General features: G+C 70.9%; 50 protein-coding genes and 2 pseudogenes (1 of these 52 cut by a window edge). 32 read left to right on the top strand and 20 right to left on the bottom strand.

Annotation, left to right across the window (positions count from 1 at the left end; genetic code table 11):
- The 4 genes in view from ID574_RS18295 to ID574_RS18280 are tightly spaced (at most 4 nt apart) and all read right to left on the bottom strand, a layout consistent with a single transcriptional unit that may run on beyond the window.
- Nucleotides 1–620, bottom strand: the 5' portion of a protein-coding gene (locus ID574_RS18295; protein ID WP_223166817.1) for a branched-chain amino acid ABC transporter permease. Its footprint begins 286 nt before the window's first position; 620 of the gene's 906 nt are visible here — the first part of the coding sequence; it begins with the start codon at nt 618–620; its stop codon lies beyond the left edge, outside the window.
- 4 nt (nt 621–624) lie between these two features.
- A complete protein-coding gene (locus ID574_RS18290; protein WP_188190077.1) occupies nt 625–1284 on the bottom strand; it encodes an ABC transporter ATP-binding protein in 660 nt (219 codons plus the stop codon).
- Nucleotides 1281–2036 carry an ABC transporter ATP-binding protein gene (locus ID574_RS18285; protein WP_188190076.1) on the bottom strand — a complete coding sequence of 252 codons (756 nt, stop codon included), beginning with the start codon at nt 2034–2036 and terminating at the stop codon, nt 1281–1283. Before ID574_RS18285 ends, ID574_RS18290 begins: the two co-directional genes overlap by 4 nt.
- Before the next feature lie 3 nt (nt 2037–2039).
- Complete coding sequence (locus ID574_RS18280) at nt 2040–3224, bottom strand: ABC transporter substrate-binding protein (protein ID WP_188190075.1); 1185 nt, start codon at nt 3222–3224, stop codon at nt 2040–2042.
- An 87-nt stretch (nt 3225–3311) separates the two neighbouring features.
- Between ID574_RS18280 and ID574_RS18275 the strand changes: the two genes are divergently transcribed.
- From ID574_RS18275 to ID574_RS18260, 4 genes are all read left to right on the top strand, one after another.
- A complete protein-coding gene (locus ID574_RS18275) occupies nt 3312–4109 on the top strand; it encodes a PaaX family transcriptional regulator (RefSeq protein WP_223166816.1) in 798 nt (265 codons plus the stop codon).
- A gap of 44 nt (nt 4110–4153) precedes the next feature.
- The gene (locus ID574_RS18270; RefSeq protein ID WP_188190073.1) at nt 4154–5632 is read left to right on the top strand and encodes an acyl-CoA synthetase; all 1479 of its coding nucleotides are present in this window, start codon (nt 4154–4156) and stop codon (nt 5630–5632) included.
- Nucleotides 5633–5638: 6 nt separating this feature from the next.
- Nucleotides 5639–6739: a 5-methyltetrahydropteroyltriglutamate--homocysteine S-methyltransferase gene (locus ID574_RS18265; protein ID WP_188190072.1), complete on the top strand. Its 1101-nt coding sequence runs from the start codon at nt 5639–5641 to the stop codon at nt 6737–6739.
- Nucleotides 6740–6802: 63 nt separating this feature from the next.
- Nucleotides 6803–7537 carry a TetR/AcrR family transcriptional regulator gene (locus tag ID574_RS18260; protein WP_188190071.1) on the top strand — a complete coding sequence of 245 codons (735 nt, stop codon included), beginning with the start codon at nt 6803–6805 and terminating at the stop codon, nt 7535–7537.
- A gap of 38 nt (nt 7538–7575) precedes the next feature.
- Here the strand turns inward: ID574_RS18260 and ID574_RS18250 are convergent.
- A pseudogene (locus tag ID574_RS18250) lies at nt 7576–8087 on the bottom strand (GOLPH3/VPS74 family protein).
- A 121-nt stretch (nt 8088–8208) separates the two neighbouring features.
- Between ID574_RS18250 and ID574_RS18245 the strand changes: the two are divergent.
- Nucleotides 8209–8862 carry a GOLPH3/VPS74 family protein gene (locus ID574_RS18245; protein WP_188190069.1) on the top strand — a complete coding sequence of 218 codons (654 nt, stop codon included), beginning with the start codon at nt 8209–8211 and terminating at the stop codon, nt 8860–8862.
- 70 nt (nt 8863–8932) lie between these two features.
- Nucleotides 8933–10192, top strand: a complete 1260-nt coding sequence (locus ID574_RS18240; RefSeq protein WP_223166815.1) for a lamin tail domain-containing protein — start codon at nt 8933–8935, stop codon at nt 10190–10192.
- Nucleotides 10193–10202: 10 nt separating this feature from the next.
- Here the strand turns inward: ID574_RS18240 and ID574_RS18235 are convergent, their stop codons facing one another.
- Nucleotides 10203–11897, bottom strand: coding sequence for a hypothetical protein (locus ID574_RS18235; protein ID WP_188190068.1), 1695 nt, complete (start codon nt 11895–11897; stop codon nt 10203–10205).
- A 312-nt stretch (nt 11898–12209) separates the two neighbouring features.
- Here ID574_RS18235 and ID574_RS18230 point away from each other — a divergent pair, with 312 nt between their 5' ends.
- The 3 genes from ID574_RS18230 to ID574_RS18220 all read left to right on the top strand — a co-directional run bounded on the left by ID574_RS18230 (nt 12210) and on the right by ID574_RS18220 (nt 15088).
- A complete protein-coding gene (locus ID574_RS18230; protein WP_188190067.1) occupies nt 12210–12854 on the top strand; it encodes a hypothetical protein in 645 nt (214 codons plus the stop codon).
- 166 nt (nt 12855–13020) lie between these two features.
- Entirely contained in the window at nt 13021–13614 is a 594-nt protein-coding gene (locus tag ID574_RS18225) for an SRPBCC family protein (RefSeq protein ID WP_188190066.1), read from the top strand.
- A gap of 136 nt (nt 13615–13750) precedes the next feature.
- The gene (locus tag ID574_RS18220; RefSeq protein ID WP_188190065.1) at nt 13751–15088 is read left to right on the top strand and encodes a glycoside hydrolase family 30 protein; all 1338 of its coding nucleotides are present in this window, start codon (nt 13751–13753) and stop codon (nt 15086–15088) included.
- 125 nt (nt 15089–15213) lie between these two features.
- Here the strand turns inward: ID574_RS18220 and ID574_RS18215 are convergent, their stop codons facing one another.
- Both ID574_RS18215 and ID574_RS18210 read right to left on the bottom strand, forming a co-directional pair.
- Nucleotides 15214–16326, bottom strand: coding sequence for a LacI family DNA-binding transcriptional regulator (locus tag ID574_RS18215; protein ID WP_188190064.1), 1113 nt, complete (start codon nt 16324–16326; stop codon nt 15214–15216).
- Entirely contained in the window at nt 16323–17276 is a 954-nt protein-coding gene (locus ID574_RS18210) for a substrate-binding domain-containing protein (protein ID WP_188190063.1), read from the bottom strand. Before ID574_RS18210 ends, ID574_RS18215 begins: the two co-directional genes overlap by 4 nt.
- Before the next feature lie 144 nt (nt 17277–17420).
- On the opposite strand from ID574_RS18210, the gene ID574_RS18205 reads away from it, so the two are divergent.
- From ID574_RS18205 to ID574_RS18170, 8 genes are all read left to right on the top strand, one after another.
- Nucleotides 17421–18665 carry an amino acid ABC transporter substrate-binding protein gene (locus tag ID574_RS18205; protein WP_188190062.1) on the top strand — a complete coding sequence of 415 codons (1245 nt, stop codon included), beginning with the start codon at nt 17421–17423 and terminating at the stop codon, nt 18663–18665.
- Between the two features lie 4 nt (nt 18666–18669).
- The gene (locus tag ID574_RS18200) at nt 18670–19548 is read left to right on the top strand and encodes a branched-chain amino acid ABC transporter permease (RefSeq protein WP_188190061.1); all 879 of its coding nucleotides are present in this window, start codon (nt 18670–18672) and stop codon (nt 19546–19548) included.
- Nucleotides 19545–21314 (top strand): branched-chain amino acid ABC transporter ATP-binding protein/permease, encoded by a 1770-nt coding sequence (locus tag ID574_RS18195; RefSeq protein ID WP_223166814.1) that lies wholly within the window; start codon nt 19545–19547, stop codon nt 21312–21314. The genes ID574_RS18200 and ID574_RS18195 overlap by 4 nt, the downstream gene beginning before the upstream one ends.
- A complete protein-coding gene (locus ID574_RS18190; protein ID WP_188190060.1) occupies nt 21315–22091 on the top strand; it encodes an ABC transporter ATP-binding protein in 777 nt (258 codons plus the stop codon). It begins immediately after the preceding gene.
- The gene (locus tag ID574_RS18185; RefSeq protein WP_188190059.1) at nt 22028–23098 is read left to right on the top strand and encodes an alpha/beta hydrolase family protein; all 1071 of its coding nucleotides are present in this window, start codon (nt 22028–22030) and stop codon (nt 23096–23098) included. Before ID574_RS18190 ends, ID574_RS18185 begins: the two co-directional genes overlap by 64 nt.
- A complete protein-coding gene (locus ID574_RS18180; protein ID WP_188190058.1) occupies nt 23095–24075 on the top strand; it encodes an NAD(P)-dependent oxidoreductase in 981 nt (326 codons plus the stop codon). The genes ID574_RS18185 and ID574_RS18180 overlap by 4 nt, the downstream gene beginning before the upstream one ends.
- Nucleotides 24072–25313 carry a M24 family metallopeptidase gene (locus ID574_RS18175; protein WP_188190057.1) on the top strand — a complete coding sequence of 414 codons (1242 nt, stop codon included), beginning with the start codon at nt 24072–24074 and terminating at the stop codon, nt 25311–25313. The genes ID574_RS18180 and ID574_RS18175 overlap by 4 nt, the downstream gene beginning before the upstream one ends.
- 160 nt (nt 25314–25473) lie before the next feature.
- Complete coding sequence (locus ID574_RS18170; protein ID WP_188190056.1) at nt 25474–26103, top strand: Uma2 family endonuclease; 630 nt, start codon at nt 25474–25476, stop codon at nt 26101–26103.
- A 17-nt stretch (nt 26104–26120) separates the two neighbouring features.
- Here the strand turns inward: ID574_RS18170 and ID574_RS18165 are convergent, their stop codons facing one another.
- Genes ID574_RS18165 through ID574_RS18140 form a run of 6 tightly spaced genes read right to left on the bottom strand, consistent with a single transcriptional unit; the run spans nt 26121 to nt 32344 of the window.
- Nucleotides 26121–26972 carry an aldo/keto reductase gene (locus ID574_RS18165; protein ID WP_188190307.1) on the bottom strand — a complete coding sequence of 284 codons (852 nt, stop codon included), beginning with the start codon at nt 26970–26972 and terminating at the stop codon, nt 26121–26123.
- Between the two features lie 43 nt (nt 26973–27015).
- Nucleotides 27016–28377: a sulfatase family protein gene (locus tag ID574_RS18160; protein ID WP_188190055.1), complete on the bottom strand. Its 1362-nt coding sequence runs from the start codon at nt 28375–28377 to the stop codon at nt 27016–27018.
- 10 nt (nt 28378–28387) lie between these two features.
- Nucleotides 28388–29191 (bottom strand): carbohydrate ABC transporter permease, encoded by an 804-nt coding sequence (locus ID574_RS18155; RefSeq protein ID WP_188190054.1) that lies wholly within the window; start codon nt 29189–29191, stop codon nt 28388–28390.
- Entirely contained in the window at nt 29191–30063 is an 873-nt protein-coding gene (locus ID574_RS18150) for a carbohydrate ABC transporter permease (RefSeq protein WP_223166813.1), read from the bottom strand. The genes ID574_RS18155 and ID574_RS18150 overlap by 1 nt, the downstream gene beginning before the upstream one ends.
- Nucleotides 30060–31328: an ABC transporter substrate-binding protein gene (locus tag ID574_RS18145; RefSeq protein ID WP_188190053.1), complete on the bottom strand. Its 1269-nt coding sequence runs from the start codon at nt 31326–31328 to the stop codon at nt 30060–30062. The genes ID574_RS18150 and ID574_RS18145 overlap by 4 nt, the downstream gene beginning before the upstream one ends.
- 14 nt (nt 31329–31342) lie before the next feature.
- On the bottom strand, nt 31343–32344 hold the full coding sequence (locus ID574_RS18140) for a LacI family DNA-binding transcriptional regulator (protein ID WP_188190052.1): 1002 nt from the start codon (nt 32342–32344) through the stop codon (nt 31343–31345).
- 258 nt (nt 32345–32602) lie between these two features.
- Between ID574_RS18140 and ID574_RS18135 the strand changes: the two genes are divergently transcribed.
- A complete protein-coding gene (locus tag ID574_RS18135; RefSeq protein ID WP_188190051.1) occupies nt 32603–34144 on the top strand; it encodes a carboxypeptidase-like regulatory domain-containing protein in 1542 nt (513 codons plus the stop codon).
- Nucleotides 34145–34186: 42 nt separating this feature from the next.
- Here ID574_RS18135 and ID574_RS18130 read toward each other — a convergent pair whose 3' ends face one another.
- Nucleotides 34187–35569: a thiamine pyrophosphate-dependent dehydrogenase E1 component subunit alpha gene (locus ID574_RS18130; RefSeq protein WP_188190050.1), complete on the bottom strand. Its 1383-nt coding sequence runs from the start codon at nt 35567–35569 to the stop codon at nt 34187–34189.
- A gap of 94 nt (nt 35570–35663) precedes the next feature.
- Here ID574_RS18130 and ID574_RS18125 point away from each other — a divergent pair, with 94 nt between their 5' ends.
- The 6 genes and pseudogenes from ID574_RS18125 (at nt 35664) to ID574_RS18110 (ending at nt 39400) form a co-directional block, all read left to right on the top strand.
- A complete protein-coding gene (locus ID574_RS18125) occupies nt 35664–36161 on the top strand; it encodes a VOC family protein (RefSeq protein ID WP_188190049.1) in 498 nt (165 codons plus the stop codon).
- Complete coding sequence (locus ID574_RS18120) at nt 36148–36738, top strand: GntR family transcriptional regulator (protein WP_223166812.1); 591 nt, start codon at nt 36148–36150, stop codon at nt 36736–36738. The genes ID574_RS18125 and ID574_RS18120 overlap by 14 nt, the downstream gene beginning before the upstream one ends.
- Nucleotides 36739–36873 (top strand): hypothetical protein, encoded by a 135-nt coding sequence (locus tag ID574_RS61605; RefSeq protein ID WP_262496005.1) that lies wholly within the window; start codon nt 36739–36741, stop codon nt 36871–36873.
- Nucleotides 36870–37319: a (2Fe-2S)-binding protein gene (locus ID574_RS18115; protein WP_188190048.1), complete on the top strand. Its 450-nt coding sequence runs from the start codon at nt 36870–36872 to the stop codon at nt 37317–37319. The genes ID574_RS61605 and ID574_RS18115 overlap by 4 nt, the downstream gene beginning before the upstream one ends.
- Nucleotides 37247–37618: pseudogene (locus tag ID574_RS59770) on the top strand (molybdopterin cofactor-binding domain-containing protein); the annotation flags it as partial. The gene ID574_RS18115 and the pseudogene ID574_RS59770, both read left to right, overlap by 73 nt.
- Nucleotides 37592–39400, top strand: a complete 1809-nt coding sequence (locus tag ID574_RS18110) for a xanthine dehydrogenase family protein molybdopterin-binding subunit (RefSeq protein ID WP_262496018.1) — start codon at nt 37592–37594, stop codon at nt 39398–39400. The pseudogene ID574_RS59770 and the gene ID574_RS18110, both read left to right, overlap by 27 nt.
- A 576-nt stretch (nt 39401–39976) precedes the next feature.
- On the opposite strand, the gene ID574_RS18105 is transcribed toward ID574_RS18110, so the two are convergent.
- From ID574_RS18105 to ID574_RS18095, 3 genes are all read right to left on the bottom strand, one after another.
- Complete coding sequence (locus ID574_RS18105; protein WP_188190047.1) at nt 39977–41632, bottom strand: glycosyl hydrolase family 18 protein; 1656 nt, start codon at nt 41630–41632, stop codon at nt 39977–39979.
- 108 nt (nt 41633–41740) lie between these two features.
- Nucleotides 41741–42472, bottom strand: coding sequence for an aspartate/glutamate racemase family protein (locus ID574_RS18100; RefSeq protein ID WP_188190046.1), 732 nt, complete (start codon nt 42470–42472; stop codon nt 41741–41743).
- Nucleotides 42469–43956, bottom strand: coding sequence for an NCS1 family nucleobase:cation symporter-1 (locus ID574_RS18095; RefSeq protein WP_188190045.1), 1488 nt, complete (start codon nt 43954–43956; stop codon nt 42469–42471). The genes ID574_RS18100 and ID574_RS18095 overlap by 4 nt, the downstream gene beginning before the upstream one ends.
- A 123-nt stretch (nt 43957–44079) precedes the next feature.
- Here ID574_RS18095 and ID574_RS18090 point away from each other — a divergent pair, with 123 nt between their 5' ends.
- From ID574_RS18090 to ID574_RS18060, 7 genes are all read left to right on the top strand, one after another.
- Entirely contained in the window at nt 44080–44703 is a 624-nt protein-coding gene (locus tag ID574_RS18090) for a helix-turn-helix domain-containing protein (protein WP_188190044.1), read from the top strand.
- Between the two features lie 62 nt (nt 44704–44765).
- On the top strand, nt 44766–45113 hold the full coding sequence (locus tag ID574_RS18085; RefSeq protein ID WP_188190043.1) for a luciferase domain-containing protein: 348 nt from the start codon (nt 44766–44768) through the stop codon (nt 45111–45113).
- Nucleotides 45114–45504: 391 nt separating this feature from the next.
- Nucleotides 45505–45999 carry a hypothetical protein gene (locus tag ID574_RS18080; RefSeq protein WP_188190042.1) on the top strand — a complete coding sequence of 165 codons (495 nt, stop codon included), beginning with the start codon at nt 45505–45507 and terminating at the stop codon, nt 45997–45999.
- Between the two features lie 34 nt (nt 46000–46033).
- The gene (locus tag ID574_RS18075) at nt 46034–47419 is read left to right on the top strand and encodes a hypothetical protein (RefSeq protein WP_188190041.1); all 1386 of its coding nucleotides are present in this window, start codon (nt 46034–46036) and stop codon (nt 47417–47419) included.
- Entirely contained in the window at nt 47416–48711 is a 1296-nt protein-coding gene (locus tag ID574_RS18070; RefSeq protein ID WP_188190040.1) for a VWA domain-containing protein, read from the top strand. Before ID574_RS18075 ends, ID574_RS18070 begins: the two co-directional genes overlap by 4 nt.
- An 11-nt stretch (nt 48712–48722) precedes the next feature.
- Complete coding sequence (locus tag ID574_RS18065; protein ID WP_188190039.1) at nt 48723–49835, top strand: ATP-binding protein; 1113 nt, start codon at nt 48723–48725, stop codon at nt 49833–49835.
- Nucleotides 49832–52585, top strand: coding sequence for a DUF5682 family protein (locus ID574_RS18060; RefSeq protein WP_188190038.1), 2754 nt, complete (start codon nt 49832–49834; stop codon nt 52583–52585). The genes ID574_RS18065 and ID574_RS18060 overlap by 4 nt, the downstream gene beginning before the upstream one ends.
- A gap of 238 nt (nt 52586–52823) precedes the next feature.
- On the opposite strand, the gene ID574_RS18055 is transcribed toward ID574_RS18060, so the two are convergent.
- Nucleotides 52824–53234: a RidA family protein gene (locus ID574_RS18055; RefSeq protein WP_188190037.1), complete on the bottom strand. Its 411-nt coding sequence runs from the start codon at nt 53232–53234 to the stop codon at nt 52824–52826.
- Between the two features lie 228 nt (nt 53235–53462).
- Between ID574_RS18055 and ID574_RS18050 the strand changes: the two genes are divergently transcribed.
- A complete protein-coding gene (locus ID574_RS18050; RefSeq protein WP_188190036.1) occupies nt 53463–55805 on the top strand; it encodes a serine/threonine-protein kinase in 2343 nt (780 codons plus the stop codon).
- Nucleotides 55806–55837: 32 nt separating this feature from the next.
- Here ID574_RS18050 and ID574_RS18045 read toward each other — a convergent pair whose 3' ends face one another.
- The gene (locus tag ID574_RS18045) at nt 55838–57274 is read right to left on the bottom strand and encodes a PepSY-associated TM helix domain-containing protein (RefSeq protein WP_188190035.1); all 1437 of its coding nucleotides are present in this window, start codon (nt 57272–57274) and stop codon (nt 55838–55840) included.
- Nucleotides 57275–57373: the final 99 nt, after the last annotated feature.

Raw genomic sequence — 57373 nt, 5'->3', positions numbered from 1 at the left:
CCCAGCGCGAAGGCCAGCAGGCCCATCCGCCGCACGTCGATGCCGACGACGCGGGCGGCGTACGGGTTGGACGCGCACGCGGTCAGCGCCTTGCCCAAATACGTGCGGCCGAAGAACAGCGCGAGTGCGACGAAAGTCAGCGCGGTCACCGCGATGACCAGTAGGTACTGCGTCTGGATCCGCGCACCTGCCACGGTCACCGAGCCCGCCAGCCCGGGGGCCGAGCGCGGCTGGTCGCCCCACAGCACGATCTCCACCGCGTAGGCCAGCACCCCGACGCCGAGCGTGACGATCAGCGACGACAGCGGCGTGACGCCCGGCTTGCCGATGGCCGCGAGCCCCGTCAGCAGGCCCGCGACCGTCGCCGCCAGCACGGCCGCCACCTCGCTCGCCCCGTGCGGGAGCCCGAGCCCGAGCAGCGACGACATGCACAGCCCCGCCACGACGGCGAACGTGCCCTGCGCGAAGTTCACCACGCCCGTCACCCGGTGGATGACGACCAGGCCGCTGGCGATGAGCGCGATCGCGCACCCGACGGCCAGCCCGTTGAGGAGGTAGGTGAGGAACGCGCTCATGTCGTCCACGCCGCCCCTGCGCGCATGCCGGTCCCGCCGTTCCAAGCTTTCATGTGATCGCACCGCCCAGGTACGCGCCGGCCACCTTCGGGTCCTCGGCGAGTTCCGCGCAGTCCCCCTCGGCCACAATCCGACTGGACTCCAGCACGTACGCCCGGCCGCACAGGTCGAAGGCGAGGCGCGCGTTCTGCTCGATGAGCAGCACGGTCAGCCCCTGGGAGCGGTTGAGCGCCGCCAGGTGCTCGGCCAGGTCGGTGACGACGTTGGGCGCGAGGCCCAGGGACAGCTCGTCCACCACGAGCACCGACGGGCGCGACATCAGGGCCCGCCCGAACGCCACCATCTGCTGCTCGCCGCCGGACAGCACGCCGGCCCGCCGCCGCCGGATCTCCGCCAGCCGGGGCAGCAGCTCATAGACGAAGGACGGGTCGCGCTCGCCGGAGCGCCAGCCGCCCAGCATCAGATTGTCCTCGACCGACAAATCCGGAAAGAGCTGGCGGCCCTCCGGGATCAGCGCCAGCCGGCCGCCGACCTCCACCGTCCCCGAGGCGGGTTTCAGCAGGCCGGCGAGCGTGTTGGCCAGCGTGGACTTACCCGCGCCGTTCGGGCCGAGCAACGCCACCATCTCGCCCTTGCCGACGCTGAGCGTGACGTGCTCCAGCGCGGTGGCGGCGCCGTACGAGACGACGAGGGCCCTGACGTCGATCATGAGGCTTGTCCGAGGTAGGCGGCGAGCACGAGCGGATCGGAGCGCACCTCGGCGGGCGGGCCGTCGGCGATGACCTGGCCCAGGTCGAGCACCACGAGCCGGTCGGCGAGCCGGGTCACGAACGCCACGTCGTGCTCGATGAGCAGGATGGTCAGCCCGTCCGCGCGCAGCTCAGCCACCAGCGCCGCCAGCCGCTCGCGTTCCTGTGCACGCAGCCCGGAGGCGGGCTCGTCGAGCAGCAGCAGCCGGGGCCGCGCGCACAGCGCGCGGGCCAGCTGGAGTGCCCGCTGCTGCCCGATCGGCAGCCGGTCGGCGGGTCGGTCCGCCCACCCCGTCAGCCCCACGCGCTCCAGAGCGGCGTCCGCATGCGTCGCGATCTCGCGCTCGTCGTGGTGGTGCCGCGGGAGCCGCAGGGCCGCCGACACGAAGCCCGCGCCGGTCCGCCCGTGCATCCCCACCATGACGTTCTCCCTGACCGTCATGCCGCGGAACACCCGGGCCGCCTGGAAGACGATCGACATGCCCAGCCTGGCCCGCCGATGCGGCGCGAGCCGGTCGACACGGTGCCCGAGGAAGGAGATCTCGCCGCGGTCGGCCGCCAGATGCCCGGTGATCAGGTTGAACAACGTGGACTTGCCCGCCCCGTTGGGCCCGATGATGCCGCAGACCTCGCCGTCCGCGACGCTCAGCGAGACGTCGCGGACGGCGTAGACGCCCCCGAAGGAGCGGGAGACCCCGTCGACCGCCAGCACGCGCTACCCCGCCGCGTTGACGGTCTTGGTGAGCTGCTCCATGGCCCACTCGGTCGGGACGAACTTGCCGTTCTTCACCGTGTTGACCGAGATGTACTCGGGGGAGAGCCCGGAGTGGTCGGTGGGGGAGTAGCGGAAGCGGCCGTTCGGCGTGATCAGGTCCATCTTCTCCAGCGCCTGCTGGATCTTGGTCTTGTCCGTGCTGCCGGCCTTCCTGATCGCCTCGAACAGCAGCAGGCTCGCGCTGTAGCCGTCCTGCGCGAACTGCGGCGGCGGGTAGCCGTGCTTCTGCTGGTACGGCTCGGCCATCTGCTCGATGACCTGCTTCTGCTTGCCGGCCGGCAGGAACTCGCCGACGACGCCGATGGCGCTCTGCACGGTCATGCCCTCGGCGGCGCTGCCCATCGGCTCCAGCCACAGCTTGCTGGCCTGGGACGCGGTCAGGAACAGCGGCGTCTTGAGCCCCGAGGCGACGTACTGCTTGGCGGCCGTCACGCCGGGCGCGCCGGAGCCCCAGAACACCAGAGCCTCGGCGTCGGAGTCGCGCACGTGCTGGAACATCGCGCTGAAGTCGGAGTTCGTGGTCTCGTACGGCTCGTCCACGGCGATCTTGACGTTGTACTTCGGCGCCAGCTCGACCATCGACTTGTGCCCGGACACCGAATAGGCGCTCTTGGAGTCCCACGCCACCGCGATCGTCTTGATGCCCTGGGCCTGGATGTACTGCAGGTAGCGCTCGGCGTACATGCTGGACAGGGCGGGCGTGACGAAGATGTACGACTTGATCGGCTCGACCTGCTCCTGCGCCGGCGCCAGCGACAGATACGGCATCTTGTCGCGCTGCGCCAGCGGCTCCACCGCGAGCGCCGAGTTGGAGAACACCGGCCCGATCAGCGCGTCGATCTCGCCCTTGATCTGGTTGTAGGCCACGATGCCCTGGTCGGGGGCGGTCTTGTCGTCTCGCGTGACGAGCTCCACCCTGCGGCCGAGCAGCCCGCCCTGCGCGTTGACCTGTTCGACCGCCAGCTCGACGGCCTTCTTGTCCTCGCTCCCGAGCGGCGTGTAGTTGCCGGTCAGGGAGACGATGAGGCCGACCTTGATCGGATCTTGGGCGCCGCCGCCCGTGTCACCGCCGCACGCGGTCAGGGCCAGCGTCAAACAGACCAGGGACGGAAGAAGCCTGCGCATCAGGACCTCCTGGGCCGATGTGGCCCGAATGTAGGCATGTACATTACGGCTGTCAATGCTTTGCCCAACATCCGGGGGAGGAGATTCGTGAGGCCGCAATCGGTGCTGCTCACCTTTCTCGGCGATCACGTGTACGGGCGCGGGATCTGCGTCGCCTCGGCCAGCTTCATCGAGGCCTTCGCCAAGGTCGGGATCTCGGAGGAGGCCACGCGCTCGACGCTGACCAGGATGGTCCGCCGCGGGCTGCTGCGCCGCCAGCGCTCGGGCCGGCGGATGTACTTCGGCCTCACCCCGACCAGCACCGAGGTGCTCAAGGACGGCGAGCGCCGCATCTGGCACAGCGGCGTGGTCAACGACGCCGACGAGGACCGGTGGACGCTGATCGGCTTCTCGCTGCCCGAATCGTGGCAGCGGCAGCGGCACGAGCTGCGCTCGCGGCTGATCTGGGCCGGGTTCGGCCCGCTGCAGAACGGGCTGTGGATGGCCCCCGGCGAGGTGGAGGCCCCGCGGGTGCCCGGGGTGGAGGTCAAGGTGTTCTCCGCCGAGCCGCGGAGGCCCACCGACATGCAGGCGCTGGTGCGGATCGCGTACGACCTGGGCGGGCTGGAGAAGCGCTACGAGGAGTTCTTATGCCGCTGGGACCGGGCCGATCCCGCGCCCGACGCGCCCGACGACCTGGCCCGCTCGCTCACGCTGCTCACCGGCTGGCTGCAGATCATCCGGACCGACCCGCGGCTCCCGCTGCGTTACCTGCCGCACGACTGGCCGGCGGAGAAGGCCCAGCGGGTCTGCCACACGCTGCACGAGCGGTTCAGGCCGGAGGCCGCGGCGATCGTCGAGCGGCTTCTCGACACGGTCCCCGACGAAACTTGGGCAGAACGGTGACAGCAATCGCATAGTGGCCTAACTTGAGCCCTGAAGGAGCACTGATGCGAAACCAGGGGCTTGGGTCGTGGCCCGCCCGCCGGGCCCGCATGACGCCCGACCGGGTAGCGCTGAGCTGCCGCGGCCGCGACCTCACCTATCGCGACCTGCGGGAACGGACGTATCGACTGGCCCGCGCGCTGGGCGGCCTCGGCGTGGGGCGCGGCGACCGGGTCGCCTTCCTCGGGCCGAACTCCCCCGCGCTGGTGGAGACGTTCTTCGCGGCCGGGCTGCTGGGGGCGGTGTTCGTCCCGCTCAACACCCGGCTGGCCACGCCCGAGCTGCGCTTCATCCTGGAGGACGCCGACGCGGCCGTGCTGCTGCTGGGGGAGGGGCGCGACGGCGACGGGCTGCCCGGCCGCCACGTCCCGGCCGCCGCCTACGAGGACCTGCTCGCGTCGGGCTCGCCCGAGCCGATCGACGAGCCGGTGAGCCAGGACGACGTGTGCCTGATCATGTACACCTCGGGCACCACCGGACGCCCCAAGGGCGCCATGCTCACCCACGCCAACCTCACGTGGAACGCCGTCAACCTGCTGGTCGACGTGCCGTTCGCGCACGACGAGGTCACGCTGATCAGCGCGCCGCTGTTCCACATCGCGGCCCTGGCCCAGACGCTGGTCCCGACCGTGCTCAAGGGCGGCCGGGCCATCTTGGAGCCGTCCTTCGACGTGGACCGGACGTTCGACCTCATCGAGCGCGAGCGGGTGACGGTGATGTTCGGGGTGCCGTCGATGTTCGGCTTCCTCGCCCGGTCGCCGCGCTGGGCGGGCGCCGACCTGTCCAGCCTGCGCCACCTGCTGTGTGGGGGAGCGCCGGTGCCGCTGCCGCTGATCCGGACCTACCAGGAGCGCGGGCTGACGTTCCTGCAGGGGTACGGCATGACCGAGACCGCGCCCGGGGCCCTCTTCCTCGCGGCCGAGCACTCGGTCGACAAGGCCGGCTCGGCCGGTGTGCCGTGCTTCTTCTCCGACGTCCGCCTGGTCACGCCCGAGGGCGCGGACGCCGGCCCCGGCGAGCCCGGCGAGGTCTACGTCCATGGCCCCAACGTCATGCCCGGCTACTGGCGGCGCCCCGAGGAGACCGCGAAGGTGCTCTCACCCGACGGCTGGTTCCGCTCCGGCGACGTCGGCGTCGCCGACGAGGACGGCTACGTGCGCATCTCCGACCGGATCAACGACGTGATCATCTCCGGCGGCGAGAACATCTACCCCGCCGAGGTCGAGAGCGTCCTGTACGGTCACCCGGCGGTCGCCGAGTGCGCGGTGATCGGCGTGCCCGACGACCGGTGGGGGGAGGTCGGCAAGGCCCTGGTCATCCTGCGGCCGGGCGCGACGGCCGACGCCGACGAACTGCTGAAGTATCTGGAGGGCCGGGTGGCCCGCTTCAAGATCCCGAAATATCTGGAATTCGTCCCTGAACTGCCCAAGAACGCGGCAGGCAAGCTGCTCAAGTCTCCGCTCCGCAAGCTCTACGGGAGTTGATCCGCCATGCGTACCACACCGCCCTTCCGCGCCGACCACGTCGGCAGCCTCCTGCGCCCGCAGTCACTGCTCCGCGCCCGCGAGAGCCTCGCCGGCGACGAGTTGCGGGAGGCCGAGGACGAGGCCATCAGAGAGGTGGTGCGCAGGCAGGAGGAGATCGGCCTGCAGAGCGCGACGGACGGCGAGTTCCGGCGGGCCTCCTGGCACATGGACTTCATCTACCGGCTCGGCGGCGTCGCCCCGGCCGCCGACGAGCGCATCACGGTGCGCTTCCACAACCAGCAGGGCGACATCGAGTTCACCCCTGCGGCGCTGCGGGTGCACGACCGGATCAAGCTGAACGAGCCGATCTTCGCCGACGACTTCATGTTCCTGCGCGACACCGTCACCACGGCGGTGCCGAAGCTGACGATTCCGTCGCCCAGCATGGTGCACTACCGGGGCGGGCCCGCCGCCATCGACCCGAAGGTCTACCCGGACGTCGAGGAGTTCTGGCGCGACCTGAGCGCGGCCTACGCCGAGCAGGTGCGCAGGATCGGCGCGCTGGGGTGCACGTACCTGCAGTTCGACGACACCAGCCTCGCCTACCTCAACGACCCCGCCCAGCGGGCCGAGCTGGAGTCGCGGGGCGACGACGCCGAGCACATGCACCTGCGCTACATCAAGCAGATCAACGCCGCCCTCGCCGCCAAGCCCGCCGGGATGACGATCACCACGCACATGTGCCGCGGCAACTTCCGCTCCTCCTGGGCCGCCTCCGGCAGCTACGACTTCGTCGCCGAGGCGCTGTTCTCCGAGCTCAAGGTGGACGGGTTCTTCCTGGAGTACGACGACGAGCGGTCGGGCGGCTTCGAGCCGCTGCGGTACGTGCCCAAGGGGAAGATGGTGGTGCTCGGGCTGGTCACGACGAAGCGGGGCGAGCTGGAGTCGAAGGACACGCTGAAGCGGCGCATCGACGAGGCCGCGAAGTTCGTCGACCTCGACCAGCTGTGCCTGTCGCCGCAGTGCGGGTTCTCCTCCACGGTGGAGGGCAACGAGCTCACGGCCGACCAGCAGTTCGCCAAGCTCCGCCTGATCGTCGAGACCGCGCAGGAGGTGTGGGGCTGATCGCCCGGTGCGTACGGCGTGCCCGCAACGGGAACGGCGTACGCGGTGCGCTAGGGTGTGGGCATGCCGGCAGATGAGCAGCCGATCCCGTCGGTGTGGGCCCGCCCGCGCAAAGAGCGGGAGCAACCGGTCCTGAGCAGGGGGCACATCGTGGCCGAGGCCGTGCGGCTGCTCGACGAGGAGGGCCTCGACGCGCTGAGCATGCGCCGCCTCGGCAGCAGGCTCGGCGCGGGCGCCACCTCGCTCTACCGGCACGTCGCCAACAAGGACGAGCTGTTCGAGCTCGCCGTGGACGAGGTCTACGGCGAGCTGCCCCTGCCCGAGATCGGCGATCCGGCCGACTGGCGGGCCGCCGTCACCAAGATCGCGCACGAGCTCCGCGCGACCATTCTGCGCCACCCGTGGGTCGCCACCAAGCTCGGCGAGGCGGGGCTGGCCTACCTCGGGCCCAACGTGCTGCGGCGATCGGAATACCTGCTAGGCCTGTTCGAGGGCGCCGGCTTCCCGCTGAAGGAGGCCGACCGGGCGGAGAACGCGGTGACCGCTTACGTGCTGGGGGTCTCCACCACCGAGGCGGCGTGGCTGTCCATGGTGGCCCGCAGCGGGCAGAGCCCGCAGGAATGGGCCGAGCGGCTGTGGCCGGCCGCCGAGCGAGCCGTCCAGGACTTCCCGCGGCTGCGGGCCCGCTATGCCGAGCAGCGCGCGAGCGCCCTGGCCGACGAGAACGACGACGCCTTCGACTACGGCCTCCAGCGCATCCTCGACGGGCTCGAATCCCGCCTCCGCACCCTCCCCTGACCCCGAACGGTACGGCCGCGGTCGCCGGTCGGCGGTGCTCAGATGGCGGCCTCTCCGCGTGCGACCTTGCCCGCGTGTCCCAGTGAGATCAGCGCCACCGTGCGCGCGTCGGGCTCGCCCCCGCTCAGCGCCTCCCGGATCCGTTCGCGAACGGCCGCCCGCGGGCCGGGATCCGCCTCGGGGAACTCGTCGTACTTGATCAGCTTCAGAAGGCTGCGCCGCTCGTGGTGATCGCGCCCCTGTCGGCCAGCCGCCGCAGCAACCGCGCCCGCCGGTCGGGTGTGTACATGGAGTTCCAGTAGTCGCCGAACTCCGGCGCCGGCTCCGTCGCGGTCAGCCGGCCGAGGGGCCGGTCGAGTTCGTCGTCCCCCACAGGCGCGGGGTCGATCACCTGGAGGCGGCCGTCCCGGAGCTCGAGCCTGCCGCGGACGGCCAGCTCAGCCAGGACGGCCGCGCTGAGCAGGTAGTCGAGGCTCTCCAGTTCGACGAGAGGTGAGCCCTTGGGCCTGTAGGCGAGCAGGAGGAGTTCTTCTGCCAGGAGCAGGTCCATGCCCCCTTGCTGGCGCACCGGAGGAATCGCGGGGCGAATGTGCGCCGGGGATCTTGCGAGGCGGCCTCGCGTTACGGAAGGATCACCGAATCGAACCGTTCCAAAAGGGGTGAACCGGGAGTTGCCCCCCACGCCGACGAACCCCCTGCCGCTCCACCACGACCTCTACCTCATCGCCCACGGCCAGTCCGGCAGGCCCTTGATCCCTCGCTGGTCGATGGCGCTCGGGCTGGCCGCGGCCGCGCTGCTGGAGCTGGCCCTGGACGACCGCGTCGTGATCGCCCGGGGCCGGGTGGCGCTCTCCGGCCCGGCCGGGCGCACCGGCGACGCCGTGGCCGACCATCTCCTCGCGCTCGTCGCCGCCGCCCCAGGCGGCGACGTCAGGTTCCCGATCAGGCAGGCGGCGGCGGACGCCTGCGATCTCACCAGGGACGCCCTGGTCTCCGCCGGGGTGATGGTCCGGATCGTCGAGCGCAGGATGGGCCTGCTGCCGTACAGCCGCTACCGGCCGGCCGCGATCGCGCCGGTCCTGCGCGCCTCCGCGGGGGTGCGTACCGTGGTCGAGGGATGGAGGCCTCCGGACACGCGGTGCGCCGCGATGTGCGGGCTCATGGCCGTGCTCCGGTTGGAGGAGGAGCTCTGCCTCGACCAGCCCCGGAGCCGGCTCGTCGCCCGCCTGCGCGAGATCGCCGACACCGGCTCCCGGGAGATCACCCAGGTGGTCGGCGTCGTCGAGACGCTGGTCACGAAACCCGCCATCCCCATCAGTCGCTGATATGTCGTGATATGTGGACGATGCCCCATACGCGCGTTACGCTCCGCTGGCCAATACATGGGGGGAATCCATGAGCTACACGCTGTTACGCGGCACGTTCGTCATCCGGTATCCGGACCTCCCGCGCCAGGGACCCGAGCCCGACGGCGACACCGTCAAGTTCCTGCCCGACTCTCCAGCGCTGGTCGAGGCCCTGCCGCGGCACTCGGGCCGGCCGCCGAACATCAACCGCCGCGGCGTCTCCGTACGCCTGGAGGCCATAGACGCGCTGGAGACCCATTTCTCCGAGACCCACCAGGAGCCGCTCGGCGCCCTGGCGGCGCGGGACGAGCTGCTGCGCCTGCTCGGCTTCACGAACGTGGTCTTCTGGGACGACCTGCCGAACCAGGTCCGCTCCGCCGACCAGGATTCGGTCCGCGGCCACGTCCTCACCAACGGCATCGACGCCAACGGGCGGCTGATCGCGTTCGCCTACGCGGGCGACCACCCGGCCGCCGACGGCTCCAGCGTGTTCCTGGACGGTCCGCTGGCCGACGGCTCAGTGAACGCCGCCCTGCTCGCCGCCGGGCTGGTCTACCCCGCCTTCTACGCCACGCTGCCCGCCGAGCTGCGGACGCACCTGGCCGAGGTGTCGGCGGCGGCCAGGGAGAAGGCCGAGGCCACCGGCATCTGGCCGCGTTCGGCCGCCGACCCCGACGGTCCTGCCACCGTCCCGGACCTGGCCGCGCTCGAGCAGCTGGTGATGTGGCCGAAGCTGTTCCGGCGCATCGTGCCGTATCTCGCGGAGGGCTTCCCGGACTTCGACGGCTTCGACGCCTGGCTGCGGGCCGACCCGGTGCACCGCGACGACCAGCTGTTCCTGATCGACAAGCTCGAACGGGGCAACCTGCACGACGTCGTACGGGCCTCCGGGCAGCAGATCCAGCTGACGGTGTGGCCGGAGCGGTTCATCATCAACCCGGATCCCGCGCCGCCCGGCTCGACCGTCAAGCCGCCGCTCCTCGCCTCCGGCGACCTGCTGATCGTGGCCGCCCTGCCGGACCCGGCGGGGGCCGACCTCGGCGCCGAGACCGTCACCCTGCTCAACGTCACGCCGGACCAGGTCGACCTGGCGGGCTGGTGGCTGTCGGACGCCGGCGGCGGCCGCAAGGAGCTGAGCGGCGCCGTCGCCGGTGGCGCCACGCTGCGCGTGACGCTCGACGGCGCCCTGCGGCTCGGCAACCAGGGCGACGGCATCGTCCTCGTCGATCCCGGCGGGAACACCATCGACCAGGTCACCTACAAGGGCGAGCACGTCCGCGCGGGCCGCACCATCTGCTTCGTCCGCTGAGACTCCCCTCTCATGCCCCGGCGTTGACGATGGCCGAGGCACGCTGGCCGAAGGCGAGCGGGGCGCTCACCGTGCCGCCCCCGCCCACGGAGACGGAGTTCATGGTGAGGCTGGCCGCCTGCAGCCGGTAGGCGCCGGTCTCCACGCCCCGCTCCTCCAGGAAGTCCAGGACGGCGTCGGTCAGCCGCTGCTCGATCATCCGGGTGTACTTGGCCGCGTCGAGGACCTGGACGTGAGTGTGCAGGTCCTCGCTCGCGCCGAGCTCCCGGACGCTGAAGCGGGCACCGTACGGATGGACGAGGTGCTCGCGCGGGTCGGGCGGCGTCACGTTCTGCCGTACGGCCTGCGCGATCACGCGGGCGACCCGCACCGGGGCGGCCAGCACGTCGCGCAGCAGCCGCAGCCGCTGCGCCGTGATCGCCTCCCACGCGATCCGCCCGCCGGTCATGGTGGGCAGGCGGTCCACCACCTGGTACGGCCTGGACACCGGCGGCAGCACGGTCACCACGAACTGCGTGCAGAGCATCCGCCCCTCGACCGCCAAGTAGATGAACGCCGACGTCAGCGCCTGCTGGTCGGCCGCGGGCGCGACGAGGTCGCCGTGGACGTCGCGGATCTCCTGGCCGGCGTCGTTGATGGTCACGCGCTGGTAGTAACGCACGCCGCCCTGCGGGTGGCGGATGACGGCGGCGATCTCCTCGGGGGTGGCCTGGAACCTCGGCAGGCCGTCCTCGCCGATCAGCGGATGCGCCACGGGAATCCGCTCGCGGTGCCAGTCGGCGACCGGGAAGATCCCGCGCGTCACCACGTGGTCGCCGAGGTCGAGCCGCTGGATGCCCTCGTTCGGGCGCAGCACGCGGTCGCGCATCTCCACCAGCCGGTCGCGGACGAAGGCGTGCAGTTCGACCGGGTCGATGTCGATCGGACGGTCCTGCCGCCGGCCGCCCCGGGGGCCGCGTGCCCGGTCCAGCTCGACGGCGATCGACCAGCTCCGCTCGATGGAGCCGGCGCCCATGAACGCGTCCTCGCCGGCGTACATGGTGATGTTGCCCCACTGGGCGCGGCGGACGTAGTCGAGCCTGCGGCCGATCTTGGGCTGGCTGTCCTTGTCGATCGGGTCGGGCGCGCCCGGCCGGAGCGAGCCGGCGAGGGTCAGGTAGATCGCGATGCGGTAGACGACCGCCACGCCGAGCGTGACGACCGGGACGAAGAGCGTCTGGGCCAGGGAGGAGCCGCCCACGACGCCGGCCGGGCCCGGCGGCAACGCGTACAGGTCCTCGTACGGGGACCGCTCCGTGAACAAGGCGGCCGCCACGGCGACCACCTGGCTGAGCACGACCGTGAAGAACAGCGTCGCCACGGCGTAGGCCGCCCACAGCCAGATCAGCAGACGCAGGAACAGCGGCCCGCGCCGGACAGCGCGCACGGTGAGCAGCGCGAAGGGCACGAGCGTGAACACCCAGGCGAACGTGCTCATGGGAGCGATCAGCAGGCCGAGGGCGAAGAGCGCGGTGATCAACGCGTCGCGGACCACGAGCATCGTGCGCGAGCGCCGGCAGTGGTGAAGCACCGGCATGAGGTCGAACCCGCCGTAGGAGGGAGGGACCGCACGGTACGGGTCTAACACCAGCTCGCCCAGCACCCGATCGCGGAACCCGCTGTCGAGGTAGGCCGCGGCGCACAGGTATCGCGTCACGTTGCTCATCTGAGGGTTTATGACGACCACGCCCTCTCTCATCGATTTCACGTGCGGGCGATCTTAGGGGTCGTCAATACTTCAAGAAAGCGTCGTTATCAAATAGTCTCGTCCTGCCAAATTTTGTGCGGATATTCCGTGTGAGGTGCAATGGTGCACGTGACGGTCTCCGGCCGCCTGTGCGGGCGGTGCGGTTCCCACGTCGGTGGCCTCCGCCAGTGCCCGCGCTGTCGCGCCCCGCTCGTCGAACAGCCGCAATCGCCGGCAGAGGACTGGGCACCGGAGGAACCGCACCGCGAGCCGAGCCGGGGGTGGCCGGCGTTGCTGATCGGCGTGGTGGCCGCGACCCTCGTGCTCGGCATGACCTGGTGGCTCGTGGCGGGCCGCGCTTCGGTCCCCGACGGGGGCGCCGCCGCGGGGGAGGCGCCCGTCCTGGCCTACGGCGCGCCGGAGGCGGAGGCGGGCGGCACCGGCGAAGAGCCGCCGGCGGCCACCGACACCGGCGAGACGCCCTCGCCCGAGCTGGCCGCCGAGCAGGCCCGGCGGATGAACGAGCTGCTGGCCAGCAGCAGCGCCACCCGCGCCGACCTCTCGGCCGCCATCGAGCGGGCGAGCAAGTGCGAGCGGCGCGGGCTGGCCGAGATCGAGGGGGTCACCGCGAGCCGCCGCGACCAGCTCGCCTCCGCCCGGGGCCTCGAGGTCGACGCGCTGCCCGACGGGGAGAAGGTGAAGAAGGCACTGGTGGACGCGCTCGACGCCGCGTTCGACGCCGACGCCGCGTTCCTGTCCTGGGCCCGCCGCCACGTCGCCGGCGATTGCGAAGGTCCGGTGAACGAGGACCGCGACTTCCAGCGAGGTGTGGACAGGTCGAAGGACGCCAGGAAAGCGAAGGCCCGTTTCGCGAAGGCGTGGGAGCCCATCGCGGAAACCCACGACCTCACCGCCTGGAAGTCCGCCCAGATTTAACGGACTGTACATTTACTGCATATGTGAAAGATTCTTTACAATACGGCAACTAGTGGTGCCTGCACCGCGAATTCCGGCTCCCCGCATCTCCCTGCCCCCTATCCAAGCCCGGCGTAACGTCGGAGACTGGCTGTCCCGACCGATCAACGATGCGAAGGAGTACGCGATGTTGTTCTTACCGCGGTTCATGCCCCGCTCGATGTTCAGGCTCGCGGCGGGGGCGGCGGCGGGCTACCTGCTCGCCGTGCGCCCGTGGCATCTGCGCTGGGGCGCCGAGGACGCCGAGGTCTACGGTGAGATGGCCGGTGACGACGTCGTCCGCAACCCGCAGTACAAGGCGACCCGCGCGGTCACCGTCGACGCCCCGCCGGCGGCGGTCTGGCCCTGGCTGGTCCGGCTGGGCGGCTACGCGCCCGGCGCCGCCTCTTCCGCACCGGCGGCGCCCGCGGCCGAGCAGGAGGGGCTGAAGGTGGGCGACACGGTGCATTCCGCCCCCGACGGCTCAGGGTACGTCGTGGAGCAGGTCGATCCGCCGCACACGCTCGTGCTGGCCCACCGCGGCCCGGACGCCGCCACCACCTGCTCCATCGCCCTGCGCGAGGTGGCGGACGGCAAGACCAGGATGGTGTTCCGTGTACGGATCCGCGCCGAGCCCGGCCTGCGCGGCACCGCCTACCTCGCCCGGATGGACGTGTCCGATTTCGTGGCGATGCGCAGCCGGATGCTGACCGTCAAGTCGCGCGCCGAGTCCGCGAGCTGACCTCGGAACCATGAGGCGCCGTCCCGCCCCGTGCGGGACGGCGCCTCATGGTGTTGACGGGAGACCTTTCCGGGCTTTACGGTTCCGGCCAACGGCGAAACATATCGTCATATTTCCGAAAACTTTCGGAGGCGCCATGTTACGAGCAGTTGTCGCGATCAGCCTGCTGGGACTCCCGGCGGTGAATCCGGCGCAGCCCGCGGACCCACCGGCCATCACCGTGAACGAGCGCGTCAGGCACCAAGAGATCGACGGTTTCGGCATCTCCCAGGCGTTCCGGCGCAACGAGCTGCTCAAGGCGCTGTCGGAGACCCAGCAGCGGGAGATCCTCGACCTGTGGTTCGACCGGCAGAAGGGGGCCGGGATGAGCATCCTGCGCCTCGGCATCGGCTCTTCCCCGGCGGGCAGCCCGTACGACCACATGGTGTCGATCCAGCCGGAGAACCCCGGCGGCCCCGACGCGCCGCCCAAGTACGTGTGGGACGGCGACGACAACAGCCAGGTCTGGGTGGCCAAGGAGGCGAAGGCGTACGGCGTGAAGCGCTTCTTCGCCGACGCCTGGAGCGCGCCCGGCTACATGAAGGACAACGGCGACGACAAGAACGGCGGGCAACTCCTGCCCGAGTGGCAGCGCGCCTACGCCGAGTACCTGGTGGCGTACACGAAGTTCTACGCCAAGGAAGGCATCAAGATCACCGATCTCGGGTTCACGAACGAGCCCGACTGGACGGCCACGTACGCCTCCATGCGCTTCACCCCCGAGCAGGCCGCCCAGTTCGTCAAGGTGATCGGGCCGATCGCCACGCGGGCGGGCGTGAAGCTGGTGTGCTGCGACTCGTTCGGCTGGAGCCAGCAGAAGGCGTACACGGCCGCCATCGAGGCCGACCCCGAGGCCCGCCGCTGGGTGAAGACCCACACGGGCCACACGTACGCCAGCCCCGTGGACGGCCCGCTGCCGACGAACAGGAAGTCCTGGATGTCGGAGTGGAACCCCAACGGCAACACGTGGAACACGGCCTGGGACGACGGCAGCGGCTACGACGGCATCACGATCGCCAAGGCCATCCACGACGCGCTCACGCTGGGCAACGTCAGCGCCTACGTCTACTGGCTGGGCGCCTCGCGCGGCTCGACCAGGGCGTTCATGCAGATCGACGACACGGCGAAGACGTACAGCGTGTCGAAGCGGCTGTGGGCGATGGCGGCGTACAGCAGGTTCATCCGGCCGGGTGCGGTCCGGCTGGAGGCCTCGGCGGCGGATCCGGCGCTGAAGGTCTCGGCGTTCCGCAACCCCGACGGGTCGCGGGTGGTCGTGGCGCTCAACACGGGCACCGCGCCGGTCACGTGGAAGGGCGTGCACGGCAGAGCGACCGCCTACGTGACGAACACCGACAACTCACTCACGCCGTCCCCCGTGGCCGGCCGCACGGTGACGCTCCAGCCGCGGACGCTCACCACCATCGTGGTTCGCTGATCAGCGGTGAGAGCCCGGCGCGGGTGCCCCGGGCTCTCACCGCTCCCCGGTCACCGCCTGCGGGGCCTCCCGTGCTCGATCACCTCTGCTGCGCCCTCTGACCTCCCCTGTGGCTTTTGTGGTGGTCACGTCGAGGGTGCCGTCGCGTTGCCGGGATGAGCCGGGGGTGGCGATGCGGTCGCATCCGCTGCCTCGTGGTGATGGCCGGGCGGCGGCGCGGTGGAGCCGCGGACGACCAGGGTGACCGGGAGCAGGACGGAGCGGGCCGGACGGCCGGGGTCGTCGATGCGGTCCAGCAGCATGCGGGCGGCCTCGGCGCCCAGCTCGTGGTGGGGCACCGCCACCGTCGTCAGTGGCGGGCGGAGCTTGTCGAGGAACGGCATGTCGTTGAAGCCGATGACGCTGATGTCGCCGGGGCAGGACAGCCCGCTCTCGGCGAAGACGTCGTAGCAGCCGAGCGCGATGAGGTCGTTGCCGGCCACGACGGCCGTGAACCCGGTGGTGCGGGCCAGGAGCTCGCGCAGGGCGGCGGCCCCGTCCTCCTCGCTCCAGCGCGCGCACTCGATCACGAGCGCCGGGTCGTCGGCCAGCCCGTGGTCGCGTACGGCATGCCGGAACGCCTGCGCTCGCACCCGCCCCGTGGACGTGCCGAGCGGCCCGGACAGGTGGGCGATCCTGGTGTGGCCGAGCTCGGCCAGATGGCCTACGGCGGCGGCCACGCCGGTGGCGTCGTCCCCGGTCACGGCCGGGATCGGCAGGTCCGGCACCTGGCGGTTGATCAGGACCATGGCGACGCCCTGCTCGTGGAGCTGCCGGAGCAGGGGGTGGTCGAGGCGCGCGGTGGCGACGATGAGGCCCTCGACCTGGCGGGACCGGAGTGACTCGATCTTGGCGCGCTCGCGTTCCTCGTCGTTGTCGGTGTTGACGATCCACACGTTGTAGCCGTCGGACTCCAGCACGCTCTCCACGCCGCGGACGATGGGCGGGAAGAGCGGGTTGGTGAGGTCGGGAATGACCAGGCCCACGGTGGCGGACCGGGAGGTCTTGAGGCTGCGGGCGACCGAGTTGGGCTGGTAGCCGAGCGCCTGCGCCGCGCGCATGACGCGGCGGGCGGTCTCGGCGCTGATCTGCTGGCGGGTCTTCGGGTTGAGCGCGCGGGAGGCCGTCGCGGTGTGGACGCCGGCGGCCTGCGCGACGTCCCGGAGGGTGGGAACCGGCGACGGGGTGGGGTTGGTCATCGGCCGCCGTCTTCTCCTCGGTCGAGCAGGTCATTGACGTCCCCGTCGTGGGCCGTGCCGTAGCGGCGTCTCAGGGCGAGGACCGTGGAGAGGGACTCCACGTCCGCGCGGCCGTCGGCCACCAGGCCTTCGTCCGGGTCTTTCAAGCGCTGAAGGTAGCGCGTGGCGGCGGCGGGCGGGAGCCGCAGCGCCGTGGCCGCCTCCTCGACGACGACGCCGTCCGCCTCGCCCCGCAGGATCGCGGCCGCGGCCTCCTGGAGCGCGGCGGCGAGGGCCCGCGCGCCGGGGTTCGCGCCCACGGCGCACAGGACCGTCCCGAGGTACGGGCGGCACACGTCGGTGAGCCCGGCGACGCGGACCGCTCCCGCCTGCTCGGCACGCAGGTCGGAGCCCGCGTTGAGCATGGTGGCGGCGCATCGGCCGGCGAGCAGCGCCGACAGGCGGCGGGGCGTGGAGCCGAGGGCGACGAGCCGGTAGTCGCCGCCACCGGACGCCTCTCCGCCGATGAGCCGGTCGACGGCCGCCGAGGGCGTCTCTCGGGGAGCCTGCTCCGGGAGGCGCGGCGGGCGAAGGCCGAGGGAGTCGAGGATCGCGTACAGGGCGAAGGCGAAGCCGGAGAAGGGGACGTCCACGCCGATCAGCTCGCCCTTCAGCTCCTCCGGCGAGGTGAGGCCGGGGCGGGCGTACAAAGCGAGGCCGAGGTCGCGGTCCACGGCCGACACGATCCGCACGTCGCCCGCGGGCCGATGGGCGATCACATTGTCGGGGCTGGTCAGCGCGGCGTCGAGGGCGCCGTCGAGCAGCGCCCGGAACTGGGCGGGGGAGGAGGCCACCGGCTCCTCGGCGACGTCCCCGCGCAGCAGCCCGAGACGGCGGGCGGTCCGCAGCAGCACCGACGGGCTGAACGCGCCCACCACCAGGCGCCGGGCCGCGTCCGTGTGTCCGGTCACCGTCCCCCTCCGCTCTGCACTCGTTTGCATCCACACAGCGATCCCCTTGACAGTACCTGCATTCAAACGGAGGCTCCTAGCCAACGCAATCGTTTGCGGGAAACGAGTACGCGCGCGGCTAAGAGGCTCGTCGAAGGAGGGCTCATGACCGCACAACCCCCCAGATCACCCGCACGCCGATCCCGCCTGACCCTGACCGTCGCCGTCGCGGCCGCCCTGGCCCTGACGGCCTGCGGGCAACGCCCGTCCGAGACACGGGCGAGCGAGGTGGACAAGCCCATCGTGATCGGCATCTCGCTGCCGCTCACCGGGGACTTCGCCCAGCCGGGCAGCGAGGCCAAGCGCGGTTACGAGATCTGGCGCGACATGGTGAACGCCAAGGGGGGCGTCCTGGGCCGCCAGGTCCAGCTCAAGATCGTCGATGACGCGAGCAACCAGGACACCGTGGTCGCCGACTACACCAAGCTGATCACGCAGGACAAGGTTGACCTGCTGCTCGGCACGTTCTCCTCGCTGCTGAACTACCCCGCCTCCGCCGTGGCGGAGAAGAACCGCATGGTGTTCGTGGAGCCGGCGGGCGGCGCGCCGGACATGTTCTCGCGCGGCTTCAAATACCTGTTCTTCGCCCAGCCCGCAACCGCGCCCCGCCAGGCGGACGTGTTCGTGAACTACATCAAGTCGCTGCCGGAGGCCGAGCGGCCCAAGACCGCCGCCTACCCGAGCCAGGACGACCCGTTCGCGCTGCCGGTCATCAAGTCGATGCAGACCCAACTCGAGGCGCTGGGCGTGAAGACCGTCTACAGCGAGGTCTACCCGGCCGACACCACCAACTTCCAGAGCGTCGCCAGCACCCTGGCCAGCAGGAAGCCCGACCTGGTCGCGCAGGGCGCGGTGTTCGAGGACGGCGTCGGGATGGTGCGCTCGCTCAAACAGCTCGGCTTCTCGCCGAAGATGCTCTTCCAGACCTCCGCGCCCAGCAACTCCAGCCAGTACAGCGACGGCGTCGGCCTGGCCAACACCGAGGGCGTCTTCTACACGGTGAGCTGGAACGAGAAGGCCACCACGCCGCTCAACGCCGAGTTCGTGGCCGCGTACCGCAAGGCGCACAATGCGGCGCCCGCCGAGGACGCCGCCGACGCCTTCGCCGCCGCGCAGGTGCTCCAGGCCGCGGTCGAGGCGGTCGGCGCGATCGACCAGGACAAGATCAAGGACTGGCTGCACGCCAACACCGTCCAGACCCTGCTCGGCCCGCTGAGCTGGAAGGAGAACGGCGAGCCGAAGGGCAGCTTCCTGCTGGCCCAGTGGCAGGGCGGCAAGGTCGAGGTGGTCGGCCCGCCCGAGCTGGCCACATCGAAGACCGTGGTGAACCCCAAACCCGGCTGGAAGTGACGCGATGGCGCACTTCGTGCAGGCGATCGCGCTGGGGCTGCTCATCGGCGGCGTGTACGCGCTCATGGCCTCCGGGCTGACGCTGATCTTCGGGGTGATGCGGATCATCAACGTCGCCCAGGGCGCGTTCCTGGTGCTGGTGGCGATGGTGACCTGGTGGCTGTGGAACCGGACCGGGATCGACCCGATCGTGGCCTCCGTGGTCACCACGCCCATGATGTTCGGGTTCGGGTGGCTGTCGTACCGGCTGCTGATCGCCCGGATCCGTGGGTCGTCGCCGTCGATGTCGGTGCTGCTGACGTTCGGGTTCGCGCTGGTCATCGAGGGGGTGCTCAACCTCACCGCGGGCAACAAGTTCAAGTCGGCCGCCCCGTCGTACTTCGAGGAGTCGTTCCGGGTGGGCGCGATCTCGCTGCCGAAGGCGCAGGTGTTCGGGTTCGCGGCGGCGGCGGGCGTGCTGGCGGTGCTGTACTACGTGCTGCACCGGACGTGGACGGGGCGGGCGATCAGGGCGGCCACGCAGAACCCGTCAGGGGCGGCGCTGGTCGGCGTGAGCGCGGCGGGCACGGGGGCGCTGGCGTTCGCGATCGGCAGCGCCACGGCCGGCGTCGGCGGGTCCATCCTGTCGGTGCTGTATCCCTTCTTCCCTGCCTCGCACTACGAGTGGATCTCGCGGCTGCTCGGGATCGTGGTGCTCGGCGGGCTGGGCAGTCTGCCGGGCGCGGTGACCGGGGCCGCGATCCTGGGGCTCGCCGAGACGCTGACCGCGACCTACGGCTCGCTGGGCTGGTCCACGCTGGTGTTCTACCTCGTGATCATGGCGGTGCTGCTGGTCCGGCCCCAAGGGCTGTTCGGGGCGCGGCTGCGGGAGGACGCCGCATGAAATCCAGGACGAGGCGGGCGCACCTGGTGGCGGCGGCGTGCCTGCTCGTGCTCGCCGTCTATCCGGTGATCAACCCGTGGCAGCCGTACCCGCAGGCGGTGCTGCTGCTCGGGTTCCTGCTGGCCGTCCAGGCGACGAGCTGGAACATCATCTCCGGGTACGCCGGGTACGTCTCGCTCGGGCACAGCATGTTCCTGGGGCTGGGGTCGTACACGGTGGGGATCCTGGCCGCGCGGTGGGGCGTCAACCCGCTGTGGGTGGCGCCGCTGGGCGGGGTGACGGCTACGGTCATCGCGGTGCTCATCGGCGCGGTCGTGCTCAGGACCCGCGGCCACGCCTTCGTGATCATCACGATCGCCATGCTGCTGGCGGCGCAGATCATCGCCGTCAACGCCAGAGACCTCACCCGCGGCTCGGACGGGATCACGCTGGAGCTCCCGTTCTGGCACCGCGACTTCCAGAACATCCCCTTCTACTACGCGTTCCTCGCGCTGCTGGTGCTGACGGTGCTGTTCAGCGCCTGGATCAGGCGCACCAAGCTCGGCACCGGCCTGATCGCGATCAGGGAGGACGAGGGCAAGGCCGCCACGATCGGCGTCGACACCACCCGCTTCAAGATCGTCGCGTACGCGGCCAGCGCGTTCTTCATCGGCGTGGCCGGCGGCGTCTACGCGTACTACCTGACCTTCATCAACCCGGTCGGCTCCTTCGCGATCCTCGGCAGCGTGACGATCGTGCTGGCCGCCCTGACCGGCGGCCGCGGTACGTTGTACGGGCCGGTGGTGGGGGCGTTCCTCGTCAACCTGGTCAGCGAGGCGGCCACGGTCTACGCGGGCGGCGTCCAGTCCAGGGTGCTGCTGTTCGGCGGCGCGCTCGTGCTCGTCGTGCTGTTCCTGCCCAAGGGCATCCTGCCGACCGTGGAGGCGTGGTGGCGGCGTCGGCGTCCGGCCGAGGTCGCGTACATCGAGCCTTTGGCGGTGCGCGAGCGGGTGCCGCAACCTCCCGAACCCGGTGACGTGCTGCTGTCGCTGCGTGGCGTGTCCAGGCGGTTCGGCGGCCTGACGGCGGTCGACGACGTCTCCCTCGACGTCCGCCAGGGCACGATCACCGCCCTGATCGGCCCGAACGGCTCCGGCAAGACCACCCTGTTCAACCTGGTCACCGGCGGGCTGCCGGCCGACTCCGGCGAGATCTGGTTCGACGGGCGGCGCGTCGACGGGCTGCGGCCGTGGCGGCGCTGCCATCTCGGGCTCGGGCGGACGTACCAGGTGACCCGGCTGTTCAAGGAGATGACGGTCCGCGAGAACGTGGTCGCCCCGCTGGCCGACGCCCGCTGGCGCACGATGGTGTCCGACGCCGTCCGCGGTCACGAGGCCGAACGCGCCGGCGAGCTGCTCGACCTCGTGGGTCTCGGCCGCTTCGCCGATCAGAGGGCGGGCGCGCTGTCGTACGGACAGCAGAAGCTCGTCGAACTCGCCCAGGTCCTCATGCTGGAGCCCAGGCTGATCCTGCTGGACGAGCCCGCGGGCGGCGTGAACCCCAGCCTGCTCGGCCGCCTCACCGACGTGATCCGCGAGCTCAACGCGCGAGGCGTCACCTTCCTCGTCGTCGAGCACAACATCCCGCTCGTGCTCGACCTGTGCGACCCGGTCGCCGTGCTCGCGGGCGGGCGGCTGATCGCCGAGGGTCCGCCCGGACAGGTGCGGGAGGACCCGGCGGTGCTGGAGGCGTACCTCGGAGACGACCGGCTCCCGGCGGTGAGATAGATGCTGCAGCTGAAAGGCGTGATCGCCGGTTACGGCGGCGGCAGCGTGCTGCGCGGCGTCGACCTGGAGTGCGCCGAGCGCACGATCACCTGCGTGGTCGGCCCCAACGGCGCCGGCAAGTCCACCGTGCTGCGCGTCATCAGCGGCCTGCTCGCCCCTGCCGAGGGTGAGATCCGTATGGACGGCGAGCTCATCGGCGGGCGCCCGCCCGGCGAGATCCTGCGCCGCGGCATCGCGCAGGTGCCGCAGTCGCACGCCCTCTTCCCGGCCATGTCGGTACGGGAGAACGTGCTGATGGGCGGCTACCTGATCCGCAAAGATCGCAGGCTGCTGCGCGAGCGGCTCGACCAGGTCATGGAGCGCATGCCGCTGGTGGCCGAGCGGGCCCGCGACAACGCCGGCAACCTCAGCGGCGGCCAGCGGCGCATGGTCGAGATCGCCCGGTGCCTCATGCTCGACCCGCGGCTGATCCTGCTCGACGAGCCGTCGCTCGGCCTCGACCCGCGCGGCCTGGCCGGGATCGCCGAGGTCGTCCGCGACCTCAACCGGGCGGGCACCACCGTGCTGCTGGTCGAGCAGAACGTCCGGCTCGGCCTCGGCCTGGCCACGCACGGCGTGGTGATGGAGGGCGGGAAGGTCCGCCTGACCGGCACGGCCGCCGCCGTCCGGGACAACCCCGAGATCGCGTCGCTTTACCTGGGAGGTGACAGAGGATGGACGAGCGGGTCGCCTCCGCCATCGCGCACTGGGGGCCCCGGTTCACCGCCAACGGCGTGACCGTCTCCGACTTCGAGCGCGTCACCCGCGACCTCGGCAGCTGGGACGGCTGGTGCGCGGCCTGGTCGTCGATGGCCGCCGAGCACGAGACGCTGGGCCGGCAGGCGCTGGCCACCGGCCGCCTGCTGTCGGCCGGGCAGCACCTCGCGCAGGCCGCGCTCTACTTCCACTTCGCCAAGTTCGTGTTCGTCAACGACCTCGACCAGATGCGCCGGGCCCATCGGCGGGCGGTGACCTGCCTCGACGACGCCCTGCCGCACCTGTCGCCGCCCGGGCTGCGCATCGAGATCGACTTCGAGGGCGGGCTGCTCGCCGGCGTGCTGAGGATCCCACCGGGTCCGGGGCCACATCCGGCGGTGCTCATGCTGTCCGGGCTGGACTCGGCCAAAGAGGAGCACCGCGAGGTCGAGCGGCTGTTCCTCGAACGAGGGCTGGCCACGTTCGCCGTGGACGGGCCCGGGCAGGGCGAGGCCGAGTACGACCTGCCGATCAGGGCCGACTGGTCGCTGCCCGGCAAGGCGCTGCTCGACGCGCTGGCCGCCCAGCCGCCCATCGACCCCGCCAGGATCGGGGTGTGGGGAGTCAGCCTCGGCGGCTACTACGCGCCCCGGGTGACGGCCGCGGCCGGTGACCGGATCAAGGCGTGCGTCGCGCTCTCGGGGCCGTACGACTTCGGCGACTGCTGGTCCGACCTGCCCCGGCTCACCAGGGACACCTTCCGCGTCCGGGCGGGCGCGCGCACCGAGGAGGAGGCCCGGCGCATCGCGTACACCCTCACCCTGGAGGGCACCGCGAACGCCATCACCGCTCCGCTGCTCGTGGTCTTCGGCCGCAAGGACCGCCTCGTCCCGTGGCGGCAGGCCGAGCGGCTGGCCGCCGCCACGAGCGGCGACAGCGAGCTGCTCATGCTGGAGGAAGGCAACCACGGCTGCGCCAACCTGGCCCCCTGGCACCGCCCCTACACCGCCGACTGGCTGGCCCAGCGGCTGAAAGGCACGACCCGATGACCCAGAAACAGCGAGTGGGCTGGATCGGCACCGGCCGCATGGGAGCGCCCATGGCCGAGCGGCTGGCCCGGGCCGGTGTGGACCTGACCGTCTGGAACCGCACCCGTGCCAAGGCCGAGCCCTTGCGCTCGCACGGCGTGACGGTCACGGACGCGCTCGCCGATCTACGTGACCGCGACGTGGTCTTCACCATGGTCGGCACTGCGGCCGACCTCGACGAGGTGCTGAGGGACCTGCTCGGCGACGGCGCGACTGCCGGCGCGTCGACCGACGGCTCGACGGCCTCCCGGCCGGGTGTGGTGGTGGACTGCTCGACGATCTCCATGGAGCAGTCGGCCGCCGCCCGGCAGGAATGCGCCTCGCGTGGGGTGGCGTTCCTGGCCGCCCCGGTCAGCGGCAACGGCAAGGCCGTGCGCGCAGGGAAGGCGTCCCTGGTCGTCTCCGGCCCGCGCGACGACTACGACGACGTGGCCGGGCTGCTCGGGCACCTGGGCAGGTCGGTCGTCTACGCGGGCGAGGGGGAGACCGCCCGCCTGGTGAAGATCGCCCACAACCTGCTGCTCGGCGTCGTCACCCAGACGCTCGCCGAGATCACCGTACTGGCCGAGAAGGGCGGCGTGTCCCGGCACGCGTTCCTGGACTTCGTCAACAACAGCGTCCTGGGCTCGGAGTTCACCCGCTACAAGTCGCCGGCGTTCGTGCGCCTCGACTACACGCCCACGTTCACCCCGGTCCTTCTGCGGAAAGACTTCGACCTCGGCCTGGCCGCCGCCCGCGACCTGGACGTGCCCATGCCCGTCACCGCGGCCACCGCGCAACTCGTCCAGGCCGCCGTCAGCTCGGGCCGGGTGGGGGAGGACTTCGCGATCCTCCTGGACCTCCAGGCCGCCGCGGCCGGGCTGGAACTCGAGCCCGAGGACGTGCCCGTGGACGACGGGCTGGGCCCCGAACGCGGGACTGAGAGGCCGAGCTCATGACCGGCCGTCCGCTGCCCGCCCCCGGCCACATGGGCGTCGACTTCGAGGAGCGCGTCGACTTCGCCCGGCTCAGGGACTACCGCCTGAGCCGCGCCCGAGCCTCACTCGAGTCGAGCCGGTGCGGCGCGTTCCTCCTCTTCGACTTCTACAACATCAGGTACGTCACCCAGACCTGGATCGGCGGCGCCCTCGGCGACAAGATGACCAGGTACGCCCTGCTCACCCGCGGCGGCCCGGTGCGCCTGTGGGACTTCGGCTCGGCCGCCCGGCACCACAGGCTCTACAGCCCGTGGCTGAACCCGGACGACTGCCACGCCGGCATGCTCGGCCTGCGCGGCGCCATCGCCCCGACCGCTGGCTTGATGGCCGACGCCGTCCGCCAGATCAAAGGGCTGCTGGAGGACGCCGGGCTGGCCGGTGAGCCCGTCGGGGTGGACATCGTCGAACCGCCGTTCCTGTTCGAGATGCAGCGCCAAGGCTTGACCATGATCGACTGTCAGCAACTCATGCTGGACGCCCGCGTCATCAAGTCTCCCGACGAGATCATGCTCCTGACCCAGGCCGCGGCCATGGTGGACGGCGTCTACCAGGACATCGTCGAGGCGCTGAAGCCCGGCGTCCGCGAGAACGAGATCGTCGCCCTGGCTAACAAACGCCTCTACGAGATGGGCTCCGACCAGGTGGAGGCTGTGAACGCGGTGAGCGGCGAACGCTGCAACCCGCATCCGCACAACTTCTCCGACCGCCTGATCCGCCCCGGCGACCAGGCGTTCTTCGACATCATCCACTCCTTCAACGGCTACCGGACCTGCTACTACCGGACGTTCGGGGTCGGCAGCGCGACGGCCGCGCAGCGGGAGGCGTACGCGAAGGCCCGGGAGTGGATGGACGCCTCGATCGCCATGATCAAGCCCGGCGTGGGCACCGACCAGGTGGCCGCGGTGTGGCCTCGCGCCACCGAGTTCGGCTTCTCGGACGAGATGGCGGCCTTCGGGCTGCAGTTCGGGCACGGGCTGGGGCTGGGCCTGCACGAGCGGCCGATCATCTCGCGGCTGAACAGCATGAGGGAGCCGATCGAGCTGCGGGCCGGGATGGTGTTCGCGCTGGAGACGTACTGTCCGGCGAGCGACGGGTTCTCGGCGGCGAGGATCGAGGAGGAGGTGGTGGTGACGGAGGACGGGTGCCGGGTGCTGACGTTGTTCCCCGCGCAGGACCTGGTGATCACCAACCCGTACTGATCACTAGTGATCACGGACCGTACGCGAACATTTGCAAAGAGGGAGCAGGGTGAGTCAAGCTCGGCTAATGTTGCCGCGTCACCCGGTGTGATCGCGTGAACGCGTATAGCCGTGATGGGGTGCGGCATGCGAGACTCAGCTTATGGAAGGTGGCGAGGACATGAGTGCTCTGCCGAGCGAAGGCTGGCTGGCCGCGCATCCGCCGCCCATGCGTACCGTGCTGTTCCCTCTCGGTCGGGTCACCGGTTACACCGTCGACGACTGGCTCAAGCTGCCCGAATCCGGGGAGCGCATCGAGTTGATCGACGGGAGTTTCCTCGTGAGTCCTGTTCCCATGGGACTGCACGCACTGTGCGCTGGCGGTTTGCGGACGATTCTGCAAGTGGCTGCTAATGCGGTCAGGCCGGATCTCGTGGTGGTGGAGACGGTCAACGTGAGGGTGGGGGAGGAGGACGGGCTCATTCCCGACGTGGCCGTGCTGCCCCGTGACCTGGTCATGTCCCGCATGGTCGTCTTCCCGGCGTCCGAAGTCCTGGCAGTGGTCGAGGTCGTCAGCCCTGGGTCCGGCAACCGCCGACGGGACTACGAGATCAAGCCGCCCAAGTATGCGAAGGCCGGCATCAAGGTCTTCATCAGGGTCGAGCTCGAAGGAGCCGACATTCCGTGTGTTGAGGTCCTCCACCTCGGCCAGGATGGATACGAAGTGATCACCCACGCCAAGGCGGGCGAAACGCTCACGCTGACCGAGCCCTTTCCTGTCTCCTTCGATCCGGCCGAGATCTTGGCCTAGGAGGCCAGTCCGCCGCCCTACCCGCTGGCCAACTCGCTCATCTGCTCGTCCGTCAGTGACACGGTGGAGGCCGCAAGGTTCTCCTCCAGATGGGCGACCGACGAGGTGCCCGGAATCGGCATCATCACCGGCGAGTGCGCCAGCAACCACGCCAGACTGACCTGCGCAGACGTGGCCCCGATGGCCTTGGCGACATGTTCCACCGGACTCCCCGGCGCCGCCAGAGCCCCCTTGGCGATGGGACTGTACGGAATGAACCCGATCCCCTGCCGCTCACAATGCCGCAACACGCCTTCCGAGACCCGGTTGGTCAGGCTGTAGCGATTCTGCACGGTCGCGATCTCCACAATGCCGCGTGACCGTTCCAACTCATCCACGCTCACCTCCGAAAGCCCGATGCTGCCGATCTTGCCCTCCTCCTGGAGCGCCTTGAGCTCACCGAGCTGATCCTCCAGCGGCACCTCCGGATCGATGCGGTGCAGTTGGAGCAGGTCGATCCGCTCGAGCCCGAGCCGCCGCAAACTCATCTCGACCTCCTGCCGCAAGTAGGCCGGCCGCCCCACGGGCACCCACCGCCCCGGCCCTGGCCGCACGAACCCGGCCTTGGTCGCGATCAGAAGCCCCTCCGGGTACGGGTGCAGCGCCTCCCGGATGAGTTCCTCACTGACGTACGGCCCATAGGAGTCCGCGGTGTCGATGAGGTCCACGCCCAGGTCCACGACCCGGCACAACACCCGGAGGGCCTCTTCGTGATCGCGCGGCGGCCCCCAGACCCCGGGGCCGGTGAGACTCATGGCCCCGAACCCGAGACGGTGAACCGCCTTGTCGCCGATGGTGAACGTGCCAGTGGACTCAAGTGATATGGACATACACCCCATCTTCCCCTCGGCCACCGCCGAACGGAAGGCAAGGTCACTTGCGCTGGTGGCCGAAGCGGACCGGCTTGGGGCCGCGGAGGCGGACCTCCGGATCGGGCATCGCCTGGACCCGGCCGGGACGGCCGACCGCCGGCTCGATCACCGGCTCGGCGCCCTCCGCCTCCGCGATCCTCCGCCGCAGGCGCTCCCGCAGCTGCGCCGCCACCTCCGCGTGCGACGGGAACCCGGCCAGATTGACCAGTTCGTGCGGGTCGTTCTCCAGGTCGTACAGCGCCTGCTCGCGGTAGCGGTCGGCGGACGGGTCGTCCCACGGGTGGGCGTGTTCGGCGACCGCGTAGTACTTCCAGCGGGACGTGCGGATGCCGCGGCCCACCTCCGACTCGCTGACCTGGAAGAACACCTCCGAAGGCCAGTCGGCGGCGCGCGGGTCGCGGAGCAGGGGCAGGAACGAACGGCCCTGCATCTCGTCCGGCACCGGCAATCCGGCCGCCTCCAGGAGGGTGGGCGGCAGGTCGATGGTGCTGACCGGGCGGGAGATCGCGCCGCCGCCGTCGAAGCCCGGGCCGCGCAGCGCCAGCGGCACCCGGAGGGAGGCGTCGTGGCAGGAGCGTTTGTACTCGCCGTTGCGGGTCTTGAAGTGGTTGCCGTGGTCGGAGGTGTACGCCACGATCGTGTCGTCCAGCAGGTCCATGCTGCGGAGCGCGTCCAGGAGCCGGCCGAGGCCCTCGTCCAGGCGCTTGACCTGGCCCAGGTAGCCGCCCATGTGCTGGTGGGCGGTGCCGCCGAGGGCGGCCAGGTCGGGTGGCATCCAGGTGCCCTGGTAGCGCTCCTCGTAGCCGTCGGGCGCGGGATAGTTGTCCACCTCGTTCTGGTGGTGGGGCTCCAGGAACGACACGAACAGGTAGAACGGCTCGTCGTGGTGGTCGGCCACGAATCTGATGGCGGCGTCCACGAGGGCGTCGGAGCGGTAGCCGGGCAGCAGGACGGGGTCGTTCGCCTCGTCGTAGACGATGGTGCGATACGCGTCCGAGGTGTGTTCCAGGGCATTTGCGGCGAGCCACGACTGGTAGCCGCCGCGTTCCTCCGGCGGGACCGGTTCGCTGCCGGCCAGGTGCCACTTGCCGATGTAGCCGGTGGCGTAGCCGGCCGCGCCGAAGTGGTGCGCCAGCGTCCGCTCCTCGGGCGGCAGGACGCGGGCGTTGCGGTAGACGCCGGTCGTGGTCGGGTAGCGGCCCGTCTGCAGGGCGGCGCGGGCGGGCGCGCACACCGGCTGGGGGGTGAGCGCGACCGTGGCCTGCGTGCCGAACCTGGCCATCCTTTCGAGGTTGGGCGTGAGCGGGCCGACGGTGTCCCACCGCTGCTGGTCGGTGAAGACGACGATCACGTTCGGACGCAAGAAACGACTCCTATCGAAGGCCGGTCAGGGCGATGCCGCGGACGAAGTAACGCTGGGTGAAGAGGAACAGGACGGCGGTGGGGACGAAGAGGATCACCGAGCCCGCGGCCGTCAGGTGCCACAGCGTGAAGTACTCCTGGTTGAAGAGCGTCAACCCGACCGGGATGGTACGCATCTCCGGCGTCGTGGTGGCGACCAGCGGCCAGAGGAACTCGTTCCACTGGAAGACGAACGTGAACAGCCCCAGCACGGCCAGCGCGGGCCGGGTCTGCGGCAGGATGACGCTCCAGTAGATGCGCAGCTCCGAGGCGCCGTCGATGCGGGCCGCGTGGATCAGGTCGTCGGGGATGGGCTGGATGAACTGCCGCATGAGGAAGATCCCGAACGCGTCCATCAGGAACGGCGTGATGAGCGCCTGGTACGTGTTGAGCCACTGCATGTTGGCCATCAGCACGTACAGCGGGATCATCCGCACGAAGAACGGCACCATGGCCGTGGCCAGCAACGCCACGAACAGCGTGTTGCGCAGCGGGAAGCGGAACTTGGCGAAGACGTACCCGACGAGCGGGTCGAACAGCAGGTGGGCGAGGGTGATGCCGCCCGCCACGACGAGGCTGTTGACGATGAAGTTGCCGAACGGCGCGCGGGTGAACAACTCGGCGTAGTTGCCCCATTGGGGCGCGTCGGGAACGAGCACCGCGTTCGCCGACAGCGTCTCGGCCTCGGTCTGCAGCGACAGCGACACCATGTAGAGCAGCGGCACCACCGTGATGAGGGAGGCCAGCCCGAGCAGCCCGTAGAGAAGGACGCGCATCAGTAGGTGACCTCCCCGCGCCGCCCGGCCCGCAGCTGGACCAGGGTGAACGCGACGATCACGATCAGCAACAGCACCGACTGCGCGGAGGAGTAGCCGAAGTCCCGGGCGCGGAAGGCGACGTTGAAGATGTGGAAGACCGACAGATCTGTGGCGTCGCCGGGCCCGCCGTTGGTGATGATGTACGCCTGCCCGAACGCCTGCAGCCCTGAGATCACCGCCATCACGGACACGAACAACGTCGTCGGCGCCAGCAGCGGCAGGGTGATCCGCCAGAACCGCTTCCAGGCGTCCGCCCCGTCGATCTTGGCGGCTTCCTGGTAGGTCTCGGGGATGCCCTGCAGCCCGGCCAGGAACAGCACCATCGTGTAGCCGACATTCTGCCACAGCGTGACGGCGATGATCGTGAGCAGCGGCGCGGTGTTGAGCCACTGCTGCCCGGGCAGCCCGAGCGCGAGCAGCACCCGGTTGAGCACGCCCAGCTCCGGGTCGAGGATGTTGCGCCACAGCAGCCCGACGATCGCCACCGACGTCAGGTAGGGCACCAGCAGCACCACCCGGAAGGCCACCCGGCCCTTGAGCGGCTGGTCCAGCGCGAGTGCCAGGGCCAGCCCGAGGACGATCGACCCGACCACCACCATGACGGCGAACACGGCCGTGACCAGGAACGAGTGCCGCACCGCCGGATCGGCCAGCGCCTGGGCGTAGTTGCCGAGCCCGGTCCACTGGTCGGCCTGTGGACCGGTGCGGAAGCTCGTGGCGATCACGTTGCCGATGGGCAGGTAGAAGAAGGCCGCGAAGAACAGGATCGCCGGAATGAGGAACAGGTACGCCGTCTGGGCGTAGCGGCCCTGCAGAGTGCGGGGTCTCACGTGAGGAAGCCCTCCGCCGACTTCGCGAACGCGGCGAGTGCCTCGGCGGCCGGCTGGTTCTGGATGAGCACCTGCTGGTACATGACCTTGAGCTGCTCCTCCCACTTGCCGAGCTGCCCGGTGAGCCGCACCTGCTGGCCGTTGTCCTTCGCGGTGGGGAGCGCGTCGGCGAACACCTTGATGACGTCGTCCGACTGCACCTCGGGCAGCTTCGTCCAGGAGACGCGCGGCATGAGCATGCCGGTCTCCTTGGTGACGGCCTGCTCGACCTCGATCGCCGTGATGCGCTTGATGAAGTCCCACGACAGCTCGGGCCTGGCGGCCTTGGCGGGCACGAACATGCTCACCCCGGCCGCCTGGGTGGCCTGCACCTTGTGCTTCAGTGGCGGGGCGACGCCCAGCTCGATGTCGGGACTGGTCTTCCTGATCGGGTCCAGGTCCCAGGGGCCGGTGAGGATCATCGCGGCGCGCTTGGCGGAGAACAGCTTCTGTGGGCCGGAGTAGTCGGTGCCCGACACGGGCACGGGCGCCACCTTGTGCTTGTGGACCAGGTCGGCCTGGAACTGCAGGGCGGCTACCGCGTCCGCCGCCGGCGTCATGACCTTGCCGGTCTGCGGGTCGTAGGGGGTGACGCCGGCCTGGTTCAGCCATGGCCATACGTAGGTGTGGTCCTGGTTGAGCGCGACGCCGTACACGCCGTCCTTGGTCAGCTTCTGGGCGGCGGCCAGGAACTCCTCCCAGGTGGTGGGCACCTCGACCCCGGCCTCCCGCAGCATGGCCTTGTTGTAGAGGAGCGTGTTGCACGTGAAGTGCAGCTGCACGCCGTAGACCTTGCCCTGGTACGAGTTGCGCTCGACCGTCACCGGCTGCCAGTCCGACGGGAAGCCCATCGCCTGGCCGTCGCGGTCGACGAAATCCTGCAGGGGTCGGGCGTTGCCGGAGATCGCGAACTCCTGCACCCATCCGCCGGGCTCCTCGACCAGGTCGGGCACGGTGCCCGAGGCGAAGTCGGCCAGCAGCCTGGTGCGCAGGTCGGGCCACTGGTATTTCTGCAGGTTGACCTTGACCTTGTTGGCCTGCTCGAACTCGGCGATCACCTTGCGATAGGCCTGGTAGTCGTGGCCGGCGTTCCAGTAGATCGTGAACGTGCCGGGAATGGCGGTGTTCTGTGCGGTCGGGGCGCCCGCGCAGGAGGACAGGACGGGAACGGCGGCGGCCGCCCCGGCCAGGCGGAGCAGATCACGGCGGGAGAGAGTGGGGGACATCTCGCATTTCCCTTCTAGGAAGAGCCCCGCCGCACGAAGGTCCAGGATCGGATCATCTCGCGGGCGGGCAGGGCCTCCTCGGCCTGGAGGCGGTCGAACAGCAGCCGTACGACGTCGACGTAGTCGTCCCGGAGCGGGCCGACGGTGCTGAGCGGCGGATTGGTGATGAGACCCTCGGCGATGTTGCCGACGCCGACGACGGCGACGTCGTCCGGCACGCTCAGCCCGGCGTCCCTGGCGGCCCAGATCGCGCTGATCGCGGCCCGGTCGGAGGACGCGAAGATCGCGTCAGGGCGGTCGGGAGAACGCAGCAGGTCGGTGGCGGTCTGGTATGCCGCCACGCGGTCGTCCGCCCCCGCGGTGACGATCCGCTCGCTCACGCCGTGCCGGTCGAGCGCCCGGGTGTAGCCGAGCAGCCTGCCGACCGGCCGGTCCCGGTAGAGCTCGTGGCGATGCGCCAGGAACGCGATGCGCTGCCTGCCCTGCGCCAGCAGGTGCTCGACGGCCTCCTCGCACGCCTCGGTCTCCGGGGTGCGGACGACGTCGCAGCCCTCCAGCCCGCTCTCGTTGCTCAGCACCACCATGGGCAGCCCGGTGGCGGCGAGCCCGCTGAGCAGGTCGTGGGTGAGGTGGTCGCCGACGACGTTGATCAGCGCGCCGTCGGCGATGCCGCCGCGCAGCACGTCGATCGCGGCCTTCGCGCGGGCCTCGGAGTAGACGGCCAGTGTGACCACGGAGTAGCCGCGCGCGTCGGCCATCTCGTGCAGGTCGGCAGCGAGCCGTTCGTCGGTCGGCACGCCGCCGAGCGAGCTCAGCACCAGGCACACCCGCTGGGTGCGGCGCTTGCGCAGGCTTCTCGCGGCCTGGTTGGGCGTGTAGCCGAGCTGCCTCGCGGCGTCGAGCACGCGCTGCCTCGTCTCGGCGGCCACAGGGCGGTCGCGGCCGCTGAGCACGTAGGAGACGGTCGCGACGGAGACGTTCGCGAGCTCGGCCACTTGTCGTGCGGTTGGTCTCATGTTAGTCGAATAACCTACCAATCCCTATGGGAATATAGGGAATCTAGCGGCGATTCATCTCGGTTGATCGGCAGGAGGGAGAGGAGAGCTCACCTCGAAGCGCTCTGTGCTGTTAAACGATTAACACCATATTTCGAACCGGCTCCGCGATCAACCCTCGGTCCCGTGTCCACATCCGGACACATTCGACACGGCGCTTGAAGATCGACTTAGGGTGAGGGCGACCTCATCACACGGGTGGCCCTCAAGGAGGAGTCGATGAGAGCACGACGGGGTTATCTCTCCATGTCGATCGCGTTGTTAGCCATGGCCGCGGGCGCCGCCGTGCCGGCGCCCGCGGCGGCGCTGGAAGGCGAGACCATCACCGGAGTGGTGGTCGACGAGACCGGCGCCCCCGCCCTCGGTGCCCAGGTGCTCGCCGTTGACGCCGAATCAGGCATCGGGCACGGAAGCGCCTCAACGGGCTTCAGGGGCGCCTATACCTTGCGACTGCCGAGAGCCGGCACCTACAAGGTGCGCGTCTATTACCGCGGACGCGTACAGTACGCCTACCAGAAGTCGACCATCGCGGAAGCTGACGTCTTCACGGTCCCCGAGGGCGGGTCGGCGGTCGTCAACGAGCGGCTCCTGACCCCCGGCGCCATCGCGCTCCAGGTGACCGACAAGGCCACGGGGCAGCCGGTCAACGAGGTCTGCGCGAAGGTCTCCGGACCGTCCCAGGCGGAGAAGTGCGGCGCCGAGAACGGCGCGATCGAGCTGGGCGGCCTGGGCGAGGGCGACTACACCGCGACGATCACCTCCTCGGACGGGCTGCACGTCTCCACGGAGATCACGGGACTTGCCGTCCGCCTGGGCGAGACCACGCGGGCCTCAGCGGCTCTGGAGCCGGCCGCCGCCATCACGACCACCGTGCGCGACGCGGTCACCAAGGCGCCGGTGTCCCACGCCTGCGTCATCCCGCTGAAGCTGCGCTTCGGCTCTGCCAAGTCCTACCCGTGCCCGCACAGGAGCGATGCCGAGGGCAAGGTACGCATCGGCGAGCTGCCGGCCGACACCTTCACGCTCCTGGTCGAGCCGGGCGGCTCGTACGGCATCCAGTGGGTCGGCACCAGCGGCGGCACGGGCTCCCAGTACGCTGCCCGCCGCATCACGACCACGCTGGGCCAGGCCGTGGACATCCCGCCCATCGAACTCGACCCGCCGGCCACCATCACGGGCACGATCACCGACAGGACGACGAAGGAGCCCATCCGGCACGGCAACGCCTGCGCGTCCCTCCTGCCCCCCGGCCCCGGCTCGTCCGGCATGGGCGCCCGGTGCGTAGACGACAACGGGATCTACGAGATCACCGGCGTGGGACCGTACGACTGGCCGGTTCTGTTCTCTGACAGCGGCGGGCGCTACGCCTGGACCTGGTCCGGCAACGCCACCGACAGGCAGAGGGCCCGGCCGGTGCGGCCGCGAGTCGGCAGTCCCGCGACGGCCGACATGACGCTGGGCCCGGCCGGCGAGATCACCGGCGCCATCCGCGAGGCTGACGGAACGCCGTACCAGGGGTACGTCTACGTGCGCGCGTTCAACGCCCGCACCGGTGATCTCGCCGCCCCCGAAGGCTTCAACACTCTCGGGACGTACCAGTTGGACGGGCTCAACACGGCGTCCGTCAAGCTGGAGATCAACACCGTCGGCAGATCGATCACGTGGCACCGGACGGCCAAGGACTTCGAGCACGCCACGCCCGTCCTCGGCAGGGCCGGGCGGAGTGTGAACGTCGATCTGACCGTCCCGCCGGCGCCATAGGCGACTCCGTGCCGGGGCCGCCCGCCGCGGCCCCGGCACGGCTCAGGCCAGGATGCGCACGGGATCCTGGAGGAGGGCGAGGAACGCCTTCATCCAAGCGGCGGCGACGGCGCCGTTGGTGCCGCCGTTGAGCCGGTGCACGTCCTCGCCGAGCACGACGATCGACGCGTCCTGGCTCATCCGCCGCGCCATCACCCCGGCGACGGCGTCGACGAACCTCTGCTCGGCCAGCTTCCCCGTGAACGTGACCCGGTCGGCCTGCCGCGCGTCCACGAACTCGCCGAGGTCGCCGCGCACGCCGACGTGGGCGAAGCCCGGATCGGGCCATTCCTCCGGCCTGATCCTGCGTTGTCCTGGCTGGCCGCCCGGAAGGGGTTCGAGCAGGGTGTCGCCGAGGTCGGCCATGAGGTCGTTCGCGCGCCGGGCGGCGGCCTCGAGGCCGGACGGGGAGAGGAGGCCGCGGCGCGCCAGGTGGCCGGACAACTGCTTGATCGGGTCGCGGGCGCGCCACTCTTGCTCCTCCTCCCTGGTCCGGTAGCCGAACGCGCTGCCGGGGAAGGGGCCGTTCTGGTGGAAATATCGGTACACGTCCGCCTCGATGAGCGCCGGCCCGTTCCCCGCCCGCAGGTGCGCGAGCGCCTCCCACATGGCCAGGTGCACGGCCAGCACGTCCATGCCGTCCACCTTCCAGCTCACGACGCCGAACCCGGGGCCGCGGGCCGACAGCCGGGGCTCGCCGGTCGCCTCCTCGACGGTGGTGGAGACGGCGTAGCGGTTGTTCTCGACGAAGAAGCAGAGCGGCAGGCGCCAGGCGGCCGCCAGGTTGAGCGTCTCCAGGGTGGAGCCGATGTTGGCGGCGCCGTCGCCCAGGTACGTCACCGCCACCGCGCCGGTGCCCGCCTGCCGGTGGGCCCACGCCGAGCCCGCGGCGAACGGCACGCCGCCGCCGACGATGGCGTTCGTGCCGATGGCGCCCGCCTCCTTCCAGCGCAGGTGCATGGAGCCGCCGCGGCCGTGGGCGAAGCCCCGGTCCAGGCCGCAGATCTCGGCCAGCGTACGCAGCAGCACCTCGCGGACCTCGGGCGAGAAGTCCCTGGTCGGGTCGATGCCCTTCGGCTCCACGTACGCCAGCGCCTTGGCCAGGAACTGGTGATGCCCCCGGTGCGAGCCGTTGACCGTGTCGCCGGCCGCCAGCGGCAGGATCGAGCCGACCGCGCCGCCCTCCTGTCCGATGCTGGAGTGGGCCGGGCCGTGCACCAGCCCGGCCTTCGCCAGGTCCAGCACGTACTCCTCGAAGGCGCGGATGAGGAGGAGGTGCCCGAGCATGGTGGTCAGCAGCTGGGGGGCCGCCGCGTCCCAGTCTTCCCGGGTGGCGACGACCTCGGCCCAGGGCGCCTGCGGTTCGAGCCGGCGGTGCTGAGGCATTCTTCAGCCTTAACACCATCGGGATCCAAAGACTTTTCCCGGCAATTAGGGCTGACGTAGGCTGTTTTGGATCCAAAGGGAAAGGGTGTGCTGGATGAGTGGACTTCCTGGGCTGAGCCGGGTGGACCACATCGGCTTCACGGTGCCCGATCTGGAGGAGGCCAGGGAGTTCCTGGTCGACGTGCTCGGCTGCGAGTACATGTACTCGCTCGGACCCCTCCGCGACGACGACGGCACGTGGATGGCCGACCACCTCAACGTCAACCCGCGGGCGGTGGTGGAGCGGCTGCACTTCTTCCGCTGCGGCGGGCAGGCGATCTTCGAGGTGTTCCAGTACTCCGCGCCGGGCCAGCATCCCGACGTGCCCAGGAACAGCGACATCGGAGGGCACCACGTGGCCCTGTACGTCGAGGACCTGGACGCCGCGGTGGCCTACCTGCGTGAGCGCGGCGTGCGGGTGCTCGGCGAGCCGACCGCCAGCAAGGGGCCGAGCGAGGGCCAGCGGTGGGTGTACTTCCTCGCGCCGTGGGGGATGCAGTTCGAGCTCGTGTCGTACCCGGGCGGCAAGGCGTTCGACCGTGCGCACGCCTGAGAGCCGCCTGCGTACGTCCGAGAGCCGCGTGCGTAAACCGGACGGGCCCGCGCGCCCGCCCGCGAGCCCCGTGCGCATGCCCGAGAGCCAGCGGGTGGCCGACCACCTGCGCGAGGCCATACTCAGCGGTGCGATCGCGCCCGGCGAGCGGATCAGGCAGGAGGAGCTGGCCGTGCGCCTCGGCGCCAGCCGGCTCCCGGTCCGCGAGGCGCTGCGCATGCTGGAGGCCGAGGGCCTGACCGAGCACCATCCGCACCGGGGCGCCCGCGTCCCGCTGCTCGACCGGCACCAGGTGGACGTGATCTACCAGATGCGCGAGCGGCTCGAACCCCTCGCGCTGGCCGAGAGCATCCCCCATCTGACCGCCGGCGACCACCGCCGCCTGGCGCTGATCCAGGACGAGATCGAGGCGAACACCGACATCGGCGAGTTCCTCGCGCTCGACCGCGAGTTCCACCTGCTGTCCTACTCCGGGTGCGCCATCGAGCAACTGTCGGCCATGGTGGTGCGGATGTGGAACGCCACCCAGCACTACCGTCGTGCGTTCATGCGGTTGACCGGCCCGTCGCGGCGCTAGGTGGTCAACGCCGAGCACCGGCTGCTGCTCGACGCCGTCGAACGGCGCGACGCGGTGGACGCGGAGCGGTGCCTGAGCGGGCACATCCGGCGCACGCGGGTGGAGCTCTCCCAGCATCCCGAGGTGTTCGGATGACCCGGCTGACCGTCAACGGGTGCTCCGTCGAGGTCGGGTGCGATCCCGGCACCCCGCTCCTGGACGTGCTGCGGGGCGAGCTCGGGCTGGTGGGGACACGGTTCGGGTGCGGGGTCGGGCTGTGCGGGGCCTGCTTCGTGCTGCTGGACGGACGGGTGACCGCCTCGTGCGACACGCCGCTGTCGGCGGCCGAGGGGCGTGCGGTGGTGACGGTCGAAGGGCTGGCGCCGGGCGACGAGCTGCATCCGGTGCAGCGCGCCATCCTGGAGGAGCAGGCCGGACAGTGCGGGTACTGCCTGTCGGGCATGCTGATCAGCGCCGCCGCGCTGCTGGCCGCCGAGCCGCGGCCGAGCGAGGAGGCGGTGGTGCGGGCCCTGGACGGCAACCTGTGCCGGTGCGGTGTGCAACGGCGCATCGTGCGCGCGGTGCTGAAGGCGGCCGAATGAGCGTGACCGTGGGGAGCGACGGGCTCATCTCGGTGCGGGCCGGGAAGGTGGAGCTCGGGCAGGGGGTGCTCACCGCGCTGGCCCAGATCGCCGCCGACGCGCTGGGGGCCGATCTGGCGCAGGTGCGGATGCTGCCCGCCCGTACCGGTGACGGGCCTGACGAAGGGTTCACGGCGGGGAGCATGTCGATCGCCCACGCGGGCCCGGCCCTGCGCGCGGACTGCGCTCGCGTCCGCGAGGCGTTCACCGTCGAGGCGGCGCGCCGCTGGGGGGTGCCGCCCGATGCGGTGACGGTGCGGCGGGGCGTGTTCGGCTGCGGCGGCCTGACCGCGACGTACGGGGACCTGGCCGAGGCGGTGCCCCTCGATCGGGAGGAGCCCCCGCCTCCCGGCGCCTTCCCTCACCCGCCGCCACCCGAGCCGGTTGTCGTGGGGGTGAGCGTGCCGCGGCTGGACCTGCCCGACAAGGTCGTGGGGCGGCCCCGATTCGTGCACGACCTCTGCCTGCCCGGCCGGCTCTACGGCCGCGTCCTCCGCCCGCCGTCTCCCGGCGCGCGGCTCGTGCGCCTGCGTCCGCTGGAGGGCGTGCGCGTGGTGCGCGACGGGTCGTTCCTCGGCGTGCTGGGCGAGACCGAGCCGGAGGCCGACCGGGCGCTGGCCCGGCTGCGCAAGGCGGCCGAATGGGAAGAACGCGACACCCTGCCCGACGAGCGCGACCTGCACGCCTACCTCCGCACCGGCCCGCACGAGACCATCGCCGTGCTCACCACCACCGACAACCCGCCCGCCGAGCCCGACACCGGCGGAAGTCCCACGACCGGCGAGCCGCCTGCCGGGACTGTGCACACGGCGACCTACAGCCGCCCCTTCATCGCCCACGCCTCCATCGCTCCCAGCTGCGCGGTCGCCCGCTGGAACGAGCGGGACGGCACGCTGGAGGTCTGGAGCCACACCCAGGGCGTGCATCCCCTGCGCACCGCCCTCGCCCAGGTCCTCGGCCACCCCGCCGACCGGATCGAGGTCCGCCACGTCGAGGGCGCCGGCTGCTACGGCCACAACGGCGCCGACGACGTGGCCCTGGACGCCGCCCTCCTGGCCCGCGCCGCCCCCGGCAGGCCGGTTCAGGTGCGCTGGAGCAGGCAGGACGAGCTGACCTGGGCGCCCTTCGGCTCGGCCATGTCCGCCGACGTGACGGCGGCCGTGGACGCGACCGGCATGGTGTGCTCCTGGGCGTACGACGTGTGGAGCCAGGGCCACGTCTCCCGCCCCGGCCACCGGGGCTTCCCGGGACTGCTCGCCGGAGCCCACCTGGAGCAGCCGTTGACCTACCCGGCAGCCGGCGAACCGTCGCCCGCATCAGGGGGCGGGATGGCACGCAACGCGGTGCCGATCTACGACTTCCCGCACCTGCGGATCACCGGCCACCGGCTGCTGGAAACCCCGATCCGCACGTCGGCGCTGCGCTCGCTAGGGGCGTTCATGAACGTGTTCGCGATCGAGTCGTTCATGGACGAGCTGGCCCTGGCCGCGGACCTGGATCCACTGGCGTACCGGCTGGCCCACCTGAGCGACGAGCGAGGGCGGGAAGTGCTGCGGCGGGCGGCGGACGCGGCCGGCTGGCGCGGCCCCGGCCAGGGCCTCGGCTTCGCCAGGTACAAGGGCAACGGCGCCTACTGCGCGGCCGTGGCGGAGGTGGAGGCCGAGCATCACGTACGGGTGCGCCACCTGACGATCGCCGTCGACGTCGGCCAGGTCGTGAACCCCGACGGAGTGCGCAATCAGATCGAGGGCGGCGCCACCCAGGCGGCGAGCTGGACGCTGAAGGAACGCGTCCGCTTCGACCGGCGCCGGATCACCAGCGGCGACTGGGCGAGCTATCCGATCCTGCGCTTCAGCGAGGCGCCGGAGGTGTCGGTCGAGCTCGTCGAACATCCCGGTACCCCGTCGGTGGGCGCGGGCGAGGCGGCCCAGGGGCCGGTGGCGGCGGCCATCGCGAACGCGGTCGCGTACGCGCTCGGCGTCCGCGTCCGCGACCTTCCCCTCACCCGAGAGGCGGTCCTGGCCGCGATCGAACGGGATTGAGAGCCCTCGTGCCAGCCATTCGAAGGATAGACGGACTCCGGTGATCCGCTCCATCAGCACGAACGCGTGCATGCGCCAGTCGTCCAGCAGCCCTTCATCCGGTACGCGGCCCGCCTCGGCGTCGGCGTATCGCTCGTGGAGATGGAACAGGCCCCTGGAGATGCTCCTCGATGGTCGCGCTCCCGATCAGGCAGATCGCCTCGCCGCCGGAGGAGAGCCGTTCGAGCGCTCGGAAAGCCCGATCGCCGGTGTACTCCATCGCGAGGAACCAGGGGGACTCCTCCCCCAAGAGCAGGTACCCGCCGAATTTGCCCTCGTTCCGCTCGTGGTGATATCGAGCACTTCGACGTCGAGAGCCTGGATCACCTCATCGGCGGAGGCTGCCCGGCACCATGTCATGCAGAGCTCGCCCAGGAGGATATTGCGCTCGATCAGGTCCTTGTGTGATGCGTCCCGATGTCGGTGAACATGCTCCGGCCCTTTCCGTCGGTATCCCGTGGTGCCGGCCCGCGTGTCCGTCGGCCAATGATCGAAAAGGGCCGGCTCGTGGAGAGCCGGCCCTTGCGCTGGGACGTGTCAGCCCAGGCCGTTCTTCATGGCCGTGAGCAGTTCGGCGTTCGTGGTGTCACCGCTGAGCTCCCAGAAGAAGGCGCCGCCGAGGCCCTGGTTCCTGGAGTAGGTCATCTTGCCGCCGATGGTGGCCGGGGTGTCGTAGCTCCACCACTGGCCGCCGCAGTACGCGTACGCGGTCCCCGCGACGGTGCCGGTGGCCGGGCAGCGGGTCTTGAGGACCTTGTAGTCCTCGATGCCCTGCTCGTACGTGCCCGGCGCCGGCCCGGAGGCGGTGCCGCCCGGCGCGGCCTGGGTGACGCCGGTCCAGCCGCGGCCGTAGAAGCCGATGCCGAGCAGCAGCTTGCTCGCCGGGATGCCCTTGCTCTTGAGCTTCTGGATCGCGGCGTCGGAGTGGAAGCCGGCGATCGGGATGCCGGTGTAGGAGGTGAGCGGCGAGTGCGGGGCCGTCGGGCCCTGCGCCGCCCAGGCGCCGAAGTAGTCGTAGGTCATGACGTTGTACCAGTCGACGTACTGGGCGGCGCCGCCGTAGTCGGCCGCGTCGATCTTGCCGCCGTTGGTGCCGTCGGCGGTGATGGCGGCGGTGACCAGGTTGCCGGAGCCGAAGCGGGAGCGCAGTGCCGACATGAGGTTACGGAAGGCGGCCGGGCCGCTGGTGTCGCAGGTGAGGCCGCAGGCGTTCGGGTACTCCCAGTCGATGTCGATGCCGTCGAAGACGTCGGCCCAGCGCGGGTCCTCGACGAGGCGGTAGCAGGACTCGGCGAACGCGGCCGGGTTCTGCGCGGCCTGCGTGAAGCCGCCCGACCAGGTCCAGCCGCCGAAGGAGAACAGCACCTTCAGGTGCGGGTACTTCTTCTTCAGCTTGCGCAGCTGGTTGAAGCTGCCGCGCAGCGCGCCGGCGTCCCACGTGTCGGCCACGCCGTCCACGCTCTCGCCCGCCTGGTAGAAGCGGTCGTAGTCGGCGTACGCGTCGCCGATCGTGCACTGGCCGTTCTGCACGTTGCCGAAGGCGTAGTTGATGTGCGTCAGCTTGGCCGCCGAGCCGCTGACGTCGATGTTCTTGACGTGGTATCCGCGCTGGTAGACGCCCCACTGGACGAAGTAGCCGAGAACCTTGTTCCCGCCGCCTCCGCCGCCCGTGGTCGTGGCGGTGACGCCGTTGCTGTTGGCGGAGCGGTTGCCGGCGGCGTCGCGGGCGCGGACGGTGTAGGTGTAAGAGGTGTTCGCGGTCAGGCCCGTGTCGGTGTGCGACGTGCCGGTCACGGTGGCGATCAGCGTGCCGCCGCGGTAGACCTCGTAGCCGGTGACGGCGACGTTGTCGGTGGAGGCGTTCCAGGCCAGCGCGACGCTGGTGCTGGTGACACCGGTCGAGCGGAAGCCGCCGGGGACGGTCGGCGGGCTGGTGTCGGTGCCGCCGCCGGTCGTGGCCTTCCACAGGGCGGGCACGTTCGGGGGCTCCCAGCCGGGCTGGGAGGTGTGGGCCTGGAGGCACTCGTACTCGACGCCGTTGTACGTGACGCGGGCGCCCGTCGCGTACGCCGTCCACGGCGCCCAGTCGGCGAAGACGACCGAGGCCGCGCCGTAGGCGGTGGGCGGGGCGGCGACGGCGGCGGTGAGGGGCAGCGCTAAGGCCGCCAGGCAGGCAAGGACCTTGTGTCTCATGATGCTCCGACATCCGGTTGGGGGGTGTACGGGGGTGGGATGCCAGGAAACTATTAGGAAAGTTTCCTTTTAGTTATGAGACGACGTTAGTCCTTACCTGCGGTCGCGTCAATATGTGAAATCGCTGAGCAAACCGGAGTACCGCTTCTTCGGCGGCGGGGCGTACTCGCCGCGCTTGCTCGTCCGCAGCCCCAGCGCCACCAGCGACTCCACGAGCTTGGTCGCCGCGGTCACCCCGTCGATCACCGGGACCCCCGTCTCGTCCGCCACCTCGGCGGCGAAGTCGGCCATGCCCGCGCACCCCAGCACGACCGCGTCGCACCGGTCGCGCTCGACGGCGGTGACGCACAGCTCGGTCACGGTCTTGCGCGCGGCCGGGTCGCGGTCGAGGTCCAGGACCGGGATGTCGCAGGCGTGCACGCCGCGGCAGGCCGCAGCGAAGCCGTAGCGGTGGGCGAGGTCCCATGCCCTGCCGGCGGTCCTGGACAGGGTCGTCACCACGCTGAAGCTCCGCCCCAGCAGCGTGGCGGCGTGCATGGCGGCCTCCGCGATGCCGATCACCGGGCCCACGGCCACCTCACGGGCCGCGTCCAGGCCGGGGTCGCCGAAGCACGCGATCACGTACCCGTCCACCCCCGCGCGCTCACCCGCCGCGACCTCGGCCAGCACGCCCGGCACGGCCAGCGCCTCGTCGTAGTGGCTCTCGATCGACTCCGGGCCCATGGCGGGGCTGACCGTCGTGACGACGGTCGACGGGGACGCCACCGCCCTGGCGCAGCGACCGATGGACGCGGTCATGGCCAGGGCGGTGTTCGGGTTGATCACTTTGATGTGCGTCATGCCGCTACGGTGATCCGGGGGGAGCGGCGCTCCAGGACGATCAGCGCCACGAAGCCGAGCCCGCAGCCGATGAACCAGCTGTAGTCGGCGATCCAGGTCAGGCCGCCGGTCGTGACGCCCAGGTCGATGAGCATCTTCGGCACGATCGCGGCGGCGACGGCGGGGACGCCGGCGGCGACGGTGGCCCAGATCGCGTTGGGGTTGTAGCCCTTGCTGAACCAGTAACGTCCGGACTGGTCCATCGTGAACATGGCGTCCACGTCCACCCGCTGCCGCGCGCAGATGTAGTAGCCCGCGATCAGGATGCCGAACAGCGGCCCGATGAGCGCGCCGAGCAGGCCCAGCGTGTAGTGGATGGCGTCGGGGTTGCTGTACCAGTTCCACGGCGTGAGCACCACGGAGCCGACCGCGGCGATCATGCCGCCGGCACGCCAGCTGATCTTCTGAGGGCTCACGTTCGAGAAGTCGAACGCCGGCGAGATGAAGTTGGCCACGATGTTGATGCCCACGGTCGCGATCACGAACGTGAGGCCGCCGAGCAGGATCGCGAACGGCGTGTCGATGCGCTGCACCGTGTGGATGGGGTCGGTGATGAGCTCGCCGAACACCGGCACGGTGGCCGACGCCGTGATCACCGTCAGGATGGAGAAGAACAGGAAGTTGATCGGCAGACCGAGGAGGTTCCCGCGCTTGACCGCCTCGAAGGAGCGCCCGTATCTCGAGAAGTCGCCGAAGTTCAGCATCGGTCCGGAGAAGTACGACACCACCAGGGCGATCGCGCTGAGCATGACCGGGATCGACTCGGCGAACCCGAGGCTCTTGCCCGACAGGTCCAGGCTGATGTTCTCCCAGCCCGCCTTGCTCACCAGGTAGACCGCCATCACCACCATGACCACGTAGACGGCCGGTCCCGCCCAGTCCACGAACCGCTTGATCGCCTCCATGCCGCGCCAGAACACGGCCGCCTGGGCGACCCAGAGGATGGCGTAGCAGATGTAGCCGAGCACCGACAGGCCGAGGAAGGCCGGCTCGTTCAGCGCGGCCGTGGCCGGCCAGAACTTGAGGAAGATGATGATGAGCGCCTGTGAGGCCAGGTACGTCTGCACGCCGTACCACGCGATCGCGATGGAGCCGCGCACGATGGCGGGGATGTTCGCGCCCAGTACGCCGAAGACGGCCCGGTTGATCACCGGGTACGGCACGCCGGTGACCTGGCTCGGCTTGGCCACCAGGTTGCAGAAGATCTGGACGATGACGATGCCGGCCACCAGCGCGAACAACACCTGCCAGCTCGCCAGGCCGAGCGCGAAGAGGCTGCCGGCCGTCACGTAGCCGCCGACGCTGTGCACGTCGGACATCCAGAAGGCGAAGATGTTGTACGACGACCAGGTCTGCTTCTTCAGCGGCGCGAGGTCCTCGTTGGTGAGTCGGGGGTCGTAGGACGCGGGCGGGGCTTCCGCGATCGACGCGGTCGGTTCGGACATTGCGGCATCCTTGGGGGGTAGGTTTTTACGCGAACGGGGTGTTAAGTGGTGGCTTAACGGTTGGCGTAAACCTATGCCTTAACATGACGTGCGTCTATTGCGTCCGTGTTAATTCCTTTTGACATGACACCTGGTGTGGAGGCCATGGAGAGCCGGACGGACCTGGAAGCGATCAGCAACGAGCGCCTCGGCCAGCGGCTCCGCGAGCTCCGCACCCGCTCGGGCAAGTCGTTACGCGCGGTGGCGCGCGAGCTCGGCATCTCGGCCAGCGCCGTGTCCCAGATCGAGCGCGGGGCGATGCGGCCGTCCGTGAGCAGGCTCATCGCGTACGTCTCGGCCATCGGCGCGCCGCTCGCGGCGGTCTTCGACCCGGAGGAGGAGCAGCCCCACGACGACCCCGCCGTGCCGGGCTTCGCGATCAGGCGGGCGTGGGAGGTCGCGCCGATAGAGCTCAGCGGGGGAGTGACGTTCCGCAGGCTGTCGCCGGTGCCGGCGCCGGACGTGGAGTTCTTCGAGTCGACCTACCCGCCGAACGCCATCTCCACCGCCCACGGGCAGTTCCTCAAGCACGAGGGGTACGAGGTCGGCACGGTCACCCAGGGCGAGCTGACGATCGAGTTCGAATCCGAGGTCGTCGCCCTGGCCAAAGGCGACTCGATCACCTTCCCGTGCAGCCGCCCGCACATCATCGGCAACCGCTCCGAAACCGAGACCGCCGTCGCGACCTGGCTCATCGTGCACCGGTGAGGTTCATAACGGTTGCGGAACGGTCGGTGACGCAACGGCCAACCGTAGCGCAGCATTGAGGTGTGGCAGGAATTACCGTCTGGCGACGGGCGGCTGAACGCCGCGGACCCTATGTGGCCCGCGCGGTGGCCGAGCTGCGGTCCTGGCCGGCGCTGGCGGTCAGCGACACCCGGCGTGGCACGGCGTTCGCCGTACACGGCACGGAGATCCTGCGGCTGACGGGCGGCGACGACGTCCAGGTTCGCCTCACCGCCCCGGCGATCGACCGGCTGGGGCCCCACCTGCTCGACTGCGACCAGGTGCAGGCCTGTCGAGACGGCGCGTGGGTGGTCGTCCACGTGGACGCGGCCCCCGACCTCGACCTGCTGCTCGCCCTGACGAGCGTGGCCATCAAGGAACACGTGGCCTGACGCCCGCCGCAGGGCCGCCCGTCCCCTCGCCGGCGGAGAGACGCCTCCGCAACGCGGACTCGCCATCGCCCAGAAGCCGCCCGCGCATGAGCGCGCCGCCAGGCACCGCATTTCGCACGATCGCCCTCCCCGCACCTCTCGACGTCCCATGAGGCGCTGTGGCGGTCGCATGGAGAGCGTTCTTGGTGGCGAGAAGCCCTGAAATGGACCAGAACGGGCTAGGAGGGTGCGCGGTGGCAGAGGGCGGGAGGGGCCCGGCCGAGGGTTTGATCGTTTGCCCCCGGTCTGTCGGTGGCTTCGGGTAAGTTCCCGGATCATTGATCAGCCGTTCGCGATGGGCGCGGGCACTCCGGCCTGCCCACGAGCGGCTGGGGCGGGAGGTTCTGAAGTCGTGGACGCGGACAAAGCCGCGTGGGAACAACGCAGCGTGGTGCGGGTCGTGGCGCCCGTCGAGCCGCGCAAGCTGGCGAAGGTGCCGTTCGTCGAATTAGCCGACGGCCGGCTGCAGGGCGTCGTGTCGAGCGGATCGGACATCGAACGGGTCTACGTCTCGTCGATCAGCGCCGGCACCCTCGCGATGAGCTGCAGCACCAACAACAACCGGCCGTGCGGCGGACTGGGCGGCTACTACGCGTGCAAACACGTGAGCATGCTCGCCGACGAGGCGGTCCTGCAGTACGGCCTCGACCGGGTGGCCCGCTACCTGCGGATCGAGGTGGCGGAAGACCGCTCCCTGTCGCACTACCTCGAGGGGCCGGTCGAGCGCACACCGGCGGCCGTGGTGTTCAGCCGGTTCCTGCGCCACCTTGCCTACCTGGAGGTGCCCGACAGCACCGAGCCGCTGGCCGAGCTGCACTGGTTCCCGGCGATGGGAGCGGTGCGCTGATGTCCGGACATGCGATGTGCGGGGTGGTGAGCTGATGCTCGACGTACAGCTCGGTGAGCTGACCGGCGGCGCGCCGGCAGGGGTGAACGAGGCCCTGGGCCTGGTGTCGGGGTTCGACGACGCGCTCGCGCACGGGTTCGCGCGCCTCGGCGAGGAGCCGGCGGCGGCGCTGGCTGCGCTGGCGGGCGCCTTGACGGGCAGCCCGCTCGGCGACCGCGTGGGCGAGGCCGTCGACAAGGTGAGCGCCGGTTCGATCGGCGACGAGCACCTGGCGGCGCTGGCCGGCGCGCGGGCCGCGCTGTCAGGCGCGGTGCACGACGCCCTGCTGGGCCGCCTCGACGCGGCGCTGGGCCGCCCGCGAGCTGCCTGGGAGGCGTCCCCCGACACGGGCGACAATCCGGACAACCTGCTGGCCGGGTGCCGGGTCTGGCTGCGCGAGCTGGCCATCGTCGGCTGGCGCGGCGTCGATCACGACGTGGTGTCCTCCGCCGACCAGGCGATCGAGGCGCTGCTCGCCGTGCCACGGCTGCGCGGCCTGGCGGTCCTGCTCGACGGCCTGGCGGCGGAGCTGCGGGCATCGTGCCCGGTGAGCACGATGGCGAGCCTGCCCGCGCGCCGGTGGGGCGACCTGTGGACGCGGGCCCTGCTGCTGGCGCAGTCAGGCCCCTGGCACGGTGCCGCCGAGCCGGTGTCCGGGAGGCTGCTGATCCTCGGCGCCGACGTGCACGAGCACGCCACGGTCGTCCGCCTCCAGGTCCACGGCATCCTGGAGCCGGCCGGCGGCGCCCCCGTCAGGCTCGTGCGCACCAGCGTGGCCGCGGCGAAGGTCGACACGATCGTCGGCCCGGCCGTGTGGAAGCTGATGGGCGGCCACCCCGTGCTGCTAGGCGCGCTGGCCGAGCACCGCGTCCTGGAGCTCGCCGACATGCCGCTGCTGCCCGGCGGCGACCTGGTGTGGCACGACGACCGGGCCCGCGCGGGCGAGGAGGCCGACCCGTTCGCGACCGCCCGCGTCCAGCTGGGCGCGGCGCAGGCGCCGCCGGTTCCGCCGCTCGACCGCCACCCCGTGCGCATCGCCGAGCCCGTCCTGGTCGAGGGCTACACGATCGACGGTGAGACGCTGCGGCTGGGCGACCACGCGCTCGCGCTCGACCTCGACCGGCTGCCGGCCTCCACGCCGCTCACGGCGGAGCTGGTGGCGGCCTCCTCCGCGTGCCTCGGCCTGGTGCGCTGGGACGGCGGGCGGTGGCTGCTGCAGCCGCTCGCGGTCCAGGCCACGGTCAAGAAGAAGCCCGTCGCCGTCCACACCGGCGCCTGGGCCATGGGCCCGACCGACCCCAAGGTCGTCAAGGCCGCGGCCAAGAACGGCGACGCGGTCGCCGTGCTCCGCGAGCGAGCGGGACGGCTGCTGCGCAAATGACCGAGACGATCCAGAACGAAACGCGGCGCCAGGTGCTCTACTGGCGGCTGCTGTCGCGGCTGTTCGGCCCCGACGAGCAGCCCGCGCTGGAGACGGCCAGCGTGGCCATCGTGGAAGACCTCGGCCTGCCGCCCGCGTTGCTCGACCCGGGCGTCTCGGTCGACAACCTCGTGCAGCGCTTCCCCGAGCTGGGCGCCGAGCTGCAGGACCTGATGGCGGAGAAGGAGCACGAGGCCGGCGACGAGGTACGCCGCGCCGCCCTGGTCTCCAAACTGCTGCTCAACGTCTTCTCCACCGGCACCGGCAACGTCACCGCAGGCCAGCTCGAGAGCTGGAAGAAGGACGCGGCCTGGTTCGAGAAGGGCATGGGCTGCGAGCCGGGCGGGCTGCGCCACAGCCCGGGCGACGAAGAGGTGGCCCAGGTCCTCGCCAACATCGAGGGCGACCTGGTCAAACGCATGCACCTGCGCGAGGTGCTCGCCGACCCGGCGCTGTCCAAGCAGCTCACGCCCAGCATGTCGCTCATCGAGCAGCTGCTGCGCGACAAGCACAACCTGTCGGGCGTCGCGCTGGCCAACGCCAAGGCGCTGATCCGCAGGTTCGTGGACGAGGTCGCCGAGGTGCTGCGCACCCAGGTCGAGAAGACCAGCGTGGGCGTCATCGACCGGTCGGTGCCGCCAAAGCGGGTCTTCCGCAACCTCGACATCGAACGCACCATCTGGAAGAACCTCACCAACTGGAGCCCTGAGGACCAGCGGCTCTACGTGGACCGGCTCTACTACAAGCACACCGCGCGCCGCACCACCCCGGCCAGGATGATCGTGGTCGTCGACCAGTCGGGGTCGATGGTCGACGCGATGGTCAACTGCACCATCCTGGCGTCGATCTTCGCGGGCCTGCCCAAGGTCGACGTGCACCTGATCGCGTACGACACCCGGGCGCTCGACCTGACCCCGTGGGTGAGCGACCCGTTCGAGGTGCTGCTGCGCACCACGCTCGGCGGCGGCACCAACGGCACGGTCGCGATGGCGCTGGCCAGACCGAAGATCGCCGATCCGCGCAACACGGTGATGGTGTGGATCTCCGACTTCTACGACAACAGAGCGCTGATGACCGACTTCGAGGCGATCCACCGCTCCGGGGTCAAGCTCATCCCCGTCGGCTCGGTCAACAGCTCCGGACACGCGAGCGTCGACTCGTGGTTCCGCCAGAAACTCAAGGACCTGGGCACCCCGGTGATCTCGGGCCACATCCGCAAGCTCGTCTTCGAGCTGAAGAACTTCCTCACCTAGGAGACCCGCGAATGAGTGACATGCTGCGCGCCCCCGCAGAGGTCAAGTACGCAGAGGAGCTCGACTACCTCGAGTCTGTCGACAAGGGCCCCAAGCCGTTCACGTGGCGGCTCAGCCCGCGCATGATCCGGATCTTCGTCCTCGGCTCCGAGCGCTCCGACGGGCTCGACAGGGAGATCCCGCAGAAGTGGTTCGGCGACCGCAGCTTCGTCGAGCGCGCCATCGTGACCCTGGCGTCCGACCGCGGCCTGCTGCTGATCGGCGACCCCGGCACGGGCAAGAGCTGGCTGGCCGAGCTGCTGGCCGCGGCCATCTGCCGCAACTCCACGCTCGTGGTCCAGGGCACCGCCGGCACCACCGAAGACCACATCAAATACTCGTGGAACGTGTCCATGGTGATCGCCAAGGGACAGTCCCGCGAGTCGATGATCCCCTCGCCGATCATGACGGCGATGGAGCGGGGCGTGATCGGCCGCTTCGAGGAGCTGACCCGCTCGACCAGCGACGTGCAGGACGCGCTGATCTCGATCCTGTCCGAGAAATACGTCTCCATCCCCGAGCTCGACGACGACAACATCGTCTTCGCTCAGCCCGGCTTCTCCATCATCGCCACCGCCAACAGCCGCGACCGGGGCGTCAACGACCTGTCGTCGGCGCTGAAGCGCCGCTTCAACTTCGTCCGCATCCCGGTGGTGACCAACAAGAAGAGCGAGGCGGAGATCGTCCGCTTCCGTACTGAAGAGCTGCTGCGCAGGCACCAGATCGAGCTGGACCTGCCGCCGACGCTGCTGGACATCCTGCTGCAGAGCTTCGCCGACCTGCGCTCCGCCGCCGCCTCGGCCACCAGCGACGACGAGAAGCTGGAGTCGGCGCTGTCCACGGCCGAGCAGATCGGCGTGCTGGAGGACGCGATCCTGCACAGCCACTTCTTCGGCGACCGCGTGCTGCGCGCCCAGACCCTCGCCGGCTCGCTGGTCGGCTCGCTGGCCCGGCGCAGCCCCGAGGACCTCGCGATACTCAACAAGTACTGGCACGGCGTCGTCGAGCCTCGCAGCAAGAAGGACGGCGGGCCCTGGCAGGAGTTCCTCGAAGGCGGCCGCGAGGCCATCGCGACCCTGTCATGAGCACATTCGACCCGCTGAAGGAGCAGCTCACGCTGGCGGCCCAGGAGTTCGGCGCAGACACCGTGTCCGGCATCCTGGCGGGGCTGGTGGACGACGTCGACCGGGCGCTGCGCGAGGAGCTGGAGATCTTCCCGGTCTGCCACCACTCGCCGGCCTCGGCCCTGGCCATGGTGCGCCGGTTGCGCGAGAAGCAGCCGAAGGTCATCTACCTGGAGCTGTGCGAAGACCTCCAGCCGCTGCTGAGCGAGCTGCGCAACTGCCGGCTGCCGGTGGCGGTGCAGGCGTTCGCGACCGACCTCGACGGCTTTCCGAAGTCGTGGGCGCCGCTCAGCGTGGTGGCGCCCATCACCGAGGCGTCGGCCGAATACCAGGCCATCTCGTACGCGCTCGAGACCCCGGGCGTGGAGCTGGTGCTGGTGGACCGCTCGACCGACCACGTCTTCCAGTGGGCGCCCAAGGAGGAGCCGAAGCGGACGCCCGGTGAGGAGGAGGCCGGCCTGCACGGCGACGCGGTCGGCGTCGAGATCGGCGACCTGCGCCCGCGCTTCGCCGAGCTCGAGCAGCACCTGCTCCACCACGGCAAGGTGCGGCACTGGTCGGAATGGTGGGACCAGTACGTCGAGCAGCCGCTCTCCGGCGCGGACTACGACACCTACCGCCAGGTCATGGTGCTCATCGGCAGCCTGTTCCGCCGCCTTCGCCCCGACGGCGACGACCGGCTGGCGCTGGACGAGGACCGCGAGCGCTACATGTGGACCAGGATGCGCGAGCACCTGGCCGCCTCGGGCGCCGACCCGGCCGACTGCCTGTACGTGTGCGGCGCCTTCCACGCCGCCAGCCACGTCGAGCAGTTCGGCCTGCGCTCCACCGCCCCCTACGAGATCAGCCCGCGCACGAACACCACGTGGCTGTACGGCCTCATCCCGTCCAGCCACTCGGCCATCGAGGCGCAGTTCGGCCTGGCCTCCGGGTCGGTGTCGATCGCGGCGGCCACGTGGGCCAAGGCGCTGGCCCGCAGCGGCCTCACCCCGTTCCAGCTGGCCGGGCAGAAGGGCACGCGCAAGCGCGCCGTCAAACTGCCCAAGCCGGTTCCCGAGGTCGAGGTCGCCGACCGGCTGACCGGGTTCCTGTCGCAGCCTCCCATACTCGACGAGCTGGACCAGTCGGAGTTGCTCGGCTGGTGCGTCGACATCGTCCGGCTGGCCCGCCGCAACGGCTACCTGGCCAGCACCGCCGACGCCATCGCGGTGTTCGAGACGTCGATCCTGCTCGCCGGCATGCGCAACCGGGCCAGGCCCACCCCGTACGACTTCCAGGACGCGGCCGTCACCTGCATCGAGAAGGACGTCGTGCCGGGGCGCCGGGACGTGCGCCGGCTGTGCGAGATCCTGCTCGGCGGCGACCGCGTCGGCGAGGTGGGCTACGACGCCCTGCCGCCGCTGGCCAGAAACGTCTACGACCGGCTCGCGCCGCTCGGCCTGGACCTGGAGAAACGCACGATCCAGCGGGCGCTGCTCGACCTCAACGCCAACCCGGGGCTGGTGCCCTGCTCCGACCTGTTGTGGATGCTGCGCTACCTGCTGCCGCACGACGCGGTGCGGCCCATCATGGGCGAGCGGCGGCTCGGGGAACGCTCGATCCAGGAGAGCTGGGATCTCGCGTTCGGCAAATACCAGCGGGCCATCATCGAGCTCGGCTACGAGGGCGTCACCGTCGAGCAGGTGCTGGAGCAGCGGCTGCGCCGCCAGGTCTGGGACTCCAAGGCCACGGCGGCGGTGGCGCTCGCGGCGGTCGAGGACGCGGAGCTCTATCTCGGGAGCAGACGCTTGGCCGACGAGCTCGGGGCGCGGGCCGTGGAACTGCTGGCGAGCGAGCGGAGTGTGGACGACGCTCCAGAGGTGCTGCGCAGGATCCGGCGGCTGATGGCGTACTACCGGGCGAGCGAGCCGGAGCTGCCGGCGTGGTGCGAGGAGTTCGCGACCGCGGGCTACGCGCATTACTGCACGTTGCTGCCGACGGCGTTCGTGGACGACGACACGGGCGTGCGGCAGGTGGCCGCCATGCTCGGGTTCCTGTTCTCGATGGAGAGCCTCGCGCTGGCGCTCGGCTGCGACCGGGCCCAGCTGGAGCTGGCCGTGCAGCAGTCGCATCCGGAGGCGCCGGCCAAGGTGGCGCTGCTGTGGGCCGCGCGGACCCCGCTCGGGCTGCTGTCGGTGGGCGACCTGCGTTCGCGCTGCGACGAGCTGCTGGGCAATCCGCTGGTGGTGCCGTCGTTCCCGCAGTACATCATGGGGTTCGTGCAGGCCATGGAGCCCGTGCCGGCGCTGTCGGGGTTCGTGGTGGAGGTGATCTCCAAGGCGTTCGGGCGGCTGCCGGACAACGTGCTGCTGCCGTGGCTGCCCCGGCTGATCACGACGCTGCGGGACCAGGCGGGCGAGCTGATGCCGGCGCTCGTCCGCGAGGCCGGGCGCACCTTCCCCGGCAGCCTGGCAGCCGTGGACGCCTGGACCCCGCCGTGGACGGCCCGGCCCGCCTCGCCGAAGGCGGCCCCTGTGGCGGTGGCGTCGGGGCCGGTGGCCGAGCTGCTCCTGGGGCATCCGGCGGCCTGCGACGCGGTGGCGGGACTGCTCGGCTGCGAGGGCCAGTGGCGTGCCCCCGGCACGGCGGCCGGTGCCGACCACGGGGAGGTACGCGCCCTGCTGAGCGAGCATCCGGAGCCCGCTTTGGCGGTGGCGGGCCTGCTGGCCTGAGCCCCACGGCCGTCGCGAGCCTGCTCGCCGGGGCTCGCGGCGGCCGTGGGCACCGCCTTCCACACGCCCCGTGGCACCAGCGTCCAGCGGCCCTGCCCTGCGCGGGACGCCTCGGGCGGGGTCAGGACCGTTCTTGGGACATGACGTCGTGCCGGGTGAGGGCAGGCGAAAGTGGGTCAGGCGGCGTCGGCGGGGCGATGACGCAGGCCTTGTACGTGGGCCGCAGGTGGCGCCGGCGCTACCTCGGTGTGGTGATCACGGCGACGGCCTCGACCTCCACGAGCTGGTCCGGGTAGCCGAGCGCGGCCACGCCGAGCAGTGTGCTGGGCACGTCGTAGTCCGCCATGTGCTCGCGGTACACCTTCCACGCCGCCACCAGATCGGCCCGATCGGAGGAGGCGACGTACACGGTGGTCTTGACCACGTCGGTCAGCGAGGCGCCCGCGTCGGCGAGGGCCGTGGCGAGGTTGCGCATCACCTGATGGGTCTGGCCGGCGACGTCGCCCACGGCGACGATCGCGCCGTCGGCGTCCAGCGGGCAGGCGCCCGCCGCCCAGACAGCCTGCACGGGCCCGTCGGCGACGGCGGCGTACGCGTATTCGACGGGCGCCAGCCCGGGGCTGCGGATCAGCTTGACACCGGCGGTCATGATGAATGACTCCTCACATCAGGGTGGGCATGAGCGCAGCGCATCGTATCGACCCGCCCGTATCCAGCGAAAATGAATTATCAGGTAATGGTCGATGTCCGTCTCGTGACCGCCATGAGGAAAGCCCCGACATAGCCATTCATGTCGCCTTTTTGGGTCATCCGGGGATTCATTCTCGATCGTAGTATCCAGTGCTGAGGTCCTCTGCTGACACGAAGAAGGTGTGCATTGTCGCGTCCGGACCCCGGAGAAGATCTCGGGCATATCGCCGGCTACCGGCTCACCGGGTTTCTCGGCGAGGGCGGGCAGGGCGCGGTGTATCGCGGCCTGAGCTCGTCGGGCGACGAGGTCGCGATCAAGGTGCTGCACGCCCGGATATCGGAGGACGCCGGGGAACGGCGACGGTTCTTCAGGCAGGTGGATCTCGCGCGCCGGGTGGCTCCGTTCTGCACGGCGCGGGTGCTCGACATGGGGATGCACGACGATCGGCCGTACATCGTGAGCGAGTACGTCCGCGGCCGGTCCCTCGACCGGGTGGTGAGGGAGGAGGGGCCGCGGACCGGGGGCGGGCTGGAGCGGCTGGCGGTCGCGACCGCGACCGCGCTGGCCGCGATCCACCGCGCCGGGGTCGTGCACCGGGACTTCAAGCCGGGCAACGTCATCCTCGGACCCGAGGGGCCGGTGGTGATCGACTTCGGCATCTCGCGCGCTCTCGACCACGTCGTCACGCAGTCGGGGGCGTTCGGCACACCGGGGTACATGGCGCCTGAGCAGGTGAGCGCCGAGCAGGCGGTGGGGCCGGCGGCGGACGTGTTCAGCTGGGCCGCCACAATGGTGTTCGCGGCCACGGGGCGCCGGCCGTTCGCGGGTGGATCGGTGGCGGCGGTGCTGCACGCGCTCCTGTACGACGAGCCCGACCTGAACGGCGTGCCCGAATCGCTGCTGCCGCTCGTGGTCGCCTGCCTGGACAAGGACCCCGGCCGCAGGCCGGCGGCCGACGCCCTGGTACGGGCGCTGACCGGCGACGACACCGTCCCGGCGGCCGAGCTCAGCACGACGCTCCCCGAGGTGGTGCCATCGGCAGGACCGGCATCGGCGCCCGGGCACGCACCGGGCTCTGGGTTCCCATCGGCGCCCGGGCACGCGCCCGGCAACGCGGTCGCACCGGGCTCCGGGCTCGCACCAGCGGGCTCGGAGGTCGCACCGGGCCCTGGGCCCGCATCCGAGTCCGCAGCCGACTCCGCGCCTGCTCCCGGATCCGCGCCTGCTCCCGGATCCGCGCCTGCCCGGGGCTCGGGGCTTGCACCCGGCTTCGCAGCCGGATCCGCTGCCGCACCTGAGGCCGGGACGGCGCTCGCGGGAGGGGCGGCACCAGGGGCCGGTGCGGCTGGAGCCGGGGCGACGCTCGCGAGTGGGGACAGGACTGAGGCCGCCTCTCCGTCGACTGGGCGGTCGCCGTTTCGACGGGTGCCTGGGCGGGCGGTGCTGGCCGTCGCGGTTGCCGTCGCGGTCGCCGTCGCCGCCCTCGCCGCAGCGGTGGTGATGTGGCCCAAGCCCCGCGTCTCGCCGGTTCTCGGTCCCGCCGCCCCGACCGGGGCAGGCGTTCCGTTCGGCGGCGGCATCGGCGAGCCCGTGGCCGGACACACCAACGACGTGCGGTCGGTGGCCGTGGGGACGCTCGACGGCGTCCCGGTCATGTTGACCGGCTCGGACGACGAGACCGCCCGTCTGTGGAACCTGCGTACCTCGCAGCAGGTCGGCCGGCCGCTCGCCGGGCACACCGAATGGGTCAGGGGCGTCGCGCTCGACCAGCTCGACGGCGCGCCGATCGCCGTCACCGCCAGCGACGACGACACCGCCCGGATCTGGGACCTCTCCACCGGCCGGTCGCGCACCCTGGAAGGGCATGACGGAGACGTCAAGTCGGTGGCGACCGGCCGCATCGGCGGCACGCACGTCGCCGTCACCGCCTCCTCCGACGGCACCGCCCGCGTGTGGGATCTGCGGACGGGCCGTCAGCTCGGCGCGCCGCTCGCCGGGCACAAGGGCCCGGTGTGGGCCGTGGCCGTCGGCCAGGTCGGCGGCGCGGCGATCGCCGTCACCGCAGGCGACGACGCCACCGTACGGGTGTGGGACCTGGACTCGAGGAGGCAGCTCGGCGCACCGATGACCGGCCACACCGGGTGGGTGCGTTCGGTGGCGATCGGCAACCTGAACGGCACGCCGGTCGCGGTCACGGGCGGCGAGGACATGACCGTACGCGTGTGGAACCTGACCACCAGGAAGTCCTTCGGCCCGCCGCTCACCGGACACACCGGATGGATCTGGTCGGTGGCGATCAGCAACCTGGACGGCACTCCCGTGGCGGTGACCGGCAGCGAGGACACGACGGTGCGGGTGTGGGACCTGGGTGACAGGAAACAACTCGGCAGGCCCTTCACCGGGCACGCCGACTGCGTCTGGTCGGTGGCGGTCGGGCTGCTCGACGGCCTGCCGGTCGCCGTCAGCGGCAGCAGGGACCAGACGGCCCGGGCCTGGAGCCTCGGGCCGCCGTACCCCACGGGAAGCTGACACTCGCCGCCCGACCGCGGGAAAGCTGATGCTCAGCCGACGAATCGGGCGACTGCCGGGATCCGGCGCAGGACGAGCCAGTCCAGCAGCAGCACCGTCGCCATCGTGATCCCGGCCAGCGGGAACAGCAGTCCCAGCAGCGCCATGATCGCGATCACGCCGTACGCGCTCCGCCGGTCGCTCGGCCGGGCGGGCGATCCTGCCCGGCCACGGGGGCGGCGCTTCCACCACATCCACACGCCGGTGACCACGAGCGTGATCAGCGCCAGGCAGGCGGCGAGCATCACGACCAGGTTGGCGGGACCGTACCTGCGTCCCTCGTGCAGCGCGATGCCCTGCTCGACGAGCTTGGCCATGGTGCCGTACTCGGCCCAGCCGTACGACACCAGGACCTTGCCGCTGTACTGGTCGACGTGGAGCGTGCGTGCGGCGGACGGGTCGCGTCGCGGGTCGGCCACGATCGTGTACACCCCGGTCGGGCCGTCCGGGAGGAGGACCTTGACCTCGCACTCGGTGCACGAGGCGATCGCCGGCCGGGCGGCGGCCAGTGCGGTCTCGACGGGCACGGCGCCGGGCTGCAGCACGCCGCGCCCGCTCCCGTGGCCGGCGTGCTCGCCGGACTCCGGAACGGGAAGCCGTTCCGCCGCCCAGGGCACCTTGGCGTCCGGGTGATCGGACAGGTCCCCGGACCGGGGCGGGGTCGAGGTGTTCGGGAAGTCGTCCGCGCTCGGGGCGGTCGAGCCGGTGCGCTCCTGGATCGTCTGCAGCCCCTCACCCCACACGCCCGACCAGGGCAGTCCGGAGATCACGAGGAAGACGACCGCCACGCCCGAGCCGACGCCGACCAGGATGTGCAGGCGGCGCAGCCGGCCGCGGGCCGAGCGCGGGGCCTTCTTGCGGGTACGGCGGCCGCTCCACCACAGGTACGTGCCGGTGGCGACGAGGATCAGCGCCCAGCACGCGGCGATCTCCACGACCCGGTCGCCGACCGTGCCGGACATCAGCTCGCCGTGGATGGTGCGGACGACCCGCATGAACGTGGCGCTGTCGTCGATCTCCCCGACGACCGCGGCCGTGCCTGGGTGGACGTACACCGAGATGCCCTGCGCCCACGGGCCCGCGTCGGCGCCCTGCAGGATGACGCGAGTGGTGCGGTCAGGGGACGTGGGCGGGATGACGGACATGACCGTCGATCCCGGGCGGGTGCTCTGCGCGGCGGCGATCTGCTCCGAGAGCGGCCGGGCCGCGGCGACCGGCTCGGCGACGGTGCGGACGTCCTGGTATCGCCACTCCTCGAACGGCTCCTTGAACAGGTAGATCCCGCCGGTCACGGCGAGGACGAGCAGCACGGGGGCGACGAACACGCCCGCGTAGAAATGCCAGCGCCAGACGGCCCGGTAACGCTGGGAGGCGGCGGGGGCGGGAGTGGGGGTTCGCGCGGCTGCAGGCCGCGCCTCGACAGTGGTCATGGGGGGCTCCGTTCCGGAGGCACGCACGTCGGGGGAGGCGCGCGCGAAGAGCAGAGGACGGCGGTGGCCGGGCATCCGGCCACGCCGAAAGGCCACACG

The organism is Nonomuraea sp. SYSU D8015 (assembly GCF_008065375.1).
Classification (GTDB): Bacteria; Actinomycetota; Actinomycetes; order Streptosporangiales; family Streptosporangiaceae; genus Nonomuraea.
The sequence above is the reverse complement of the archived record's forward strand: the minus strand, read 5'-3'. Positions and strand labels throughout refer to the sequence as shown.

Bases quoted from the DNA above. Each gene is read 5' to 3' on its own strand.
- ID574_RS18290 (WP_188190077.1), bottom strand. From the start codon at position 1,284: ATGATCGACGTCAGGGCCCTCGTCGTCTCGTACGGCGCCGCCACCGCG.
- ID574_RS18280 (WP_188190075.1), bottom strand. From the start codon at position 3,224: ATGCGCAGGCTTCTTCCGTCCCTGGTCTGTTTGACGCTGGCCCTGACC.
- ID574_RS18270 (WP_188190073.1), top strand. From the start codon at position 4,154: ATGCGAAACCAGGGGCTTGGGTCGTGGCCCGCCCGCCGGGCCCGCATG.
- ID574_RS18265 (WP_188190072.1), top strand. From the start codon at position 5,639: ATGCGTACCACACCGCCCTTCCGCGCCGACCACGTCGGCAGCCTCCTG.
- ID574_RS18260 (WP_188190071.1), top strand. From the start codon at position 6,803: ATGCCGGCAGATGAGCAGCCGATCCCGTCGGTGTGGGCCCGCCCGCGC.
- ID574_RS18240 (WP_223166815.1), top strand. From the start codon at position 8,933: ATGAGCTACACGCTGTTACGCGGCACGTTCGTCATCCGGTATCCGGAC.
- ID574_RS18235 (WP_188190068.1), bottom strand. From the start codon at position 11,897: ATGAGCAACGTGACGCGATACCTGTGCGCCGCGGCCTACCTCGACAGC.
- ID574_RS18225 (WP_188190066.1), top strand. From the start codon at position 13,021: ATGTTGTTCTTACCGCGGTTCATGCCCCGCTCGATGTTCAGGCTCGCG.
- ID574_RS18220 (WP_188190065.1), top strand. From the start codon at position 13,751: ATGTTACGAGCAGTTGTCGCGATCAGCCTGCTGGGACTCCCGGCGGTG.
- ID574_RS18215 (WP_188190064.1), bottom strand. From the start codon at position 16,326: ATGACCAACCCCACCCCGTCGCCGGTTCCCACCCTCCGGGACGTCGCG.
- ID574_RS18205 (WP_188190062.1), top strand. From the start codon at position 17,421: ATGACCGCACAACCCCCCAGATCACCCGCACGCCGATCCCGCCTGACC.
- ID574_RS18200 (WP_188190061.1), top strand. From the start codon at position 18,670: ATGGCGCACTTCGTGCAGGCGATCGCGCTGGGGCTGCTCATCGGCGGC.
- ID574_RS18195 (WP_223166814.1), top strand. From the start codon at position 19,545: ATGAAATCCAGGACGAGGCGGGCGCACCTGGTGGCGGCGGCGTGCCTG.
- ID574_RS18190 (WP_188190060.1), top strand. From the start codon at position 21,315: ATGCTGCAGCTGAAAGGCGTGATCGCCGGTTACGGCGGCGGCAGCGTG.
- ID574_RS18185 (WP_188190059.1), top strand. From the start codon at position 22,028: ATGGACGAGCGGGTCGCCTCCGCCATCGCGCACTGGGGGCCCCGGTTC.
- ID574_RS18180 (WP_188190058.1), top strand. From the start codon at position 23,095: ATGACCCAGAAACAGCGAGTGGGCTGGATCGGCACCGGCCGCATGGGA.
- ID574_RS18175 (WP_188190057.1), top strand. From the start codon at position 24,072: ATGACCGGCCGTCCGCTGCCCGCCCCCGGCCACATGGGCGTCGACTTC.
- ID574_RS18170 (WP_188190056.1), top strand. From the start codon at position 25,474: ATGAGTGCTCTGCCGAGCGAAGGCTGGCTGGCCGCGCATCCGCCGCCC.
- ID574_RS18165 (WP_188190307.1), bottom strand. From the start codon at position 26,972: ATGTCCATATCACTTGAGTCCACTGGCACGTTCACCATCGGCGACAAG.
- ID574_RS18155 (WP_188190054.1), bottom strand. From the start codon at position 29,191: ATGCGCGTCCTTCTCTACGGGCTGCTCGGGCTGGCCTCCCTCATCACG.
- ID574_RS18145 (WP_188190053.1), bottom strand. From the start codon at position 31,328: ATGTCCCCCACTCTCTCCCGCCGTGATCTGCTCCGCCTGGCCGGGGCG.
- ID574_RS18140 (WP_188190052.1), bottom strand. From the start codon at position 32,344: ATGAGACCAACCGCACGACAAGTGGCCGAGCTCGCGAACGTCTCCGTC.
- ID574_RS18135 (WP_188190051.1), top strand. From the start codon at position 32,603: ATGAGAGCACGACGGGGTTATCTCTCCATGTCGATCGCGTTGTTAGCC.
- ID574_RS18130 (WP_188190050.1), bottom strand. From the start codon at position 35,569: ATGCCTCAGCACCGCCGGCTCGAACCGCAGGCGCCCTGGGCCGAGGTC.
- ID574_RS18125 (WP_188190049.1), top strand. From the start codon at position 35,664: ATGAGTGGACTTCCTGGGCTGAGCCGGGTGGACCACATCGGCTTCACG.
- ID574_RS18115 (WP_188190048.1), top strand. From the start codon at position 36,870: ATGACCCGGCTGACCGTCAACGGGTGCTCCGTCGAGGTCGGGTGCGAT.
- ID574_RS18105 (WP_188190047.1), bottom strand. From the start codon at position 41,632: ATGAGACACAAGGTCCTTGCCTGCCTGGCGGCCTTAGCGCTGCCCCTC.
- ID574_RS18100 (WP_188190046.1), bottom strand. From the start codon at position 42,472: ATGACGCACATCAAAGTGATCAACCCGAACACCGCCCTGGCCATGACC.
- ID574_RS18095 (WP_188190045.1), bottom strand. From the start codon at position 43,956: ATGTCCGAACCGACCGCGTCGATCGCGGAAGCCCCGCCCGCGTCCTAC.
- ID574_RS18090 (WP_188190044.1), top strand. From the start codon at position 44,080: ATGACACCTGGTGTGGAGGCCATGGAGAGCCGGACGGACCTGGAAGCG.
- ID574_RS18075 (WP_188190041.1), top strand. From the start codon at position 46,034: ATGCTCGACGTACAGCTCGGTGAGCTGACCGGCGGCGCGCCGGCAGGG.
- ID574_RS18070 (WP_188190040.1), top strand. From the start codon at position 47,416: ATGACCGAGACGATCCAGAACGAAACGCGGCGCCAGGTGCTCTACTGG.
- ID574_RS18065 (WP_188190039.1), top strand. From the start codon at position 48,723: ATGAGTGACATGCTGCGCGCCCCCGCAGAGGTCAAGTACGCAGAGGAG.
- ID574_RS18060 (WP_188190038.1), top strand. From the start codon at position 49,832: ATGAGCACATTCGACCCGCTGAAGGAGCAGCTCACGCTGGCGGCCCAG.
- ID574_RS18055 (WP_188190037.1), bottom strand. From the start codon at position 53,234: ATGACCGCCGGTGTCAAGCTGATCCGCAGCCCCGGGCTGGCGCCCGTC.
- ID574_RS18045 (WP_188190035.1), bottom strand. From the start codon at position 57,274: ATGACCACTGTCGAGGCGCGGCCTGCAGCCGCGCGAACCCCCACTCCC.